39 protein-coding genes (1 of these 39 running past the window's edge) are annotated in these 57,671 nt (G+C 69.8%); 23 read left to right on the plus strand and 16 right to left on the minus strand.

What is annotated here, in order from left to right; genetic code table 11:
* From AC5Y4S_RS26400 to AC5Y4S_RS26465, 14 genes are all read left to right on the plus strand, one after another.
* On the plus strand, nt 1-1,291 hold a 1,291-nt coding region (locus tag AC5Y4S_RS26400; RefSeq protein WP_500035522.1), incomplete at its 5' end, for a hypothetical protein.
* A gap of 150 nt (nt 1,292-1,441) precedes the next feature.
* Complete coding sequence (gene argC / locus AC5Y4S_RS26405) at nt 1,442-2,485, plus strand: N-acetyl-gamma-glutamyl-phosphate reductase (protein WP_500035523.1); 1,044 nt, start codon at nt 1,442-1,444, stop codon at nt 2,483-2,485.
* Nucleotides 2,482-3,696, plus strand: a complete 1,215-nt coding sequence (gene argJ, locus AC5Y4S_RS26410; RefSeq protein ID WP_500035524.1) for a bifunctional glutamate N-acetyltransferase/amino-acid acetyltransferase ArgJ — start codon at nt 2,482-2,484, stop codon at nt 3,694-3,696. The genes argC and argJ overlap by 4 nt, the downstream gene beginning before the upstream one ends.
* Nucleotides 3,693-4,580 (plus strand): acetylglutamate kinase, encoded by an 888-nt coding sequence (gene argB / locus AC5Y4S_RS26415; RefSeq protein WP_500035525.1) that lies wholly within the window; start codon nt 3,693-3,695, stop codon nt 4,578-4,580. Before argJ ends, argB begins: the two co-directional genes overlap by 4 nt.
* Nucleotides 4,581-4,594: 14 nt before the next feature.
* Nucleotides 4,595-5,767 (plus strand): acetylornithine transaminase, encoded by a 1,173-nt coding sequence (locus tag AC5Y4S_RS26420; RefSeq protein WP_500035586.1) that lies wholly within the window; start codon nt 4,595-4,597, stop codon nt 5,765-5,767.
* On the plus strand, nt 5,764-6,690 hold the full coding sequence (gene argF, locus AC5Y4S_RS26425; RefSeq protein ID WP_500035526.1) for an ornithine carbamoyltransferase: 927 nt from the start codon (nt 5,764-5,766) through the stop codon (nt 6,688-6,690). The genes AC5Y4S_RS26420 and argF overlap by 4 nt, the downstream gene beginning before the upstream one ends.
* On the plus strand, nt 6,687-7,181 hold the full coding sequence (locus AC5Y4S_RS26430) for an arginine repressor (protein ID WP_500035587.1): 495 nt from the start codon (nt 6,687-6,689) through the stop codon (nt 7,179-7,181). The genes argF and AC5Y4S_RS26430 overlap by 4 nt, the downstream gene beginning before the upstream one ends.
* A 12-nt stretch (nt 7,182-7,193) precedes the next feature.
* Nucleotides 7,194-8,402 (plus strand): argininosuccinate synthase, encoded by a 1,209-nt coding sequence (locus AC5Y4S_RS26435; RefSeq protein WP_500035527.1) that lies wholly within the window; start codon nt 7,194-7,196, stop codon nt 8,400-8,402.
* Nucleotides 8,403-8,490: 88 nt separating this feature from the next.
* On the plus strand, nt 8,491-9,909 hold the full coding sequence (gene argH, locus AC5Y4S_RS26440) for an argininosuccinate lyase (RefSeq protein WP_500035528.1): 1,419 nt from the start codon (nt 8,491-8,493) through the stop codon (nt 9,907-9,909).
* Nucleotides 9,910-10,392: 483 nt separating this feature from the next.
* Nucleotides 10,393-11,454, plus strand: coding sequence for a type III polyketide synthase (locus tag AC5Y4S_RS26445; protein WP_500035529.1), 1,062 nt, complete (start codon nt 10,393-10,395; stop codon nt 11,452-11,454).
* A gap of 133 nt (nt 11,455-11,587) precedes the next feature.
* Nucleotides 11,588-17,929, plus strand: coding sequence for an SDR family NAD(P)-dependent oxidoreductase (locus tag AC5Y4S_RS26450; protein WP_500035530.1), 6,342 nt, complete (start codon nt 11,588-11,590; stop codon nt 17,927-17,929).
* A gap of 15 nt (nt 17,930-17,944) precedes the next feature.
* Entirely contained in the window at nt 17,945-24,274 is a 6,330-nt protein-coding gene (locus AC5Y4S_RS26455; protein ID WP_500035531.1) for an SDR family NAD(P)-dependent oxidoreductase, read from the plus strand.
* Nucleotides 24,275-24,324: 50 nt separating this feature from the next.
* Nucleotides 24,325-27,402, plus strand: a complete 3,078-nt coding sequence (locus tag AC5Y4S_RS26460; protein WP_500035532.1) for a type I polyketide synthase — start codon at nt 24,325-24,327, stop codon at nt 27,400-27,402.
* Nucleotides 27,403-27,583: 181 nt separating this feature from the next.
* Entirely contained in the window at nt 27,584-28,645 is a 1,062-nt protein-coding gene (locus AC5Y4S_RS26465) for a type III polyketide synthase (protein ID WP_500035533.1), read from the plus strand.
* Here AC5Y4S_RS26465 and AC5Y4S_RS26470 read toward each other — a convergent pair.
* From AC5Y4S_RS26470 to AC5Y4S_RS26515, 10 genes are all read right to left on the minus strand, one after another.
* A complete protein-coding gene (locus AC5Y4S_RS26470; protein WP_500035534.1) occupies nt 28,642-29,997 on the minus strand; it encodes a cytochrome P450 in 1,356 nt (451 codons plus the stop codon). The two genes, AC5Y4S_RS26465 and AC5Y4S_RS26470, sit on opposite strands and share 4 nt — an antisense overlap.
* 7 nt (nt 29,998-30,004) lie before the next feature.
* Entirely contained in the window at nt 30,005-31,777 is a 1,773-nt protein-coding gene (locus AC5Y4S_RS26475; protein WP_500035535.1) for an ABC-F family ATP-binding cassette domain-containing protein, read from the minus strand.
* Nucleotides 31,778-31,784: 7 nt separating this feature from the next.
* The gene (locus tag AC5Y4S_RS26480; RefSeq protein WP_500035536.1) at nt 31,785-32,495 is read right to left on the minus strand and encodes a PAS and ANTAR domain-containing protein; all 711 of its coding nucleotides are present in this window, start codon (nt 32,493-32,495) and stop codon (nt 31,785-31,787) included.
* A 92-nt stretch (nt 32,496-32,587) separates the two neighbouring features.
* Complete coding sequence (locus AC5Y4S_RS26485) at nt 32,588-33,691, minus strand: enolase C-terminal domain-like protein (protein ID WP_500035537.1); 1,104 nt, start codon at nt 33,689-33,691, stop codon at nt 32,588-32,590.
* 9 nt (nt 33,692-33,700) lie between these two features.
* A complete protein-coding gene (locus AC5Y4S_RS26490) occupies nt 33,701-34,153 on the minus strand; it encodes a hypothetical protein (RefSeq protein ID WP_500035538.1) in 453 nt (150 codons plus the stop codon).
* Complete coding sequence (locus AC5Y4S_RS26495) at nt 34,150-35,160, minus strand: SDR family oxidoreductase (RefSeq protein WP_500035539.1); 1,011 nt, start codon at nt 35,158-35,160, stop codon at nt 34,150-34,152. Before AC5Y4S_RS26495 ends, AC5Y4S_RS26490 begins: the two co-directional genes overlap by 4 nt.
* 19 nt (nt 35,161-35,179) lie before the next feature.
* Nucleotides 35,180-36,970 (minus strand): glycoside hydrolase family 15 protein, encoded by a 1,791-nt coding sequence (locus tag AC5Y4S_RS26500; RefSeq protein WP_500035540.1) that lies wholly within the window; start codon nt 36,968-36,970, stop codon nt 35,180-35,182.
* A complete protein-coding gene (locus tag AC5Y4S_RS26505) occupies nt 36,963-38,672 on the minus strand; it encodes a GMC family oxidoreductase (protein WP_500035541.1) in 1,710 nt (569 codons plus the stop codon). The genes AC5Y4S_RS26500 and AC5Y4S_RS26505 overlap by 8 nt, the downstream gene beginning before the upstream one ends.
* Nucleotides 38,672-39,415 carry a gluconate 2-dehydrogenase subunit 3 family protein gene (locus tag AC5Y4S_RS26510; RefSeq protein WP_500035542.1) on the minus strand — a complete coding sequence of 248 codons (744 nt, stop codon included), beginning with the start codon at nt 39,413-39,415 and terminating at the stop codon, nt 38,672-38,674. Before AC5Y4S_RS26510 ends, AC5Y4S_RS26505 begins: the two co-directional genes overlap by 1 nt.
* Nucleotides 39,416-39,440: 25 nt before the next feature.
* Nucleotides 39,441-39,923 carry a hypothetical protein gene (locus AC5Y4S_RS26515; protein ID WP_068185646.1) on the minus strand — a complete coding sequence of 161 codons (483 nt, stop codon included), beginning with the start codon at nt 39,921-39,923 and terminating at the stop codon, nt 39,441-39,443.
* Between the two features lie 496 nt (nt 39,924-40,419).
* Between AC5Y4S_RS26515 and AC5Y4S_RS26520 the strand changes: the two genes are divergently transcribed.
* The 3 genes from AC5Y4S_RS26520 (at nt 40,420) to AC5Y4S_RS26530 (ending at nt 44,090) form a co-directional block, all read left to right on the plus strand.
* Nucleotides 40,420-40,791 carry a hypothetical protein gene (locus tag AC5Y4S_RS26520; protein WP_500035543.1) on the plus strand — a complete coding sequence of 124 codons (372 nt, stop codon included), beginning with the start codon at nt 40,420-40,422 and terminating at the stop codon, nt 40,789-40,791.
* A gap of 114 nt (nt 40,792-40,905) precedes the next feature.
* Entirely contained in the window at nt 40,906-43,875 is a 2,970-nt protein-coding gene (locus AC5Y4S_RS26525; protein ID WP_500035544.1) for an acyl-CoA synthetase, read from the plus strand.
* Nucleotides 43,872-44,090 carry a Trm112 family protein gene (locus tag AC5Y4S_RS26530; protein ID WP_500035545.1) on the plus strand — a complete coding sequence of 73 codons (219 nt, stop codon included), beginning with the start codon at nt 43,872-43,874 and terminating at the stop codon, nt 44,088-44,090. Before AC5Y4S_RS26525 ends, AC5Y4S_RS26530 begins: the two co-directional genes overlap by 4 nt.
* Here the strand turns inward: AC5Y4S_RS26530 and AC5Y4S_RS26535 are convergent.
* The 4 genes from AC5Y4S_RS26535 to AC5Y4S_RS26550 form a co-directional block, all read right to left on the minus strand.
* The gene (locus AC5Y4S_RS26535) at nt 44,056-44,679 is read right to left on the minus strand and encodes a TetR/AcrR family transcriptional regulator (RefSeq protein WP_500035546.1); all 624 of its coding nucleotides are present in this window, start codon (nt 44,677-44,679) and stop codon (nt 44,056-44,058) included. The genes AC5Y4S_RS26530 and AC5Y4S_RS26535 overlap by 35 nt on opposite strands.
* 57 nt (nt 44,680-44,736) lie before the next feature.
* Nucleotides 44,737-45,555: an ABC transporter permease gene (locus AC5Y4S_RS26540; protein ID WP_156766754.1), complete on the minus strand. Its 819-nt coding sequence runs from the start codon at nt 45,553-45,555 to the stop codon at nt 44,737-44,739.
* Nucleotides 45,489-46,253 (minus strand): ABC transporter ATP-binding protein, encoded by a 765-nt coding sequence (locus tag AC5Y4S_RS26545; RefSeq protein WP_500035547.1) that lies wholly within the window; start codon nt 46,251-46,253, stop codon nt 45,489-45,491. The genes AC5Y4S_RS26540 and AC5Y4S_RS26545 overlap by 67 nt, the downstream gene beginning before the upstream one ends.
* Nucleotides 46,254-46,371: 118 nt before the next feature.
* Entirely contained in the window at nt 46,372-48,984 is a 2,613-nt protein-coding gene (locus AC5Y4S_RS26550) for an ATP-binding protein (protein WP_500035548.1), read from the minus strand.
* A 280-nt stretch (nt 48,985-49,264) separates the two neighbouring features.
* Here AC5Y4S_RS26550 and AC5Y4S_RS26555 point away from each other — a divergent pair, with 280 nt between their 5' ends.
* The 3 genes from AC5Y4S_RS26555 to AC5Y4S_RS26565 all read left to right on the plus strand — a co-directional run bounded on the left by AC5Y4S_RS26555 (nt 49,265) and on the right by AC5Y4S_RS26565 (nt 53,262).
* Nucleotides 49,265-51,514 carry an NHL repeat-containing protein gene (locus AC5Y4S_RS26555; protein ID WP_500035549.1) on the plus strand — a complete coding sequence of 750 codons (2,250 nt, stop codon included), beginning with the start codon at nt 49,265-49,267 and terminating at the stop codon, nt 51,512-51,514.
* 68 nt (nt 51,515-51,582) lie between these two features.
* Complete coding sequence (locus AC5Y4S_RS26560) at nt 51,583-52,332, plus strand: dienelactone hydrolase family protein (protein ID WP_500035550.1); 750 nt, start codon at nt 51,583-51,585, stop codon at nt 52,330-52,332.
* 63 nt (nt 52,333-52,395) lie between these two features.
* Nucleotides 52,396-53,262: a cyclopropane mycolic acid synthase family methyltransferase gene (locus tag AC5Y4S_RS26565; protein ID WP_500035551.1), complete on the plus strand. Its 867-nt coding sequence runs from the start codon at nt 52,396-52,398 to the stop codon at nt 53,260-53,262.
* Nucleotides 53,263-53,270: 8 nt separating this feature from the next.
* Here AC5Y4S_RS26565 and AC5Y4S_RS26570 read toward each other — a convergent pair whose 3' ends face one another.
* The gene (locus AC5Y4S_RS26570) at nt 53,271-54,533 is read right to left on the minus strand and encodes an ammonium transporter (protein ID WP_500035552.1); all 1,263 of its coding nucleotides are present in this window, start codon (nt 54,531-54,533) and stop codon (nt 53,271-53,273) included.
* Nucleotides 54,534-54,601: 68 nt separating this feature from the next.
* Between AC5Y4S_RS26570 and AC5Y4S_RS26575 the strand changes: the two genes are divergently transcribed.
* A complete protein-coding gene (locus tag AC5Y4S_RS26575) occupies nt 54,602-55,213 on the plus strand; it encodes a DNA-3-methyladenine glycosylase (protein ID WP_500035553.1) in 612 nt (203 codons plus the stop codon).
* Here the strand turns inward: AC5Y4S_RS26575 and AC5Y4S_RS26580 are convergent.
* Nucleotides 55,210-56,148 (minus strand): bile acid:sodium symporter family protein, encoded by a 939-nt coding sequence (locus tag AC5Y4S_RS26580; protein WP_500035554.1) that lies wholly within the window; start codon nt 56,146-56,148, stop codon nt 55,210-55,212. The genes AC5Y4S_RS26575 and AC5Y4S_RS26580 overlap by 4 nt on opposite strands.
* A gap of 80 nt (nt 56,149-56,228) precedes the next feature.
* On the opposite strand from AC5Y4S_RS26580, the gene tyrS reads away from it, so the two are divergent.
* Both tyrS and AC5Y4S_RS26590 read left to right on the plus strand, forming a co-directional pair.
* The gene (gene tyrS / locus AC5Y4S_RS26585) at nt 56,229-57,503 is read left to right on the plus strand and encodes a tyrosine--tRNA ligase (RefSeq protein WP_500035555.1); all 1,275 of its coding nucleotides are present in this window, start codon (nt 56,229-56,231) and stop codon (nt 57,501-57,503) included.
* Nucleotides 57,504-57,546: 43 nt separating this feature from the next.
* Nucleotides 57,547-57,671: the 5' portion of a DUF732 domain-containing protein gene (locus AC5Y4S_RS26590; RefSeq protein ID WP_500035556.1), read on the plus strand. 235 nt of this gene lie beyond the right edge of the window; the window shows 125 of its 360 coding nt (coding positions 1-125); its start codon is at nt 57,547-57,549; its stop codon lies off the right edge, out of view.

Genomic DNA, 57,671 nt, shown 5'->3' on the forward strand with positions numbered 1-57,671 from the left:
GTTGCCGCCGTTCCCGGGGTTGCCGCCGATCACGCTGCCCAATTTGGGGGCGGACATCAGTGCGGCGTTGAATGCGGCGTTGAATTTGACGCTGCCGGGTCTGCCGCCGATCAACTTGTCGCTGCCGGGTCTGCCGAGCTTCACGTTGCCGCCGTTCCCGGGGTTGCCGGCGATTACGCTGCCCAACCTGGGGGCCGACATCAACGCCGCGTTGAACGCGGTGTTGTCGGGGGCGTTGACGTTGCCGCCGATCAACCTGACGCTGCCTGGCCTGCCCAGCTTCACGCTGCCGCCGTTCCCGGGGTTGCCGCCGATTACGCTGCCCAACCTGGGTGCGGACATCAGCGCGGCGCTCAACGCGGCGTTGAATTTGACGCTGCCGGGTCTGCCGCCGATCAACTTGTCGCTGCCGGGGTTGCCCAGCTTCACGTTGCCGCCGTTCCCGGGGTTGCCGGCGATCACGCTGCCCAACCTGGGTGCGGACATCAACGCCGCACTGAACGCGGTGTTGTCCGGGGCGCTGACGCTACCGCCTTTCACCTTCCCGGCCTTGCCTCCGTTCACGCTGCCTAACCTGGGTGCGCTGGGTGTGGGCTTGAGCGCGGCGCTGAACGGGATCGGTGGTTCGATCAGCGCGTCGCTGAATGGGTTGGGTGCGTCGCTGAACGCGATGTTGTCGGGAAGCCTGAACCTGGGCACCAACCTCAGCGCGTTTATCCAGACCGGTGAGACGCTGGCGGCGAACTTCGCCAGCAACATCGGAGCGGGCCTGAACGCGGCGATCCAGACCGGCGAGAGCCTGGCCGCCAACTTCGCTGCCGCGTTGTCGACGCTGTCCCTTCCCAACCTGGGGCTAACCATCAATGCGGCGCTGTCGGCTAACCTCGGTGCCGCGCTGAACGGCCTGGTGCAGGCGACTGGAGCCCTGACAGGCGGCCTCGCCGGCGGCCTCGGGGGCCTGGTCCACGCGGGTGAAACCCTGGGCGGGAGCCTGGCGACGGGCTTGTCCGGGTTGGCCGGCACGGGTAACGCGTTGGTGAATATCTGGGAGAACACCGCGGCCCAGGTCGGTGGCGCGCTCTTCGGTGGTTTCGCGGCGACCCTAGGCGTGGGCGCTCCCGGCGTGCTCGGGCTCGCCACCGACCTGGCGGCCGGCCTCTCCGGCGCAGCCTCCACGTTGGAACAGACCGGCGGCTCGCTCGTCGTGTCCGTCAATACCGCCCTGACCGACCTCGAGCTCTCGCTGCAGGCGTTCATCGATGCCAGCTTGGGCATCGGGATCGCCGCATAGCCCGGTGGCGCCCAGGAGAGTCGTGTAGGCCTCGCTCTTCCGAAGCGAAGCGACGCCTTGCCCGACGCGACCTCCTGGGCGCACACCGCCTCCGGGTCGACCGGCGGAATGGATTTGCAAACTGCTGCATAACCATGCAGAATCGTCGAGATGTCCGACGGATTGAGGGTGGCGGTTGCCGGCGCTACCGGCTATGCAGGCGGGGAAATTCTACGGCTCCTGCTCGGGCACCCGGGCTACGCCGACGGCCGCCTCACGATCGGCGCTCTGACCGCGGCGGCAAGCGCCGGAAGCACACTGGGTGAGCATCATCCGCATCTGACTCCGTTGGCCCAGCGCGTGGTCGAGCCGACCGATGAAGGCGTCCTGACAGACCACGACGTGGTGTTCCTGGCCCTGCCACACGGCCATTCGGCCGCCTTGGCCGAACGGCTCGGCCCGGAAACCCTGATCATCGACTGCGGCGCCGACTTCCGCCTCACCGATCCCGCCGCCTGGGAACGGTTCTACGGGACAAGCCACGCCGGCAGCTGGCCGTACGGGCTGCCGGAGCTGGCCGGCGGACGCGAGCGGCTGCGCAGCGCCCGCCGCATCGCGGTTCCCGGCTGCTACCCGACGGCGGCGCTGCTCGCGTTGGCGCCCGCAATGGCCGAGGACCTCATCGAGCCGGCGGTCACGGTCGTCGCCGTCAGCGGCACCTCGGGGGCCGGCCGCGCCGCCAAGACCGACTTGCTCGGCTCGGAGATCATCGGTTCGGCGCGCGCCTACAACATCGCCGGGGCGCACCGGCACACCCCCGAAATCGCCCAGGGACTACGGGCCCTCACCGATCGCGACGTCACCGTGTCGTTCACCCCGGTGTTGATCCCGACTTCCCGTGGCATCCTCGCCACCTGCACCGCGCGCACCCGAGCGCCGCTGTCGCAGCTACGGGCCGCCTATGAAAAGGCTTACGACGCAGAGCCGTTCATCTACCTGATGCCCGACGGGCAGCTGCCCCGGACCGGGGCGGTGATCGGCAGCAACGCGACCCACATCGCCGTCGCGGTGGACGAGGCCGCGGAGACGTTCGTGGCGATCGCAGCGATCGACAACCTGGTCAAGGGCACCGGCGGCGCCGCGGTGCAGTCGATGAACCTGGCGCTGGGTTGGCCTGAGACCGAAGGCCTTTCGGTGGTTGGGGTGGCGCCATGACGGAACTTGCCGCCACCGCGCGGTTGCTGCGGGAACAGGGTGTCACCGCCCCGGCCGGGTTCCGGGCGGCCGGCATCGCCGCCGGGATCAAGGCATCCGGGGCTCGCGACCTCGCGCTGGTCTTGAACGAGGGGCCCGACTATGCGGCCGCCGGAGTCGTCACCCGGAACAAGGTCAAGGCCGCGCCGGTGTTGTGGACCCAGCAGGTGCTGACCACCGGACAGTTGCGGGCGGTGATCCTCAACTCCGGTGGCGCGAATGCCTGCACCGGTCCCGGCGGCTTCCAGGACACCCACGCCACGGCGGAGGCGGTCGCGGCGGCGCTGTCGGACTGGGGCACCGAGACCGGCGCGATCGAGGTGGGCGTCTGTTCCACCGGGCTGATTGGCGACCGGCTGCCGATGGACAAGGTGCTCGCGGGGGTGCGCGAGATCGTGCGCGAGATGGCCGGCGGGCTGACCGGCGGCGAGGACGCCGCCCAGGCCATCATGACCACCGACACCGTGCCCAAACAGGTTGCGCTGCACCATCCCAACAATTGGACGGTCGGCGGGATGGCCAAGGGCGCGGGCATGCTGGCCCCGTCGCTGGCCACCATGCTGTGCGTGCTCACCACCGATGCGGCTGTCGCCCCGGAGGAACTCGACCGCGCGCTGCGTCACGCCAGCGCCCGCACCTTCGACCGGCTCGACATCGACGGCTGCTGCTCGACCAACGACACCGTGTTGCTGCTGGCCTCGGGAGCCAGCGAGGTCAGCCCCTCCCAGGCCGACCTCGACGAGGCGGTGCTGCGGGTCTGCGACGACCTGTGCGCGCAACTGCAGGCCGACGCCGAGGGCGTCACCAAACGCGTCACCGTCACCGTGACCGGTGCCGCCTCCGAGGACGACGCGCTGACGGCGGCGCGGGCGATCGCCCGCGACAGCCTGGTCAAGACGGCGGTATTCGGGTCCGACCCGAACTGGGGCCGGGTTCTCGCGGCCGTCGGCATGGCGCCGGTCACCCTCGAACCGGACCGGATCAGGGTGTCCTTCAACGGTTTTGCCGTGTGCGTCGACGGCGTAGGCGCGCCCGGCGCGCGCGAGGTCGACCTTTCCGGTGCCGACATCGACATCACCGTGGACCTCCGGGTCGGGGACGGGCGGGCCGCCGTCCGGACGACGGACCTCTCGCACGCGTACGTCGAAGAGAATTCGGCCTACAGCTCATGAGCCTCCGCGTCGAAGAATTGCCCACTCAGATCAAAGCGCAGGTGCTCGCCGAAGCCCTGCCCTGGCTCAAGCAGTTGCACGGCAAGATCGTCGTCATCAAGTACGGCGGCAACGCCATGACCGACGACGCGCTGCGCCACGCCTTCGCGGCCGACATGGCGTTCCTGCGCAACTGCGGCATCCACCCCGTCGTCGTGCACGGCGGCGGACCCCAAATCAGCGCCATGCTGCGCCGCCTCGGCATCGAAGGCGACTTCAAGGGCGGCTTCCGGGTCACCACCCCCGAAGTGCTCGACGTGGCGCGGATGGTGTTGTTCGGGCAGGTGGGCCGCGAACTGGTGAACCTGATCAACGCGCACGGACCGTACGCCGTCGGCATCACCGGCGAGGACGCGCAACTTTTCACCGCGGTGCGGCGCAGCGTCACGGTCGACGGCGTGGCCACCGACATCGGGCTGGTGGGCGACGTCGAGCTGGTCAACACCGCCGCGGTGCTGGATCTGATTGCGGCACGCCGCATTCCGGTGGTCTCGACGCTGGCGCCCGACGCCGAGGGCGTCGTCCACAACATCAACGCCGACACCGCTGCGGCGGCGCTGGCCGAAGCCCTGGGAGCCGAAAAGCTGTTGATGCTCACCGATGTCGAAGGCCTGTACACCAGCTGGCCGGACCGCGAGTCGTTGGTCAGCGAAATCGACACCGTCGCGCTGGCGCGACTGTTGCCCACGCTGGAGACCGGCATGATCCCCAAGGTCGAGGCGTGCCTGCGGGCCGTCACCGGGGGTGTGCCCAGCGCGCACGTCATCGACGGCCGGGTCGAACACTGCGTGCTGGTCGAGCTCTTCACCGATGCGGGCACCGGCACCAAGGTGGTGGCCTCGTGAGTAACAGCGACGCGATGCGGCAGCGGTGGGACGCCGTGATGATGCACAACTACGGCACCCCGCCGGTCGCGCTCGCCAGCGGAGACGGCGCCCTCGTCACCGACGTGGACGGCAAGACCTACGTGGACCTGCTCGGCGGCATCGCGGTCAACGTCCTCGGTCATCGCCACCCGGCCGTCATCGAGGCCGTCACGCACCAGATGGCCACGCTGGGGCACACCTCCAACCTCTATGCCACCGAGCCGGGCATCGCGCTGGCCGAGGAGCTGGTTGCCCTGCTCGGCGCCGACGCGCCGGCGCGGGTGTTCTTCTGCAACTCCGGCACCGAGGCCAATGAAGTGGCCTTCAAGATGTCGCGGCTCACGGGTCGCACGAAAGTGGTTGCCGCGCAAGAGGCGTTCCACGGCCGCACGATGGGATCCCTGGCGCTGACGGGCCAGCCGAGCAAGCAGGCGCCGTTCGAACCGCTGCCCGGTTACGTCACCCACGTGCCGTACGGCGACACCGACGCACTGGCCGCCGCGGTCGGCGACGACACCGCCGCGGTGTTCCTCGAACCGATCATGGGGGAGAGCGGCGTCGTCGTCCCGCCCGAGGGCTACCTGGCCGCCGCGCGGGACATCACGGCACGCCACGGCGCCCTGCTGATCCTCGACGAGGTACAGACCGGGATGGGCCGCACCGGAGCATTTTTCGCCCACCAGCACGACGGCATCACCCCCGACGTGGTGACCATGGCCAAGGGGCTCGGCGGCGGGCTTCCCATCGGAGCGTGCCTGGCCGTCGGGCCGGCCGCCGAGCTGCTCACCCCCGGCCTGCACGGCAGCACATTCGGCGGCAACCCGATCTGCACCGCGGCCGCGCTGGCGGTGCTGCGGGTGATCGCCACGGAGGATCTGGTCCGGCACGCCGAGGTGCTGGGCAAGTCCGTGCGCGACGGCATCGAACGGCTCGGGCACCCGCTGATCGACCACGTGCGCGGCCGCGGATTGCTCTGGGGCATCGTCCTTTCGGCCGCGGCGGCCAAGGCGACCGAGGCCGCGGCGCGGGACGCCGGATTCCTGGTCAACGCGGCCGCCCCCGACGTCATCCGGCTGGCCCCACCGCTGATCATCGCCGAGGACCAGATCGACGGCTTCATCGCCGCTTTGCCCGCTATCCTCGATACCGCCAAGGCGGCAACGTGATTCGGCACTTCCTGCGCGACGACGACCTGTCACCCGCCGAACAGGCCGAGGTGCTCGACCTGGCGGCCGAACTGAAGAAGGACCCGTTCGCCCGCCGGCCGCTCGACGGGCCGCGCGGGGTCGCGGTCATTTTCGACAAGAACTCGACCCGCACCCGGTTCTCGTTCGAGGTGGGCATCGCGCAGCTCGGCGGGCACGCCGTCGTCGTCGACGCCCGCAGCACCCAAATGGGCCGCGACGAGACGCTGGGTGACACCGCACAGGTGCTGTCCCGCTACGTCGACGCCATCGTCTGGCGGACGTTCGGGCAGGACCGGCTCGAGGCGATGGCCGCGTCCGCGTCGGTGCCCGTGGTGAATGCGCTCTCCGACGACTTCCACCCGTGTCAGGTGCTGGCCGACCTGCAGACCATCGCCGAACGCAAGGGATCGCTAAAGGGCTTGCGGCTGACGTACTTCGGCGACGGCGCCAACAACATGGCGCACTCGCTGATCCTCGGCGGGGTCACCGCCGGCATCCACGTCACCGTCGCCGCCCCCGACGGCTTCGCGCCCGACCCGGCTTTAGTGGCCGCGGCCGGGCGACGCGCCGAGGCCACCGGCGCGTCGGTCACGGTCACCGCCGACCCCGACGCGGCGGCCAAGGGCGCCGACGTCGTCGTCACCGACACCTGGACGTCGATGGGGCAGGAGAACGACGGGCTGGACCGGGTGGGGCCGTTTCGGCCGTTTCAACTCAACGCGCGGCTCGTCGGGTTGGCCGACCCGGAAGCCGTTGTGCTGCACTGCCTTCCGGCCCACCGTGGCGAGGAGATCACCGACGAGGTGATGGACGGCCCGGCCAGCGCGGTGTGGGACGAGGCGGAAAACCGCCTGCACGCCCAGAAGGCGCTGCTGGTGTGGCTGCTGGAGCAATCACGATGACCCGCTCGAAGTCCAGCCCCGAGACCACCCGCGCCGGCCGGCAGGCCCGCATCGTCGCAATCCTGTCGTCGGAGCCGATCAGCAGCCAAAGCGAACTGGCGGCCCGGCTGGCCGGCGAGGGCATCGAGGTCACCCAGGCCACGCTGTCGCGCGATCTCGAGGAGCTGGGCGCGGTCAAGCTGCGCGGCGCCGACGGCGGCGTCGGCGTCTACATCGTTCCCGAGGACGGCAGCCCGGTGCGGGGGGTGGCCGGCGGCACCGACCGGATGTCGCGCCTGCTCGGCGAGCTGCTGGTGTCGACCGACGCGAGCGGTAACCTCGCGGTGCTGCGCACCCCACCGGGCGCGGCGCACTATCTGGCCAGTGCGATCGACCGCGCGGCCTTACCGTACGTAGTCGGCACCGTGGCCGGTGATGACACCATCCTGGTGGTTGCGCGCGAACCGATGACGGGCGCGGAACTCGCCGGGATGTTGGAGAACATCAAGTAAGGAGATTGGTCCATGTCACAAGGCGGGTCAGAACGCGTCATCCTGGCGTATTCCGGCGGGCTGGACACCTCGGTGGCGATCAGCTGGATCGGCAAGGAGACCGGCCGCGAGGTGGTCGCGGTCGCGATCGACCTCGGCCAGGGCGGCGAGGACATGGAAGTGGTCCGCCAGCGGGCCCTGGACTGCGGCGCGGTCGAGGCCGTCGTCGTGGACGCCCGCGACGAGTTCGCCGAGGGCTACTGCCTGCCGACGGTGCTCAACAACGCGCTGTACATGGACCGCTACCCGCTGGTGTCGGCGATCAGCCGGCCGCTGATCGTCAAGCACCTGGTCGCGGCGGCCCGTGAGCACGGCGGCACCATCGTCGCGCACGGCTGCACCGGCAAGGGCAACGACCAGGTCCGGTTCGAGGTCGGATTCGGTTCACTGGCACCGGATTTGGAGGTGTTGGCGCCGGTCCGCGACTACGCCTGGACGCGGGAGAAGGCGATCGCGTTCGCCGAGGAGAACGCGATCCCGATCAACGTCACCAAGCGCTCGCCGTTCTCGATCGACCAGAACGTGTGGGGCCGCGCCGTGGAAACCGGTTTCCTGGAACACCTTTGGAACGCGCCCACCAAGGATGTCTACTCCTACACCGAGGACCCGACGCTGAACTGGAGCACGCCCGACGAGGTGATCGTCGGGTTCGAGCGCGGGGTGCCGGTGTCCATCGATGGCAAACGGGTGTCGATGCTGCAGGCCATCGAGGAACTCAATCGGCGCGCCGGCAGCCAGGGCGTCGGGCGCCTCGACGTCGTCGAGGACCGGCTGGTGGGGATCAAGAGCCGCGAGATCTACGAGGCGCCAGGCGCGATGGTGCTGATCACCGCGCACACCGAACTCGAACACGTCACGCTGGAACGCGAACTGGGCCGGTTCAAGCGCCACACCGACCAGCGCTGGGCCGAGCTGGTGTACGACGGGCTCTGGTACTCGCCGCTGAAGGACGCGCTGGAGAGCTTCGTCGCCAAGACACAGGAGCACGTGACCGGCGAGGTGCGAATGGTGTTGCACGGCGGCCACATTGCGGTCAACGGCCGGCGCAGCTCGGAGTCGCTGTACGACTTCAACCTGGCCACCTACGACGAGGGCGACAGCTTCGACCAGTCGGCCGCTAAGGGCTTCGTCTACGTGCACGGGTTGTCGTCGAAGATCGCGTCCCGCCGGGACATGCAGTGACTTTGCCCGACCGCGACTGTGAATTCTGCGACGCGACACGCCGTCGAAGCGTCGTGAGATTCACACTCGCGGGTGAAGTGGGGAGTCGGTGAGCACTCGCGAAGGGTCGCTTTGGGGCGGCCGGTTCGCCGACGGGCCGTCGGACGCGCTGGCGGCGCTGAGCAAGTCCACGCACTTCGACTGGGTGCTGGCGCCTTACGACATCGTCGCCTCTCGGGCGCACACGGTGATCCTGTTCCGGGCGGGGCTCCTCGATGAGGAGCAGCGCGACGGGTTGCTGGCCGGCCTGGACAGCCTCGCCGAGGACGTGGCCGACGGCAGCTTCACCCCGTTGGTGACCGACGAGGACGTGCACGCCGCCCTGGAGCGCGGGCTGATCGACCGGGTCGGGGCCGACCTCGGCGGCCGGTTGCGCGCCGGGCGGTCGCGAAACGACCAGGTGGCCACGCTCTTTCGGATGTGGCTGCGGGACGCGGCCCAGCGGGTCGCCGATGGGGCGCTCGAGGTCGTCGCCGCACTGGCCGCCCAGGCTGCCGCCCACCCGGACGCGATCATGCCCGGCAAGACCCACCTGCAGTCCGCCCAGCCGATCCTGCTGGCCCACCACCTGCTCGCGCACGCGCAGCCGTTGCTGCGCGACGTGGACCGGATCGTCGACTTCGACCGTCGCGCGGCGATCTCCCCGTACGGCTCGGGCGCGCTGGCCGGGTCGTCGCTGGGCCTGGACCCGGACGCGATCGCCGCGGAGCTGGGCTTCGCCGCCGCCGCCGACAACTCCGTCGACGCGACCGCGGCCCGGGATTTCGCCGCCGAGGCCGCGTTCGTCTTCGCCATGATCGGCGTCGACCTGTCCCGGCTGGCCGAGGACATCATCATCTGGAGCTCGACGGAATTCGGCTACGTCACCCTGCACGATTCGTGGTCCACCGGCAGCTCGATCATGCCGCAGAAGAAGAACCCGGACATCGCCGAGCTGGCCCGCGGCAAGGCCGGGCGGCTGATCGGCAACCTCGCGGGCCTGCTGGCGACGCTGAAGGCGCAGCCGCTGGCCTACAACCGCGACCTGCAGGAAGACAAGGAGCCGGTGTTCGACGCGGTGGCGCAGCTGGAGCTGCTGCTGCCGGCGATGGCCGGACTGGTCGCCAGCCTGACGTTCGACGTCGAACGGATGGCCACCCTGGCCCCGGCCGGCTACACCCTGGCCACCGACATCGCGGAGTGGCTCGTTCGCCAGGGCGTTCCGTTCCGGTCCGCGCACGAGGCGGCCGGGGCGGCCGTCCGCACCGCCGAGGGACGGGGCGTGGGGCTCGACGAGCTGAGCGACGACGAACTGGCCGCCATCAGCCCCGAGCTGACGCCGGAGGTCCGCGACGTGCTGACCATCGAGGGGTCGGTGGCCTCGCGGGATTCCAGGGGTGGCACCGCGCCCGACCGGGTCGCCGAACAGCTCGAAGCCGTGCTGGCCAGGTGCGCCGAACTCAAGGACCGCCTGAGCGCCGAGCGTTAGCCGGGAATCGTCGAACGGACGCGGTCCAATTCCGCAGCCGCTGCCGAGGAATTCGGACCATTGAATACAAATGCCATCGGCTTGTTTGCCCGGCAATGGTCGGCTCGCATTGCCGATAAAGCTCTTTCGCGTCGAATGGCAGCGCTGCGTCGTTTTTCCCTTGTGATTTGGTGGGTTTCGGTTGTTGTTTCCGGGGCTACTCATCGCGGCGTCGCCGGGCCACCGGTATATTGACGCGGCGGCAAATTATTCCGACGGGGAATGCGTTGGGACTTTCCGACGCTCGGCCGGCGTTGCCCCTTTGGCCGTGCCGGCGGCGTGGTCGCCCACTTCATGTCGGCTCGTCGCCGACAGCTCCAGCTAACGTCGCAGGTCCGCGGCCCGTTTCTGCCTTACTTATGAAACCCGGCTAAGCTTTCAGCTCGAAAAGCGATCTGGCTGAACCTATCGGCCTAGTTACACGTCTCCAAAAGGGTGGGACCAATGAGCGTCATCGCAGGTGTCTTCGGCGCCCTGCCGCCGCACCGCTATTCGCAGCGGGAACTGACCGAGTTCTTTATCAGCATTCCCGAGTTCGCCGAATACGAGGACCTCGTTCGCCAGCTGCACGCCAGCTCCAAGGTCAACGGCCGCCACCTGGTTATGCCGCTGGAGAAATACCCGACGCTGACCGACTTCAGCGTGGCCAACCGGGTCTTCATCGAGCACGCGGTGGATCTGGGCTGCGAGGCGCTGTCGGGCGCTCTCGAGGAGGCGGGGCTGCAGCCGCAGGACCTCGACGTGCTGATCACCACGACGGTCACCGGGATCGCGGTGCCGTCGCTGGACGCCCGCATCGCCGGGCGGCTCGGCCTGCGTCCCGATGTGCGCCGGGTTCCGCTGTTCGGACTGGGTTGCGTGGCCGGCGCCGCGGGGGTCGCCCGCATGAACGACTACCTGCGGGGTGCGCCGGACGACGTCGCGGCCCTGGTGTCGGTGGAGCTTTGCTCGATGACCTACCCGGGCTATAAGCCGACGGTGGCCGGCCTGGTTGGCAGCGCGCTGTTCGCCGACGGGGCGGGCTCGGTGGTGGCCGTCGGGGAGCGCCGCGCCGAGCAGATCGGTGCCGTCGGTCCCGACATCGTCGACTCCAGCAGTCACCTCTACCCCGACTCGCTACGCACGATGGGTTACGACGTCGGCGCCACCGGGTTCGAGCTGGTCTTGTCGAAGGATGTGGCCGGCGTCGTCGAGCAGTACCTGTACGACGACGTCACCGGGTTCCTCGGAGCGCACGGCCTGACGACGACGGACGTGGGCGCGTGGGTCAGCCATCCCGGCGGTCCCAAGGTCATCGAGGCGATCGTGAAGACCCTGGACCTGCCGCCGGAGGCGCTGGAGCTGACCTGGCGTTCCCTCGGCGAGATCGGCAACCTCTCGTCCGCCTCGGTGCTGCACGTGCTGCGCGACACCCTGGCCAAGCCGCCGCCCAGCGACAGCCCCGGGCTGATGATCGCGATGGGTCCCGGATTCTGTTCTGAGCTCGTGCTCCTGCGCTGGCATTGAGTCCACGAGTGGCGCAACCCCTGGCGCCCGCAGTTGACGAGATCGGCAGACGGCACGAGCGGCCGTTGAGACAATATGGCGATGATCGTCGCGCGGCTTGTCGCCGATTGAGCAACCCGAAAGGCCGGGGCTCATGAGCAGCACTCACGAAGAGCTCGTGAGGGCCCTGCGCGCGTCCCTGAAACAAAACGAGCAGCTCAAGCGCGAGAACCGCGAATACCTGGCCCAGGCGACCGAGCCGGTGGCGATCGTCGGGATGGGTTGCCGCTATCCGGGCGGGGTGGATTCGCCCGAGGGTCTATGGGCGATGGTCGCCGAGGGTCGCGACGTGGTGTCGGACTTCCCGGACGACCGGGGCTGGGACCTGGCGGACCTGTTCGACGCCGACGCCGACGCGGTCGGCAAGTCGTATTCGAGGCAGGGCGGGTTCCTCGCCGACGTCGCCGGTTTCGACGCCGCCTTCTTCGGGATCGCGCCCAGCGAGGCCCTGGCGATGGATCCGCAGCAGCGGTTGTTGCTGGAAATCTCCTGGGAGGCGCTGGAGCGGGCCGGGATCGACCCCCTGGGCTTGCGGGGTTCGGCGACCGGGGTGTTCGCCGGCGTCTTCCATGGTTCGTACGGCGGCGCGGGCCGGGTGCCGGGCGAGCTGGAGCGCTACGGGATGCGCGGCACGACGCTCAGCGTGGCGTCGGGCCGGGTGGCGTACGCGCTGGGGCTGGAGGGTCCGGCGGTGTCGGTGGATACCGCGTGTTCCTCGTCGTTGGTGGCGATGCACCTGGCGGCGCAGTCGCTGCGCTCGGGGGAGTGCGATCTCGCGCTGGCCGGCGGCGTGACCGTGATGGCCACCCCGGCGATGTTCGTCGACTTCAGCCGGCAGCGGGCGCTGTCGGTCGACGGTCGGTGCAAGGCCTACGCGGGCGCCGCCGACGGGACCGGGTTCTCCGAGGGCGCGGGCGTTCTGGTGCTGGAGCGGCTGAGCGATGCCCGGCGACTGGGGCATCCGGTGCTGGCGGTGCTGCGGGGTTCGGCGGTCAACCAGGACGGCGCCTCCAACGGGCTGGCGACACCGAACGGTCCGTCTCAGCAGCGGGTGATCCGTGCGGCGTTGGCCAGCGCGCGCCTCGAGGCGGCCGACGTCGACGTCGTGGAGGGGCACGGCACCGGCACGATGCTGGGGGACCCGATTGAGGCCCAGGCGATTTTGGCGACCTATGGGCAGAATAGGGCAGAGCCCGGAAAGCCCCTGTGGTTGGGCTCGATCAAATCGAACATGGGCCACACCTCGGCCGGCGCCGGCGTGGCCGGGGTGATCAAGATGGTCCAGGCGATGCGCCACGGGGTGATGCCGCAGACGCTGCACGTGGATGTGCCGTCGCCGCATGTGGATTGGTCGGCGGGGGCGGTGTCGCTGCTGACCGAGCCGCGGCCCTGGCCCGCGGGGGATCGTCCGCGCCGGGCGGGGGTGTCGTCGTTCGGGATCAGTGGGACCAACGCCCACGTCATCGTCGAGGAGCCACCCGCCGAGCCGGAACCCGTTGTGGCCCAACGCGACGAGCCGCCGTCGGTGCCGTGGGTGGTGTCGGCTCGCTCCGAGCATGCGCTGGCCGACCAGGCGGCTCGGCTGGCGGCCTGGGTCGGGGAGCGCGAGGGTTTGAGCGTCGCCGATGTCGGGTGGTCGCTGGCCAGCAGCCGCTCGACGTTCGAGCATCGTGCCGTCGTGGTCGGCCCCGACCGCGAGGCACTGCTCGCCGGCGTGGCCGCGGTGGCGTCCGGTTCGCCCGGCGTGTGCGCGGTGGTGGGCCGGGCCCGTGCGGCGGGCGAGACGGCGTTCGTGTTCCCCGGGCAGGGCTCGCAATGGCCCGGCATGGGAGCCCAATTACTCGACGAGTCAACGGTATTCGCCGACCACATGCACCGGTGCGACAAGGCGCTCGGCGAGCATGTCCAGTGGTCGCTGCTCGACGTCATCCGCGCGGCGCCGGGCGCGCCGGGGCTGGACCGGGTGGACGTGGTGCAACCGGCGCTGTGGGCGGTCATGGTGTCGCTCGCCGAGTTGTGGCGGTCGATGGGCGTCGCCCCCGACGCGGTGATCGGCCACTCGCAGGGCGAGATCGCCGCGGCGTGCGTGGCGGGGGCGCTCTCGCTGGAGGACGGCGCGCGGGTGGTGGCCTTGCGCAGCCTGCTCCTGCTGCAGTTATCGGGCGAGGGGGGCATGGCCTCGCTGGCGTGCGGCCCGCCACAGGCGCGGGAATTGGCGGCGCACTGGGGCGATCGGTTGAATATCGCTGCGGTGAACGGCGTTTCGGCGGTCGTGGTGTCCGGCGATGTGGAGGCCCTGGACGGGCTGATCCGGCGCTGCGAGGCCGACAACATTCGGGCCCGCCGGATCGACGTCGACTACGCGTCGCACTCGACGCAGGTGGACGCGATTCGCGAACCCCTGATTCAGGCGCTGGCGGACATCGAGCCACGGTCATCGTCGACCGCGTTCTACTCGACCGTCACCGGTGAGATCATGGACACGGCGGGCCTGGATGCCGAGTACTGGTTCCGAAACATCCGCGAGACGGTGGAATTCGAGCGAGCGGTGCGGGGCGCCCGCGAGGCCGGGTACCGGATGTTTGTCGAATGCAGCCCGCACCCGGTCTTGATCGCCGGCATCGAAGAGACGGTCGGCGCGGTGAATTCCGTGGAAGACGCGATCGTCGTCCCGTCGCTGGGCCGCGACGACGGCGGCCTCGACCGATTCTGGCTCTCCGTGGGCCAGGCGCACGTGGCCGGGGCCGAGGTCGATTGGCGGGCGGCGTTTGCCGGCGGCGACGCGCGGCGTGTCGAGCTGCCGACGTATGCGTTTCAGCGACAGCGGTTTTGGTTGCCGGCCCTGTTCATGGGTTCGGGCGATATGGGTCGGTTGGGGTTGGCCGCGGCCGAGCACGGCTTGTTGGGTGCGGTGGTGCAGCGACCCGATTCGGGCGGGGTGGTTCTGACGGGTCGGCTGTCCGCCGCCGCGCACCCCTGGCTGGCCGACCACCAGGTGACCGGGGTGACGCTGTTCCCGGGGACCGGGTTTGTGGAACTGGCCTCCCGGGCCGGTGACGAGGTCGGCTGCCCGGTGATCGAGGAGCTGACGCTGTCGGCCCCGTTGGTGCTGCCCGCGGACGGCTCGGCGCAGGTTCAGGTGGTCGTCGGCGGCGCGGACGCGGCGGGTTCGCGGCCGGTGGCGGTCTACTCCGCGGGCGCGCAGCCGGATTCGGAGTGGGCATTGAACGCCGAGGGCCTGCTGGCGGTTCAGCCGGCCGCGCCGGGCGCGGATTTGTCAGCCTGGCCGCCGGTGGGCGGGGAGCCGGTCGACGTCAGCGACGCCTACCGGCGCCTGGCCGCGCGGGGATACGAATACGGCGCGGCCTTTCGGGGATTGCGGGCCATGTGGCGGCGCGGCGACGAGATCTTCGCCGAGGTCGCGGTTTCACCAGAGGCCGGTGTCACGGTTGACGGGTTCGGGATTCATCCCGCCTTGCTGGACACCGCGCTGCACGCGCTGGGGCTGGCCGAAGCGGACGCCCCGACGGTGTTGCCGTTTTCCTGGCAGCGCGTGAGCCTGCACGCGGCGGGGGCCTCGCGGGCGCGGGTGCGGATCGCGCCGGCGGGCGCGGGGGCGGTGTCCATCGAGCTGGCCGATGCGATGGGCCTTCCCGTGTTGTCGGTGGGACACCTCGACCTACGGCCGATAACGGCGGGCCAACTGTCGGCGGCGGTCCCGGGCGTCGGCGGGCTGCTCGAGGTCTCCTGGTCACCAACGCCGTTGGGCGACGGCGGTGTTGGCGATGGCGTGGTGGTGTGGGAGCCGGGCGCGGGCGCGGATGTGGTGCGGGCAACGCACGAGGCCGTTCACGAGGCGTTGGGGGTGTTGCAGTCCTGGCTGGCCGGCGACGGGCGCGGGGTGCTGGTGGTGCAGACCCGCGGCGCCGTCGCGCTGCCCGGCGAGGACGTCACGGATCTGGCCGGCGCTGCGGTGTGGGGGCTGGTCCGCTCCGCCCAGGCCGAGCATCCCGACCGGGTGGTGCTGGTCGATTCGGACGGGTCGCTGGACCCGAGCACGGTAATCGGTTGCGGCGAACCACAATTGGCGATCCGGTCCGGGGTCGCGTATGCCGCCCGGCTGGCGCCGGTGCCGCCCGACGCGGCGTTGGCGCTGCCGCAGGGGAATTGGCGGTTGGACGCCGGCGGCGGTGGAACGCTGGAGGACCTGGTCGTGCGCCCGAGCCCACCGGTGGAACTGGCCGCCGGCCAGGTGCGCGTGGCGGTAGCCGCCGTCGGGGTGAACTTTCGGGATGTGCTGGTGGCGTTGGGGATGTACCCCGGCGGCGGCCAGCTGGGCGCCGAGGGCGTCGGCGTGATCGCCGAAGTCGGCCCCGGTGTGTCCGGGCTGGCGGTCGGTGACCGCGTGATGGGGCTGCTCGGGGTCGTGGGCTCGGAAGCGGTGGTCGATGCGCGGTTGGTGACCGCCGTCCCGGCGCAGTGGTCAACGCGCGAGGCCGCGGGCGTGCCGGTGGTGTTCTTGACGGCGTTGTACGGCCTGTCGGTGCTGGCCGGGCTGCGGGCCGGACAGCGGGTGCTGATCCACGCCGCGACGGGCGGGGTCGGCATGGCCGCGGTCCAGCTGGCGCGGCATTGGGGGGCCGAGGTCTTCGCCACCGCCAGCCGGGGCAAGTGGGAAACGTTGCGCGCGATGGGTTTCGACGACGACCACATCGGCGACTCGCGGACAACCGCGTTCGAGCAACGGTTCCTCGCGGCCACCGGTGGCCGCGGGGTGGACGTCGTGCTGGACTCGCTGGCCGGGGAGTTCGTCGACGCCTCGTTGCGGTTGCTGGTCGACGGAGGGCACTTCGTCGAGATGGGCAAGACCGACCTGCGCGACGCCGACGAGGTCGCCGCACAGCATCCGGGCGTGCGCTATCAGGCCTTCGACCTGACCGAGGTCAGCCCCGATCGCATCGCGGGCATGCTGGCCGAGCTGACGGATCTGTTCAAAGAGGGCGTCCTGAAGCCGCTGCCGACAAGGGCTTTCGACGTGCGCCGCGCCGCCGAGACGTATCGGTTCGTCAGCCAGGCCCGCCACGTCGGCAAGATCGTGCTGACGCTGTCGTCGGGGCTTTCCGGGGGCACCGCGCTGATCACCGGCGGAACCGGGATGGCCGGTTCGGCGCTGGCACGTCACCTCGTCGCCCAGTACGGGGTGGCCCACGTCGTGCTGGCCAGCAGGAGCGGCGGCGACGAACGAACGGCCGAGCTGGAGGCCGGTTTACGGGCCGCCGGGGCCGGGGTGTCCCTGGTGGCGTGCGACGTGGCAGACCGGGACGCGGCCGCGGCGCTGTTGGCGCGGGTGCCCGCCGAGTATCCGTTGCGCGGGGTGTTTCATGCCGCGGGGACGCTGGACGACGGGTTGATCGCGTCGTTGACGCCCGAGCGGGTGGATGCGGTGTTGCGCGCCAAGGTCGATGGGGCGTGGAACCTGCACGAGCTGACCGCGGGGCTGGATCTGTCCGCGTTCGTGCTGTTTTCGTCGATGGCGGGGATCGTCGGCACCCCCGGTCAGGGCAATTACGCTGCGGCCAACAGCTTCCTGGACGCGCTCGCCGCGCATCGTCGCGCACATGGCTTGCCCGGCTTGTCGGTGGCCTGGGGCCTGTGGGAGCAGGCTTCGGCGATGACCGCGCACCTGGGCGAAACGGACAAGGACCGCATGAGCAGGCTGGGCCTTGCGCCGTTGTCGACCACCGAGGCCCTCCAGCGTCTGGACGCCGCCATGGTGGGCGAGCGGCCCGTCGTGGTGGCCACGTCCTTGGACCGGATCGCGCTGTCGCACAACGCCGCCGCGCTGCCGCCCCTGCTGCACGGTTTGGCCACCCGTCCCGCGCGCCGCGTCATCGACGACACCTCCGTGACCGCCTCGACGACGGGGCTGACCGCGCGGCTGCGGGAACTGGCCCCCGACCAGCGCCACCGCGAGCTCGTCGAGTTGGTGCGCAGCAACGCCGCCACGGTGCTGGGACGAACCGACGTGGCGGACATCAACGCCGAACGGGCGTTCCAGGAACTGGGTTTCGACTCGCTGACGGCGGTCGAACTGCGCAACCGGCTGAAAACCGCCACCGGGCTCACCCTTTCGCCCACCATCATTTTCGACCACCCCACGCCCACCGCGCTGGGCGAATATCTGGACACCCGCCTCGCGGTAGGGACCGAAAAGCCCGACCCGGCAGCCCGCGCGAACGACATCGCCGCGGAGCTACAAGCGCTCCTGAACCGAACCGACTGGAACCCGGAAGACAAGGCGCGGCTGGCCATCCGGCTGCAAAACCTGCTGACCACCCTCACCAGCGCCCACCTGGACGACACCGACGACGCAGACATCCACACCGCGACCGAAAGCCAACTCTTCGCCATCCTCGACGAAGAGCTGGGCTCGTAACTTAAGGAGCACGCGGTGCCGGGCACCGAAAAGCATCTCGATTACCTCAAGCGCCTCACCGCCGATCTCAGGCGGACGCGTCGGCGCGTCCTGGAGTTGGAAGGCAAGCAGTCGGAGCCGGTGGCGGTGGTGGGGATGGCCTGCCGCTACGCGGGCGGGGTGGATTCGCCGGAAGCGTTGTGGGACATGGTGGTCGAAGGCCGCGACGCGGTGTCGGATTTTCCGACCGACCGGGGCTGGGACGTCGACGGGTTGTTCGATCCGGATCCCGACGCCAAGGGCAAGATGTACACGCGCCGCGGGTGCTTCCTGCGCGACGCCGGCGACTTCGACGCGGGATTCTTCGGCATCGGCCCCAGCGAGGCCCTGGCGATGGATCCGCAGCAACGCCTGATGCTGGAGCTCTCCTGGGAGGCGTTGGAGCGGGCGGGGATTGACCCGCTCACGCTGCGCGGGTCGGCCACCGGGGTGTTCGCCGGAGTCATCCACGCCGGCTACGGCGGCGAGGTGAAGGGCGAGCTGGAGGGCTACGGGCTCACCGGCTCGACCCTCAGCGTGACCTCCGGCCGGGTGGCATACGTGCTGGGGCTGGAAGGCCCGGCGGTGTCGGTAGATACCGCGTGCTCGTCGTCGTTGGTGGCCATGCACCTGGCGGCGCAGTCGCTGCGCTCGGGGGAGTCGGAGCTGGCGCTGGCCGGCGGCGTGACGGTGATGGCCACCCCCGCCGCCTTCGTGGAGTTCAGCCGGCAACGGGCGCTGGCGCCCGACGGCCGGTGCAAGGTGTATGCCGGCGCCGCCGACGGCACCGCGTGGTCGGAGGGCGCGGGCGTGCTGGTGCTGGAGCGGCTGACTGACGCCCGCCGCCTTGGGCATCCGGTGCTGGCGGTGCTGCGCGGCTCGGCGGTCAACCAGGACGGCGCCTCGAACGGTCTGACCGCACCCAATGGTCCGTCCCAGCAGCGGGTGATCCGCGCGGCGCTCGCCAACGCCGGCCTGAGCGCTTCCGACGTCGACGTGGTCGAGGGCCACGGGACCGGGACGGTGCTCGGGGATCCGATTGAGGCCCAGGCACTTCTGGCGACCTACGGCCAGGACCGCGTCGAACCGCTGTGGCTCGGATCGATCAAATCCAATATCGGCCATACCTCCGCCGGCGCCGGCGTGGCCGGGGTGATCAAGATGATCCAGGCCATGCGCCACGGGGTGATGCCCCAGACGCTGCACGTGGATGTGCCGTCGCCGCATGTGGATTGGTCGGCGGGGGCGGTGTCGTTGTTGACCGAGCCGCGGCCCTGGCCCGCGGGGGATCGTCCGCGCCGGGCGGGGGTGTCGTCGTTCGGGATCAGCGGGACCAATGCCCACGTGATCGTCGAGGATCCACCGGCGCTGGAAGGCGTTGCGGTCGAACGGGATGAGCCCCGCCAGGCGGTCGTGGCGCCCTGGGTGCTGTCGGCTCGTTCGCCCGAAGCGCTGGGCGCGTCCGCGAAGCGGCTGCTGGCGCGGGTGAGCGCCGACGAGGACCTGAGCGTCACCGACGTCGGTTGGTCGTTGGCCACCACGCGCTCCGCCTTCGATCATCGCGCCGTGGTGGTGGGCGACGACCGCGTGGCGATGCAATTGAGTTTGGTGCAGCTGGCCGCCGGCGACCCGGGCCCCGACACGGTCGTCGGACGGGCGCGGGCGGCGGGCAAGACGGTGTGGCTGTTCCCGGGTCAGGGGTCGCAGCGGCTGGGGATGGGCGCGGCGCTCTACCGGCGCTTCGGAGAGTTCGCCCGCGCCTTCGACGAAACCGCGCAGGCCTTGGACGAACACCTGCGTTTGCCGCTGCGCCAGGTGGTGTGGGGAGATGACCCTAACCTGTTGGAAAGCACGGAGTTTGCCCAGCCGGCACTGTTCGCGGTCGAGGTCGCGCTGGCCGCGCTGTGGCGATCCTGGGGTGTGCAGCCCGATGTGGTGATCGGCCATAGCGTCGGTGAGATCGCGGCCGCCCACGTCGCCGGGGTGCTGTCCCTGGCCGACGCGGCCCGCCTGGTCGCCGCGCGGGGCCGCTTGATGGGCGCGCTGCCCGCCGGTGGCGTGATGGTCGCCGTCGCCGCCAGTGAGGCCGAGGTGGCGCCGTTGTTGACCGAGGGCGCCGGCCTGGCGGCAGTCAATGGGCCCAGCGCCGTGGTGATTTCGGGCGAGGCGGCTGCGGTGGACGCGGTGGCCGACCGGTTGGCGAAGCAGGGCCGGCGGATACATCGATTGGCGGTCTCGCATGCGTTCCACTCGCCGCTGATGGAACCCATGATCGATCGGTTCGCGGAGGTGGTCGGCCAGGTGTCGCCGGCCGAGCCGCGGATTGCGTTGATATCCAACGTGACCGGCCAGGTGGCGGGGCCAGGGTACGGCTCGCCGCAGTATTGGGTCGAGCATGTCCGCGCGCCGGTGCGCTTCGCCGACGGCATCCAACTGGCCGAGACGCTGGGGGCCGGGGTGTTCGTCGAAGTGGGGCCCGGTAAGGCGCTGACGGCCGCGGTGGCGCAGTCGTCGACCATCGAAGCGGTGGTGTCCGTCGCCAAAGACCGGGCCGAGGTCGAGTCGCTGCTCACCGCGGCCGCGCACCTGTTCGCCGCCGGGGTGGGCGTCGACTGGGCCGCGACGTTCGCCGGCCTGGACCCCCAACGCGTCGACCTGCCCACGTATCCCTTCCAGCGCCGCAGGTTTTGGCTGTCGGCGGAGATGGTGGGGTCGCGCGATGTCGACGGCCTGGGCCTGACCGGGTCCGACCATCCCCTGCTGGGCGCGGTCGTGGAACGGCCCGATACGGGAGAGGTGGTGTTGGCGGGCCGGCTCTCCCTCGCGGCGCAACCGTGGCTGGCCGATCACGCGGTGGGCGGGGTGGTGCTTTTTCCCGGGGCCGGCTTCGTGGAGCTGGCGCTGCGGGCCGGTGACGAGGTCGGCTGTTCGGCAATCGAGGAGCTCACATTGTCGGCGCCGCTGGTGTTGCCGGCAACCGGCGGGGTCCAGGTGCAGGTGCTGGTGGGTGTCGCCAACGACGCGGGCGCTCGGGCCGTGTCGGTGTATTCCTCAGCCGCGCAGTCGGATTCGGGATGGGTGCTGCACGCCGAGGGTGTGTTGACGGCGCGGGCGGTGGCGCCGATCGCGGATTCCTCGGCATGGCCGCCGGTGGGGGCGGTGGCCGTCGATGTCAGCGGCGCCTACGAGAGCATGGCGGGCCGCGGCTACGGCTACGGCCCGGCGTTCCGGGGGCTACAGCGCGTGTGGCGGCGGGGGACGGAGATTTTCGCGGAAGCCGCCGTCCCGTCGGCCGCGGGGGTCGCGTTGGGCGGGTTCGGGATTCACCCGGTGTTGCTCGACGCGAGCCTGCACGCCCTGGGTTTGGGCGGCGAGCAGGATCAGATCCTGCTGCCCTTCTCCTGGCAGGGTGTGACGTTGCATGCCGCGGGCGCAGCCCACGTGCGGGTCCGGATTGCGCCGGCGGGGTCGGGGGCGATGTCGCTGGAGATCGCCGACGCGGCGGGGCTGCCGGTGTTGTCGGTGCGGGAGCTGGTGGTTCGCCCGGTGTCGCCCGAACAGCTGGCGGCCGCGGGTCGTCCCGGTGGCGGCCTGCTCGAGGTCAGCTGGTCTCCAATTTCGCTGAACGGCGATGCGACCGGCGAGCCCGCGGAGGTGTGGGAGTTCCCTGCCGGCGCCGGGGGCCCAGCGGAGTCGGTGCATGCCGCCACCGCGGCGGCGCTGGAAATGTTGCAGTCGTCGCTGGCCGCCGATCGAAGCGGTCCGTTGGTGGTGTCGACCCGCGGCGCGGTGGGGTTGGCCGGCGAGGACGTCACGGATCTGGCTGGCGCGGCGGTGTGGGGGCTGGTGCGTTCGGCGCAGGCCGAGCATCCGGGCCGGGTGGTTTTGGTCGATTCCGACGGGTCGCTCGACGCCGCGTCGGTAATCGCTTGCGGTGAACCGCAATTGGTGGTGCGTAAGGGCGTGGCCTACAAGGCGCGGCTTACGCCCGTGGAGTCGGGCCCCGCGCTGGAGCTGCCTGCGGGTGAGTGGCGACTGGCCGCCGGTAGCGGGGGGACGCTCGAAGACCTGGTGGCCGAGCCGTGCCCCCGGGCGGAATTGGCCGCCGGCCAGGTGCGGGTGACGGTCGCCGCGGTCGGCGTGAACTTCCGGGATGTGCTGGTGGCGCTCGGGATGTACCCGGGTGCGGCGCAGTTGGGCGCCGAGGGCGCCGGGCTCGTCGTCGAGGTGGGCCCGGAGGTGACGGGCCTGGCCGTCGGTGATGCGGTGATGGGGATCCTGGGCCTGGCGGGTTCCGAGGCCGTCGTCGATCAGCGGTACGTGGTGCCGGTGCCGCAGGGGTGGTCGTTGACCGAAGCCGCGGGTGTGCCGGTGGTGTTCTTGACGGCGCTGTACGGGTTGTCGGTGCTGGCCGGCGTGCGGGCCGGGCAGCGGGTTCTGGTGCACGCCGCGGCCGGCGGGGTCGGCATGGCGGCGGTCCAGCTGGCCCGGCACTGGGGTGCGGAAGTGTTCGTCACGGCGAGTCGCGGCAAGTGGGACACCCTGCGCGCCATGGGGTTTGACGAAAACCATATCGGCGACTCGCGTTCGCTGGAATTCGAGCAGAAGTTCTTGGCCGCCACGGACGGGGCCGGAGTGGACCTGGTGCTCAACTCGCTGGCCGGTGAGTTCACCGACGCGTCGTTGCGGTTACTGGTGTCCGGCGGGCGCTTCATCGAGATGGGCAAGACCGATCTGCGTGACCCGCAGGCGACCGCCGCGGCCCATCCCGGTGTGCAGTATCGGGCGTTCGACCTGATGGAGGCCGGGCCCCAGCACATTCAGGAGATGTTGGTCGAGCTGGTCGGGCTGTTCGAGGCCGGCGCCCTGCGCCGACTGCCGTTGCGGACCTGGGACGTGCGCCGCGCCGTCGAGGCGTACCGGTTCGTCAGCCAGGCCCGGCACATCGGCAAAGTGGTTCTGACGCTGCCGAACCGGCCCGGCGTCGGGCTGGCCGGCGGCACGGTGTTGATCACCGGCGGCACCGGGATGGTCGGTGGCCTGGTGGCCCGGCATGTGGTCAGCCGGCACGGTGTCCGCCACGTCGTCTTGGCCAGCCGCCGCGGCCAAACCGCCGACGGCGCCGACGAACTGGTGGCCGACCTGACCCGGGCGGGTGCCACGGTCCAGGTGGTGGCCTGCGACGTGGGCGACCGCGCGGCGGCGGCGGAGTTGTTGGCGGGGCTGCCCGAACAGCATCCGTTGAGCGCGGTGATTCACGCCGCCGGGGTGCTCGACGACGCGGTGATCGCCTCGCTGACGCCCGAGCGCCTCGACTCGGTGTTGCGGGCCAAAGCCGATGCCGCCTGGAACCTGCACGAGCTGACCCGGAATCTGAATCTCGCCGCATTCGTGGTCTTTTCATCGATGGCCGGCGTCGTCGGCGCACCCGGTCAGGGCAACTACGCGGCGGCCAACAGCTTCCTCGACGCGCTCGCCGTCCACCGGCGCGCGAGTGGACTTCCCGCACTGCCGGTCGCCTGGGGCCTCTGGGAACAGGACTCGGGCATGACGCAGCATCTGGGCGATCGCGACAAGGCCCGGATAAGCCGCGTCGGGCTGGCCCCGCTGTCCGGTGAGCAGGCGCTCGATCTCTTCGATACCGCCCTGCTGAGCGAGCAACCCGTCGTCGTGGCCACCCGTCTCGACCGGGATGCGCTCGCGCGCAACAGCGCGGCGCTGCCCCCGCTGTTGAGCGGCTTGGCCAACCGCCCCGCCCGGCGCGTGGTCGACCACGTCGAGATCGCGATGGCGTCGACCGGCTTGCGCGCGCGGCTGGCCGGCCTGAGCCCCGAGCAGCGGCACCGCGAACTGGTGGATCTGGTGTGCGGCAACGCCGCCACGGTGCTCGGTCACAGCAGCACGGACGTCGAGGCCGAACAGCCCTTCCAAGATCTCGGCTTCGATTCGCTCACCGCCGTCGAACTGCGCAACCGGCTGAAAAACGCCACCGGGCTTACCCTTTCGCCGACGCTGATCTTCGATTACCCGACCCCCGCCGCGCTGGCCGAGCATCTGGACGGCCAGCTCGCCGCGGGCCCGAGCGCCGAAAAGCCCGACCCGATGGCCCGTTTCAGCGACGTCGTCCGCGAACTCCAGGCGCTGATCGACCAGCCCGGCTTGGACCCCGACGACAAGAAGCGCATGACGGCCCGCATCGAGATGCTGCTGACCCTGAGCACCGCTCAATCCGATCCCGCCGCCCACGACGAGATTTTCGACGACGACATCAAGAACGCCACCGAGAGTGAGCTGTTCGCCATCCTCGACGAAGAATCCGGACCCTGACCGCGGCCGCACACGGGATCGTGTTGCACCACACTGATATGGAGGACGGCGTGCGCCCGGCAGACGTAGCGATCATCGGGATCGCCTGCAGGTTCCCGGGCGCCGCCAACCCTGCCGAATTCTGGCGCGTGCTTCGGGACGGAATAGAAGTCACTCGTGTCGCCGAGAGGAAGACCCGCCGAGAAGGGCTGCTGGACAACGTCGCCGAGTTCGACGCGGACTTCTTCAACGTCTCGCCGCGCGAGGCCGGCGCGATGGATCCCCGCCAGCGGCTGGCGCTGGAGCTTGCCTGGGAGCTTCTCGAGGACGCGTTCCTGGTGCCGGAAGGCCTGCGCGGAGAACAGGTCGCCGTCTACGTCGGCGCGATGAGCGACGACTACGCGGTGCTGACGCTCGACAGCGCGGAACACGTCGACCATCACTCCTTCGCCGGAGTCAGCCGGGCGATGATCGCGAACAGGATTTCCTACGCCTTGGGCCTCTACGGCCCGAGCATGACGATCGATGCCGGCCAGTCATCGTCGTTGGTGTCCGTCCACGCCGCGGCGGAAAGCCTGCGCTCGGGCGAATCGAGGCTGGCCATCGCGGGCGGTGTCCACCTCAACCTCGCGAGCGAGACATCCCTGCTGGAAAGGGAATTCGGAGCGCTGTCGGAATCGGGCCACACCTATGCCTTCGACGCCCGCGCCGACGGCTACGTGCGCAGCGAGGGCGGCGGGCTGGTGCTGCTGAAGCCGGTGCGCGCCGCCCTCGAGGACGGAGACCGCATCCGCGCGGTCATCCGCGGCAGCGCGGTCGGCAACGCCGGGCACACCGCCGCCGGGCAGACCGCGCCTTCGGTCGCGGGACAGGCCGACGTCATCCGCCGCGCCTTGGACTACGCCGGCCTCCAACCGGGCGAGTTGGAGTATGTCGAGGCGCACGGCACCGGCACGCCGGTCGGCGACCCGGTGGAGGCGAACGCGCTGGGGGAGGCGATCGGCAGGCTCCGACAGCGCCCGCTGACCGTGGGATCGGTGAAGACCAACATCGGCCACGCGGGCGGCGCCGCGGGCATCGCGGGTTTGCTCAAGGCCGTGCTATCGATCGAGAATGGCGCCATTCCCGCGAGCCTCAACTATGCCGCTCCGACAATCGATCTGGACGGACTCGGGCTGCGCGTCAGCACCGAACTGACCCCCTGGCCGGCGGGGGAGGGCCCGCGACGGGCGGGGGTCTCTTCGTTCGGCATGGGCGGCACCAACGCCCATGTGATCGTCGAGCAGGCGCCCGCGCGCCCGGAAACGCCCGCGACGGAACACGACAACGGGCCGACCGTGTGGGTGCTGTCCGGCCGCTCGCAGCGCGCGTTGGCCAATCAGGCCGCGCGGCTGCACGCGCGTGTGGCCGGCGACCCGGGGCCGGACGCGAACGACGTGGCGTGGTCGTTGGCGACGACGCGTTCGGTGTTCGAGCATCGCGCGGCGCTGGTGGGCACCGATCGCGGGATCCTGACCGAGGCGCTGGCCGGTTTGGCGCGCGGCGAGCCGCGTACCGACGCTGTCGTCGACCGGGCGCACGCGCCGGGCACGACGGTGTTCGTCTTCCCCGGGCAGGGCGCGCAGTCACTGGGGATGGGGGCCGAGCTGTACGGCCGGTTCCCGGTGTTCACGGAGGCTTTCGACGAGGCCGCCGCCGCGCTGGACGACCGCCTGCGCGGCGTGATGTGGGGGAGCGATCCAAACCTGTTGGATAACACCGAGTTTGCGCAGCAGGCGTTGTTCGCCGTCCAGGTGGGGCTGGCGGCGCTGCTGAGGCACTGGGGGGTGGTCCCCGACGTGGTGATGGGGCATTCGGTGGGCGAGATCACCGCCGCCCATGTCGCGGGCGTGTTGTCGCTGTCCGACGCGGCCAAGGTGGTCGCGGCGCGGGGCAGGTTAATGGCGGGGTTGCCTGCCGGCGGCGCGATGGTTGCGGTCGGCGCCGGCGAGGTTGAGGTGGCGCCGCTGCTCACCGATGGGGTGGCCATCGCGGCGATCAACGGCCCGGAAGCGGTGGTGATCTCCGGCGCGGAAGCCGCCGTCGGCGCCATCACCCAAACCCTGGCGGACCGGGGCAGGCGCTTTCATCGGTTGGCGGTCTCGCACGCGTTTCACTCGCCGCTGATGGAGCCCATGATCGAAACCTTCGAAGGCGCGCTGGCCGACATCGCGCCAGGCGAGCCTCGAATACCGTTGGTGTCCAATGTGTCTGGGCAGCTCGCGCAACCCGGCTACGGATCCGCGCGGTACTGGGCCGAGCACGTGCGCCGTCCGGTGCGCTTCGCCGACGGGGTGCGGGCCGCCGAGGCGTCCGGGGCCGGCGTGTTCGTCGAAGTCGGTCCCGGCGGCGGGCTCAGCGCCGCGGCGGAGCAATCCCTGGCGACCGAGCATCCCGTCGTGACGGTCACGCTGGCCAGGGATCGCCCGGAGGTGGAGTCGCTGCTCATGGCGGCCGCTCGGTTGTTCACCACCGGCGTGACGGTCGACTGGAGCGCAATCCTGCCGCCTGGCCGGCGGGTCGAGTTGCCGACGTATGGCTTTGTGCGCGAAAGGTTTTGGCTGGGCAGCGGTACAGATGCGTCGGCACCGGCCGCCCCGCACGAGACGGCCGAGCGCCTACGCCAACTGCCGCCCCGCGAGCGCCGCCGCCGCCTGATCGAGCTGGTGTGCGCCCACGCCGCAGCGGTGTTGGGACATCCGGACGGCCACGCCGTCGACCCGGGCCGCGCCTTCCAGGATCTCGGGTTCGACTCCCTGACGGGGGTGGAACTGCGCAACCGGCTCAAAGCCGATACCGGGCTGGCCCTGTCGCGCACGCTCATCTTCGACTATCCCAACCCCGCGGCGCTGGCCGATCATCTCGGCCAACAACTGCTGAGCGGCGAGTCGGAAGAGTCCGATGAGGAAAAGGTCTGGTCGGTGCTGAGAAAGATTCCGCTTCAGGAACTTCGAAGAACCGGATTGCTCGACAAGTTATTACTGTTGGCCGGCGACCCGGAAACATCGCTCGACGATTCAACGGTGACCGATGACGCCATCGACTCCTTAAGCCCTGACGCGCTAATTGCGCTTGCCCTTGACGCGGCAGAAGGTGAAGACGTTCAATAGTCAAACTGCCACTGGCGGAATTGATTACGCGCCGCGTGCTCGCCTTAATTTGACATACGTTGAATATCAACTGAATTGCGATGCGGCGCGAAAACTCTTAAACTTCCCACGTTACGGAGTGGTTCACAGCCTCGGGTGAAAGTCTTCGCTTTCCTCCGCCCATAACCAAAAAGGTGGGCGCATGAGCGTCATCGCAGGTGTGTTCGGTGCGCTGCCGCCGCATCGGTATAGCCAGGCCGAGATCACCGACCAATTCGTCGAGTTTCCCGGGCTGAAGGAACACGAGGAGATCGTGCGGCGCCTCCACGCCGCAGCGAGGGTCAACAGCCGCCACTTCGTCCTGCCGTTGGAGCGCTACCCCACGCTGACCGACTTCGGGGAGGCCAACGCGATCTTCATCGACGCCGCCGTCGACCTTGGCTGCGAGGCGCTGTTGGGCGCGCTCGACGAGGCCGGCCTGGAGCCGAAAGACATCGACATGATCGCGACCACCACGGTCACCGGGATCGCGGTGCCGTCGCTGGACGCCCGCATCGCCGGGCGGCTCGGCCTGCGTCCCGACGTGCGCCGGGTGCCGCTGTTCGGATTGGGTTGCGTGGCCGGCGCCGCGGGGGTGGCCCGGCTGAACGACTATCTGCGCGGTGCGCCCGACGGCGTCGCGGTCCTGGTTGCGGTCGAGCTGTGTTCGCTCACCTACCCGGCCGTCAAACCGACGGTGTCCGGGCTGGTGGGCAGCGCGCTGTTCGGTGACGGCGCGGCCGCGGTGGTGGCGGTCGGTGACCGTCGCGCCGACCAGGTTCGCGCGAGCGGGCCCGACATCCTCGATTCGCGCAGCCGCCTCTACCCTGACTCGCTGCAGATCATGGGCTGGAACGTCAGCTCCTCGGGGCTTCAACTCGTGCTGTCGCCGGACCTGACGACGTTGATCGATCGCTACCTGGCCGACGATGTCAACGGCTTCCTCGCCACCCACGGGCTCGGCAGGGACGACATCGGCGCATGGGTCAGCCACCCGGGCGGCCCCAAGGTGATCGACGCCATCTCCAGGGCACTGGAACTCGCCCCCGACGCGCTCGAACTGACGTGGCGCTCGCTCGGCGAAATCGCCAACCTCTCGTCGGCCTCGGTGCTGCACATCCTGCGCGACACCATCGCCAAGCCGCCGCCCAGCGGAAGCCCCGGGCTGATGCTCGCCATGGGTCCCGGCTTCTGCTCGGAGCTGGTGCTACTGCGTTGGCACTAGGCCGATGGTGGCGACCCGCTTCGCCCGGCTGCGCCGCGCTCGCGATCGCCACGACCAACCACCTCGACGGTCAGTCCCGGCTTGGGGGACAGCGCCGCGAGGTTATGGGCGCGGATGCGCTGCGGGGGCAGCCGTAGCGTGGTCCGGGCCACGAGGCGGGCGAGCATGACGGTCATCTCGGTGGTGGCCATGACCGCGCCGATGCACCGGTGCAGGCCCCCGCTGAACGGAATGAATTCGTGCGGAGCCGGCTTGCGGTAGCCCGGTGCGCCGGCATCCCAGCGCGACGGCCGGAATTCCGTTGGCTGCGGCCATAGCTCGGACAGGCGGTGGGTGACGTACGGGCTGAAGATCAGCAACCGGCCCGCCGGGATGCGATGCCCGTCGAACGTGAGGTCGCGCATCACCTTGCGCGCCGAGATGACCCCAGGCGGGTACAGCCGCAGCGTCTCATGCACGACGCCGTTGAGGTAGACCAGCGCGTCGAGGTCGGCGGCTGCGGGAGGCCGGTCGCCGAGCACCCGGCGCACCTCGTCAACGGCGGTGTCCCACGCGCCCGGCAGCGACAGCAGCGAGTAGATGGCCCAGGCCAACGCGCCGCTGGTCGTCTCGTAGCCGGCGGTGATCAACGAGATCACCGCATCCCGGATCTCGTCGTCGCTCAACGCGTAGCCCTCGTCGCCGCGCCCGTTGATCAGCATCGTCAGCATGTGGTCATCGGGCCTGGGATCCGCACGGGCGGCGGCGATCTGGGCGTCGACGAGGTCGTCGATGCGTTTCCGCGCCGCCTCCGCCCGCCGCCAGCCCGGCGCCCGGAACCGTCGCTGCAAAGCCACCGCCTGCGGAAGCATGTGCGTCAGGTCCAGCAGGGGCTGCAGTTGTTCGCCGAGGAAGTCGGAGTGCACGGCCATGCGCTGGCCGAACAGGCTTTCGGCGGTGCTGTGCCGCACCGCCGAGCGGCATTGGCGATAGATGTCCAGCCGCTGCCCGGGCCGCCATTCGTCGATGACGGCGTCGACGTTGGCGACCATGGTCTGCACGTAGTCCTGGATCTGCCGGTGCCGCAGACCGGGCGCGACGACGCTGCGCCGGCGCCGGTGGTCATCGCCGTCGCTGACGATCAACGCGGTGGGCCCGTCGACGATGGCGAGGTTCTCAAACGTCTCCCGCCAGCTGAACGCGTCGGCGTTGGCAAACACGAACTTGTTTGCCTCGGGACCAAGCAGGTAGGTGTAGCCGTGGCGACCGACGCCGGAACTGATCACCGGACCCCGCCACCGGTACAGCGCCAGCAACGCCTCGCCGGGCGGGTACCTTACCGGCCGATACGTCTCGCGCCTGACCGCAACCATGACCCGATTATTCGAGTAGCTCCGATAGCTCCAGCCAGCGGCTCTCCGTCGCGGCGACCTCGCCTTCCAGGCCGCGCAACTCGCCCGTCAGCCGCGCCAGGCCGACGTGATCGGACTGGTCGTGCTCGGCGAGCTCGTGATGCTTGGCCGCGATCCGCTCGGCGAGGCGCGCGAGCTGACGGTCCGCCGCGGCCAGCTCCTTCTCGGCGGTGCGGCGCTCCGCGCCCGACATCCCCGAAACAGAAGCCGGCGCAGCCGAGGTCGACGCCGCAGCCGGCCGGCGCGCCGAAAGCCGCAGATACTCGTCGATGCCGCCGGGCAGATGCCGCAGCCGGCCGTCGAGGATCGCGTACTGCTGATCGGTGACCCGCTCGAGCAGGTACCGGTCGTGCGACACGACGATCAGGGTGCCCGGCCAGGAGTCGAGCAGATCCTCGACCGCGGTGAGCATGTCGGTGTCGACGTCGTTGGTGGGCTCGTCGAGCAGCAACACGTTCGGTTCACTCAGCAGCGTCAGCATCAGCTGCAGCCGCCGTCGCTGGCCGCCGGAGAGGTCGCCGACCCGCGCGGACAGCTGCCCCCGGCCGAAGCCGAGCCGCTCCAGCAGCTGGGCCGGGGTGACCTCCCTGCCCTCCACCTCGTAGCCGCCGCGCAGCCCGCCCAGCACGTCGGCGATCCGGTCGCCGGCCAGCGCGTCCAGCTCCTCGCCCCGCTGATCCAGCACCGCGAGCCGCACGGTCTTGCCGCGCTTGACGCGCCCGCTGTCCGGCGACACCGTGCCGGCGATCAATCCCAGCAGCGTCGACTTCCCGGCGCCGTTGGCCCCGACGATGCCGGTGCGTTCGCCGGGCGCGATGCGCCATTCGACGTCACGCAGCACCGGCCGGCCGTCATAAGAGACCGACACGTCGAGCAGGTCGACGACGACCTTGCCCAGCCGCGCGGTCGCCAGCTTGGCCAGCTCGACGGTGTTGCGCAGCGGCGGCACGTCGGCGATCAGCTGGTTGGCGGCCTCGATCCGGAACTTGGGCTTGCTCGTCCGCGCCGGCGGGCCCCGCCGCAGCCACGCCAGCTCCTTGCGCATCAGGTTCTGCCGCTTGGCCTCGGCGGCCGCGGCCAGCCGGTCGCGTTCGACGCGCTGCAGCACGTAGGCGGCGTAGCCGCCCTCGAACGGCTCGACGATCCCGTCGTGCACCTCCCACGTCGCGGTGGCGACTTCGTCGAGGAACCAGCGGTCGTGGGTCACCACCAGCAGCCCGCCGGTGTTGCGCGCCCAGCGCTCTTGCAGATGGGCGGCCAGCCAGGTGATGCCCTCGATGTCCAGGTGGTTGGTGGGCTCGTCGAGGGTGATCACGTCCCACTCGCCGATCAGCAGCCGTGCCAGCTGCACCCGCCGTCGTTGCCCGCCGCTGAGCGTGGAAATCGTTGCGTCCCAGGCGATATCGGACACCAGCCCGCCGACCACGTCGCGCACCCGGGCGTCGCCGGCCCACTGATGCTCCGGTTGCTCGCCGACCAACGTCCAGCCCACCGTGCGGTCCGCGTCCAGGGTGTCGGCCTGGCTCAGCTCGCCGACCCGCAGCCCGCTGCGGCGGGTGACCCGCCCGGCGTCGGGCCGCAGCCGGCCGGTCAGCAGGCCCAGCAGGCTGGACTTGCCGTCGCCGTTTCGCCCGACGATGCCGATGCGCGCGCCGTCGTTGACCCCCAGCGTCACCGACTCGAACACGACCTGAGTCGGATATTCCAGGCGTACGGCCTCGGCTCCCAGTAGGTGCGCCACCGGGCAATTATTCGAGGGTCAGCAGCGCGTGGTCGATGTGGGTCCGGGTGTCGGGTGACGCCTTGCCGGCGACGGCCTCCAGGAAGCGGGCGGCGAGGTCGCGGACCTTGAGGTTGGTTTCTTGGGATCGCCAGGCCAGGATGTCGAAGGCCCGATCCGCGGAGATGCCGTAGGCGCTCATCAGCACGCCCTTGGCCTGCTCGATCCGGGCGCGCGCATCGGCCACCGCCTCCAGGACGTTGGTGATGTCGGAGTGCAACGAATCGGTGACGTCGACGTAGAACCCGGACGTGCCGATCAGCGCGCCGGTGTCGCCGAGCATCCGATCGCCCGCCACGACGACGCAGCGGGTGTGCCCGGCGGTGTCGATGATGCGGTGCCTGCTGCTGAACGGTTTGCCGTTGACCACGCGGTCCAGCACGGCGGCGACGCGCTCGCGGTCCTCGGGGTGCTTGTGCTGCAGCAACAGCTCGGTGGTGGGCTCGACCTGGCCCGGCTCGTAGCCGTGCATGCGCGCAACGGTGTCCGACCATTCCCAACGCTGGCCGTCCAGGAAGAACCGGAACCTGCCCACCCGCTGCGGCTCGCCCAGGCCCAGCACCAGGTCGAGCGCGCCCAGCTCGCGCTCCTGCACGACGTCGGACATCACCGCCTCCGGCGGCGAGCCGCCGGCCCGCCCATTGCGACGTTGACCGGTGTCATCCTCGTTCACAGTCATCGCCCGTCTCTCCCGGAATGCTTGCCGTTTTTGCCTTATCAATGCCCGCTTTCGGGCACGTTCAAGCACGCCGGGGCCGCGCGATCCGTCGATCAGCTCACCCGGTACTGCTCGGCGTCGGCGTGCTTGAATTCCAGCCCGAGCCCGGGCCGGTGCTGATCGGGCCGCAAGGACCCGCCGTCGGGCGGCAGGGCGCCGTCGAACAACATGTGCTCGATGCGGTGGTGGTCGTGGAAGTACTCCAGGTGCCGCAGGTTGGGAATCGCGGCGGCGACGTGGGCGTGCAGGTTGGGTGCGCAGTGTCCCGACACGTCGACGTGGTAGGCGGCGGCGACGGCCGCGGCACGCTGGAAGTCGGTGATGCCCCCGCAGCGGGTGACGTCGATTTGCAGGCAGTCGACCGCGTCGGCCGCCAGCATCCGGCGGAAGTACGTGAGGTCGTAGCCGTATTCGCCGGCGGTGACGTCCGGCGTCACCTGGTCGCGCACCTCCCGAAGCCCGGCGAGGTCGTCGGAGGAGACGGGTTCCTCGAACCAGGTGACATCGTGCTCGGCCATGGCGTGGGCGACCCGGATCGCCTGCTTGCGCCGGTAGCCGCCATTGGCGTCCACATACAGTTCGACGTCGGGCCCGATCACCTTGCGCGCGAACGCGATTCGGTCCAGGTCGCGGCGCTCGTCGGCACCCGACGACTCGCCGATCTTGATCTTCACGCGGGGTATCTTCCAATCGTCGACCCAGCGCTCGAGCTGGGCGCGGGCCGCGGTGTCGTCGTAGGTGGTGAAGCCGCCGCTACCGTAGATCGGCACCTCGGGATGCGCCACGCCGAGCAGCCGGCACACCGGGATGTCGAGCAGCTTGCCCTTGAGGTCCCACAGCGCGGTGTCGACCGCCGAGATCGCGCAGGACGCCAGGCCCGGGCGCCCGCTGTTGCGGACCGCTTTGACCATCGACTCCCAGGCGCCGGGGATGTCGAGGGCGCTGTGTCCCTTGACCGCGCCGGCGAGCGGACCGGTGATCAGCTCGCGGCAGGCGCCGGCGGCGTAGGTGTAGCCCAGCCCGCGGCGGCCGCCCGCGACCACCTCGGCCAGGATGAGCGTCGTCGACGACCATGCGAACGTGCCGTCGGCTTCCGGCGCGTCGGTGGGGATTTCGTACGCCTGCGCGGTGACCTCGTCGATGCAACCATCCAGCATGCGGTCCTCCTAAGTCTTCAGGGCGGCGCGAACGTCGCCCGGCAGGGTGTATCGGGCGACGGCTTCGGCGATCCGGTGGCGCAGCCGGACGAGCGTGGCCAGCACGTCGCCGGTCGGCGCGTCCGCCGCCGCCGGCGTCCGCCGCGCCTGGGCGGCGCCGGCGACGGCGAACAGGCCGGCGGTCGCGGCGCTCAGCAGCGTGAGCCGCCGGGCGCCGCGGTCCACGGCCGCCCAGCCGAGCATGGTGATCGCGTGCACGAGGTCGACCTCGGCACCCAGCGCCACGCTCACCGCGTCGGGCCTGATGTCGGTCACCGCCGCCTGCGTCAGCAGCCGCGCCCCCAGGATGCGGGTCACCGCGCGCTCCCGACTGGTCGCCGGCTTGCCGGACGCCAGCCGCAGCAGCGAACTCGGCGCGGCGAGGAGCACCAAGCCGTAAACGATTCGCGCCCAGGCCGTCATCGCGCCCGCCGCAGCGCCAGCAGCGCACCCAGCCCTAGCCCCAGCGCACCGGTGCTGCCGACGAGCGGATGTTGGGACAACCACACCTGCGGGCTGTGAGCGTGAGCCTTGTCGTCGAACCCGCCGTGGGCGCCGTGGTCGCTCCCGGACTCGCCATCGACGGGCTCCCACAGGTTGTGCGGCCGTCCTCCGCTCACGCGTTCGTCGGTCTGCTGCGAGTCGTATCCGGTGCGACCAAGGTAGCGATCCAGCAGCGGCGCGACGAACTTCTGGGCCAGCAGGGTGACCGCGGTGCTGTCGCCGACCCAATACTGTTTGCGCCCTGGATGATCCGCGGCGTAGGCGACGCCGCGCGCGGCGACCTCCGGTTGGTAGATCGGCGGCACCGGTTGCGGATGCCGTGGCAGGCGGGACAGCACCCAGGAGAACTGCGGGGTGTTGACCGCGGGCATCTGCACGACGGTGATCCGTACGTTCGAGCCCTCGTGCAGCAGCTCGCAGCGCACCGATTCGGTGAAGCCGTTGGTGGCGTGCTTGGCGCCGCAGTAGGCCGACTGCAGGGGGATGGACCGCTCGCTCAGCGCCGAGCCGACCTGCACGATGGTGCCGCGATCGCGCGGCCGCATCTTCGCCAGCGCCGCCATGGTGCCGTGCACATAGCCGAGGTAGGTCACCTCGGTCACACGTTTGAACTCCTCGGGCGTGATCTCGTGGAAAGGCGCGAACACGGACGTGAACGCGACGTTGATCCAGGTGTCGATGGGGCCGAACGTCAATTCGACCTCGTCGGCGGCGGCCGCGACGGCCGAATAGTCGGCCACATCCGTCGGGATTGCCAGCGCCTTGCCGCCGCCCGCCTCGACGTCGCGCGCCGCGCCCTCCAAACCGGCGGCGCCGCGCGCGAGCAGGGCGACGTTGGCGCCGCGGCGCCCGAACAGCTGCGCGGTGGCGCGGCCGATGCCGGCGCTGGCGCCGGTGATCACTACCGTTTTTGAAGTCGGTGTCATCTCCCGAATCTCCTCTCGTTCAGTCCTGGTGCACGGTCTCCTCGGCGAGGGTGGCCGTGCACTCCAGCAGCAAGGCGTGCGCGAACGCTTGCGGCAGGTTGCCGCGCAGCTGGCGCTGCCTGACGTCGTATTCCTCGCACAGCAGCCCCGGCGGGCCGCAGGCGGCGCGGTTGCGTTCGAACCAGCGCATCGCGCAATCCGCATGGCCCAGTTGGTCTTCGGCCAGGGCCATCATGAATCCGCATAGCAGGAACGCGCCCTCGGCGTCGCCGAGGTCACGTTCGTCGTGCCGAAATCGGTAGACGTAGCCGTCGCGCGCGAGTTCCCGGCGAACGGCGTCCAGCGTGGCCCGTGTGCGGGGGTCGTCGGCGGGCACGGCGCCGCGCACCGGCGGCAGCAACAGCGACGCGTCGACCCCGGTGAGCCGCGGGCTGCGCTGCCAGTAGCCGTGCGGGTGCACGCTGGACGACGCGGTGTCGGCCAGGATCGCGTCGGCCAGCGATGCGGAGGCGGCGAGCTCGGGACCCGCGCCGGCCACCTTCGCGATGGCGCGCAACCCGGCCACGCAGGCCAGGCGGGACTGCGTCCACAGCTCGTCGTCGATCTCCCAGACACCGGCATCCGGTTCGCGCCAACGCTTTTCGATCGCGCCGATGGCGGCCTGCGCGGCGCGCCACCCCTCGGCGTCGAGCCGGTCGGCCCCGGCGGCCATGGCCAACAGCTGCAGCGCCTCGCCGAAGACGTCGAGCTGGAATTGTTGGTTGACCCGGTTGCCGACCTTGTCCGTGCCGCCCGGGTAGCCCGGCAGGTCGAGAGCCTCTTCGCTCGGCACCGAACCACCCGTGACGGTATAGGCGGGTTTGAGGTGCTGGCCGTCCTGCAGCAGCCGGGCGCCGACGAACTCGACCGCCTGGTCGAGCAGCTCGGGCGCGCCGACGGCGCCCGCGGCCAGGCCGGCGTATACCTGGTCGCGGATCCAGGCGTAGCGGTAGTCGTAGTTCTGGTTGGTGTGCGCGCGTTCCGGCAGGCTCATGGTGGCGGCAGCGACCATGCCGCCGCCGCTGCTGGTCAGCCCGCGCAGCACCGCATAGGAGTGACGCGCGTCGCGGGGCGCGATGGTGCCGTTCAGCTCGGGCACGCTGCGGCTCCAGGCGGCCGTGGTTGCGTCCCAGGCGATGTCGGGGTCGGGTGGCCGGTCGGGCAGCGCGCGTTCGGACAGCTCCAGCACCAGGTCGTGGTGGCGGCCCTCGTCAAGGGTGATCTCACACATCAACGGATCGCCGCGGCCGTGGGTGGTTTTGACGGGGTGCGCGTCCCGCCCGCCCGACCACCGCCACCGCAACCGCCCGGACCGGCCGCTCCAGATTCCCTCGTCGAGGCTGCCCTGACCGGGTCCGTGACGGCCGAACGCGGCGCTGGGCGCCAGCAGCACCCGCAGCTGCGCCTTCCCGCGGCAGCCCGTCAGCCGCCGCAGCAGCACCACCTGCTCGGGGTCGCCGGGGAAGGCCAGCGCCTCGCGGCACTCGACGATCCCGTCGCGGGTGGTCCACCGGCTGCGCCAGATCAGGGTGCCCGGCTCGTAGTAGCCGCCCCACACGTTCCGCACGTCCGTCGGGGTTACCGCGTAAACCCCGTCACCACCGATCAGGTTGGAGAACACGGCCTCGGAATCCCATCGCGGCGCGCACATCCACGCCACGTCGCCCTGCGGGCCGATCAGCGCGCCGCGCTCGCCGTCGGCGAGCAGCGCATACTCGCGCAGCACCCGCGGCGCGTAGGCCGCGTCGACGTCGATCGTCTGCTCAGCCACGTGCCGCCACCTTCGACCGCCCACCGACCGCGCCGGCCGCGCCGGTGGGAATCTTGCCCGCCGCCATCCGCTCGGCCAGTCGGGAGGCCAACGCCATGATGGTCAGCGCCGGGTTCGCCGAGCCCTGCGTCGGGCAGACCGAACCGTCGGCGAGGAACAGGTTCGGCACGCCCCACACGCGGTGATCGGAGTCGACGACCGAATTCTCCGGGCTGGTCCCCATGCGGGCGCCGCCGATCAGGTGGGCGAACCGTTCGATGGTGAGCTTGTCCTGGGCGCCGGCAGCATCGAGGATGTCACCGATCACCTTGGTGGAGTAGGCGATGTTGGCCTTGTCGTTGTCGCACAGGCTGTAGTCGAACCGGGCCACCGGGATGCCGTAGGGGTCGGTCTCGTCCGCGAGGGTGACCCGGTTGTCCGGCCGCGGCAGCAGTTCGTTGAGCACCCCGATGGTGGCCCAGTGGTTGTAGTCGCGCATGTACTCGCGCAGCGCGCGGCCCCAATGTCCTTCGGCCATCACGTGTTCGGCCCAGCCGATGGGCATGGGCGACACGGTCTGGATGGAAAAGCCACGGGCGAAGCCGCGATCGGGGTCGGTCTCGTAGAACTGTTCGGACGACACCTCCGGGGGAGGTGCCTTGTACATCCGGACCTCCTCGGACCACCGGCCCGCGGACTGCGTGGCGCCCTGCACCATCACGTACCGCCCGACCTGATCGTCGTTGTTGCCCAACCCGTTCGGGAAGCGGTCGCTGACCGAGTTCAGCAGCAGGCGCGGGGTCTCGATCGAGTATCCCGCCACGGCAACGGCTTTGGCGCGCTGCAGGCGCTCGGTGCCGCCCACCTCGTCGTAGTACACCACCCCGCGCGCGGCGCCGTTCTCGTCGAGTTCGACGCGGGCGGCCATGCAGTTGGCACGGATCTCCACGGCGTGGGCCAACGCGTCCGGCAGGTGCGTGACGTACGGGCTGGCCTTGGCGTTGACCTTGCAGCCCTGCAGGCAATAGCCGCGGTAGATGCAGTGCGGGCGATTGCCGAAGGTACCGTTGACGATGCCGACGGGCCCGACGCGCATCTCGATGCCGAGCTTCAGCGCGCCCTCCCACAGCTTGGCGGCCGCCCCCGAAATAGGATGTGGGGCAAAGGAATAGCGATGGGGATAGCCCCAGGGCCAGTCCTGACCGGCCACCGGCAACTCGAGCTCAACGCGCTCGTAGTGTGGGCGGATGTCCTCGTAGCCGATGGGCCAGTCCGCCCCGACCCCGTCGAGGGTGCGGGTGGCGAAGTCGCTGGGGTGGAAGCGCGGACAGTAGCCGGCGTAGTGGACCATCGAGCCGCCCACCCCGCGCCCGGAGTTGTTCTTGCCCAGCTCGATAGGGTCGGCGCCGCCGATGATGCGCTTCTGGGTCCAGTACAGGTCGTGCGAGCCGGCCTCGTCGGAGACCCAGTCCTCGTCGGGATGCCAGAACGGTCCGGCCTCGAGGACCACCACCCGCCACCCCGCACGGGCCAGGCGCTGCGCGAGCACCGAGCCGCCCGCGCCGGCCCCGACCACCACCAGGTCGACCTCGTCGTCGTCGCGGTAGCGGCACATGGTCTTCTCGCCGGGCAGGTCGCGGGAATGGACGTCGAGCAGGAAACGCGAATCGTTGTCCTTGGGACCGACCGCCCCCTTGAACAGGCCTCGCCAGAAGTCACCCATCACAGCTCGCCGCTTTGCACGATCCGCACGGGGTCCTCGTCGGTGGCGCCACGGGTCTCGAAGGGCTCGCGCGCCGCGGCCGGGCCGGTGGCACCGCCGAGACGCATGAACCCGCGCGGGTAGGCGGGCCCGCCGAAGCCGATCTCGTTCCAGGCCCAAGGATGGGAGTAGAAGCCCGACAACGTCATTCGCATGCACACCGACCAGGCGCGCTTGACGTTCAGGCGCTCCCAGGCCCCGCCCTCGAGCTCGCCCTGAGAGAACTGCTCGATGATCGCTTCGCGGGCGGCGGGCTCGGCTTCGGCGAACGCCGTGCCGTAGCGGCGGGCGGCCGTCTCGTCGAGCGCGCGCAGCACCAGTCGCCAGGTGTCGCGGTCGTCGGGCATGTCGGCGTACTGGTAGCCGTCGAGGCGTCCGTCGGCGAGCTTGGCGTCGACCGACTCGGCCACCGGCACCCGCGGCTCGCCGTCCTGCGCCAGCACGGTGTCACAAAACGCGCGCAGGCAGGGTTCCTGCTCGGCGGTGAAAAACCGCAGGGGACCGGGCGGTTCCAGCCGGGCCAGGACCACCTTGCGGGTGGCGTCGTCCCACGTGTCGGCGGTCTGAAGAACGTCGAAATCGGGGTAGCGCCCGATCATTTGGGGCGTGGTGCCGCGGCGTTGCTTGGGAAGCCACGACGGGTGGGGCGGCTGGCGGTCGGGGCGCAGGTTGGGCAGGTGGTCGGGGAGAGAGGTGTCGGCCATTGTGAAAATCTCTCGTAATCCGTCGTTATCGCCGGAACCGTTCGCGGCGCAGGATCGAGGCCAGCAGGCCCATCCCGCCGACCATGCACATCAACCCGGGCGCAGCGATGGGCGGGCCCATCGGCACGTTGTAGGACGCGTTCTTCCACCCGCCCGGTTTGCGGGCGACGCCGCGGGCGTGCAGGTATTCACCCATCAGCCCGTTGGCCGTGTAGACGCCCGCGGTGATCGGCAGCCAGATTTTTGCCCAGCGGCGCGAGAACACCCCGCCGATTCCGGCGACGACCACCGGCGGGGTGACGACGATCGGGCTCCACATCCATTTGTTTCCGAAGCTGGCCTTGTAGTGCTCGAAATAGATTTCCGCGGTGGTGACGAGGGCCGCGATTGCCGTCAGCCCCGACAGGGAGCGTTCGAAGCGACCGTGCGCGACGTCGTACAACGCGCGCTCGGCCACCTGCCCTGCACCGCCGCCCCGGCGCCGTCCGGCGTTGTCCAGCAACATCATTTGAGTTCCTCTTCCTGGGGTCGGCCGGGCCTCAGCGGCCCGGATTGAACGCGTTGTGAGCTGTCTGGTGGCGAACGCGGGTGCAGCGTCCTGAACCGGTGAATCGTGTCGACGTTCCGCGCCAAGGGGGGCTCGTGGTGGAAGCCCGCCGTCTGCCCATCGGGGCACCTCACTCCCGCAGGAAACACGCTCGGACGGCCACCCCTACGACACCGCTCGGGGGATCGAGTCGAAGTGGCTGCCCACAGGACCGGTTAAGCGCCCAGCTGCGTGTTTCAACCGAGGTGGTCGTGACGGCATGCAGGCATGCGTCGCAAACCCTTGCGCTCGGGTTAAGTACCCGGATTCGCGCGCGCTAACCATTGAATTCCGCGCCAGGCCACTGGTGGCGCCAAGCCATGGGGGGCAACGCAAGTCATCCTTCGCCGATTCGTCGGCGCGGACCGGTTTCAGCCGCGACAACCGGGCAATCCTGCGCTCGAGAAAGGACCGGATCATGGTCAATGCACACAACGGACTTCAGGCCGAATCTGGTCCCGGGGCGTGGGGCGCCGAGGACGCGTTGCGCGCAGGCCGGCGGGCCGAGCAGGCGCGGCGGCTGGCCAGGGCGGCGCAGCGATCCGCGGCGAGCAGCCTGGACATTTCCGCGGACAGTCACGAGCGAACCGCGAACGCGTATGACGAGGCGGCCTGGCGCGACGATCGCCGCGCCGATGAGTGGCGGGGACACGCGATTCGGCACCGCGAGTACGCGGCGGAGGATCGCCGGATGGCGCAGCGACTGCGGCGCATGGCCGACAGCGACCCGTGGGGATTCGGCGCCGGTGACGAGGGGTGGAGCCGCCGAAGAATTTACGGGCTCGACTAATTCGATACCCGCATCGAGCCGGGCTGGGGCCGCCCGCGGGCAAACAGCCTGACCAGAACCGCCGGGCCGCCGGTGTGCCATGATGGCGGAGCTGTCAAGAGTCAGGGAGCAGCGGTGGATCTCAATTTTTCGATGGTCACGCGTCCGGTCGAACGGCTGGTCGCCACGGCACAGAACGGGTTAGAGGTCTTGCGGCTGGGGGGCTTGGAAACCGGCACGGTGCCGTCGCCATCCCAGATCGTCGAGAGCGTCCCGATGTACAAGCTGCGCCGGTATTTCCCTCCGGACAGCCGGCCCGGGCAGCCGCCGGTGGGCCCGCCCGTCCTGATGGTCCACCCGATGATGATGTCGGCGGACATGTGGGATGTCACGAGGGACGACGGCGCGGTGGGAATCCTGCACGCCGGGGGGCTGGATCCCTGGGTCATCGACTTCGGTTCGCCGGACAAGGTCGAGGGCGGCATGCGCCGCAATCTGGCCGACCACATCGTCGCGCTCAGCCAGGCCGTCGACACCGTCAAGGACGTCACGGGCAGCGATGTGCATCTGGTGGGCTATTCGCAGGGCGGGATGTGGTGCTATCAGGCCGCGGCGTACCGGCGTTCGAAGAACATCGCCAGCATCGTCGCGTTCGGGTCGCCGGTTGACACGCTGGCGGCCCTGCCCATGGGCATCCCGGCAAACTTCGCCGCGCCGGCCGCGAACTTCATGGCCGACCACGTCTTCAGCCGGATGGCCATCCCAAGTTGGATGGCGCGGGCCGGTTTTCAGATGATGGACCCGCTCAAGACGGCCAAGGCCCGGGTGGACTTCGTGCGCCAGCTGCACGACCGCGAGGCGCTGCTGCCGCGTGAACAACAGCGCCGGTTCCTCGAGCGCGAAGGCTGGATCGCGTGGTCGGGCCCGGCGATCTCCGAGCTGCTCAAGCAGTTCATCGCGCACAACCGCATGATGACCGGTGGCTTCGCGATCAACGGCCAGATGGTCACGCTCACCGACATCACCTGCCCGGTGCTGGCCTTCGTTGGCGAGGTCGACGACATCGGGCAGCCGGCCTCGGTGCGCGGCATCCGGCGGGCGGCGCCGAACGCCGAGGTATACGAACGACTAATCCGCACAGGGCATTTCGGTCTTGTGGTCGGATCCCGGGCGGCGCGCGAGAGCTGGCCCACCGTCGCCGAATGGGTGCGCTGGCTGTCGACGGGCGGGGACAAGCCGAGCGGCATCGACCTGATGGCCGATCAGCCGATCGAGCACACCGACAGCGGTGTCGCGATGAGTTCGAGGATCACGCACGGCATCGGTGAGGTCTCCGAGGCGGCGATCGGGGCGGTGCGCGGAGCGGCCAACACCGTCGTCGCGGCGAACAAGTCGATGCGCACCCTGGCCGTCGAGACCATCCGCACGCTGCCCCGGCTGGTGCGGCTCGGGCAGATCAACGACCACACCCGGATCTCGCTGGGCCGCATAATCGAGGAGCAGGCGCGCAACGCCCCGCAGGGCGAGTTCCTGTTGTTCGACGGGCGCGTGCACACCTACGAGGCCGTCAACCGGCGCGTCAACAACGTCGTCCGCGGCCTGATCGAGGTGGGCGTGCGCCAGGGCGACCGGGTCGGCGTGCTGATGGAGACCCGCCCCAGCGCCCTGGTTGCCATCGCCGCGCTGTCGCGGCTGGGCGCCGTCGCCGTGGTGATGCGGCCCGACGCCGACCTGGCAGCGTCGGTGCGGCTCGGGGGAGTCAGCGAGATCCTCACCGACCCGACCAACCTCGACGCGGCGCGCGACCTGCCGGGTCAGATCCTGGTGCTCGGTGGCGGCGAATCGCGCGATCTGCACCTGCCGCATGACAGCGACGTCATCGACATGGAACAGATCGACCCGGACGCGGTCGCGCTGCCGGCCTGGTACCGGCCCAACCCGGGATTGGCGCGCGACCTGGCGTTCATCGCGTTCACCGCCGCCGGCGGCGAGCTGGTGGCAAAGCAGATCACCAACTACCGCTGGGCGCTGTCGGCGTTCGGGACCGCGTCGACGGCCGCCCTGGACCGCCGCGACACCGTGTACTGCCTCACGCCGCTGCACCACGAGTCGGCCCTGCTGGTCAGCCTGGGCGGCGCGGTGGTCGGCGGCACCCGCATCGCGCTGTCGCGCGGTCTGGACCCGAAGCGGTTTGTCCAGGAGATCCGCCAGTACGGCGTGACGGTGGTGTCCTACACCTGGGCGATGCTGCGCGAAGTCGTCGACGATCCCGCGTTCGTGCTGCACGGCAACCATCCGGTGCGCCTGTTCATCGGCTCGGGCATGCCGACCGGTTTGTGGCAGCGGGTGCTCGACGCGTTCACGCCCGCCAATGTCGTCGAATTCTTCGCGACCACCGACGGACAGGCGGTGCTGGCCAACGTGTCCGGCGCCAAGATCGGCAGCAAGGGCCGCCCGCTGCCCGGCGTTGGGCGCGTCGAGCTCGCGGCCTACGACGCTCAGCACGACCTGATCCTGGAGGACGACCGCGGCTTCGTGCAGCGCGCCGAGCCCCTGCAGGTGGGGGTGCTGCTCGCCCAGTCCCGCGGGCCGATCGATCCCAGCGCGTCGGTCAAGCGGGGGGTGTTCGCCCCGGCCGACACCTGGATCTCCACCGAGTACCTGTTCTACCGCGACGGGGACGGCGACTACTGGCTGGCGGGACGGCGCGGCTCGGTCGTGCACACCGCGCGCGGGTTGGTGTTCGCCGAACCGGTCACCGACGCGCTGAGCTGCATCAACGGCGTCGACCTCGCGGTGACCTACAACGTCCCGGTCGGCGACCGCCAGTTGGCGGTCGCGGCGGTAACGCTGCTGCCCGGGGCCGCCATCACCGCCGCGGACCTGACCGAGGCCGTGGGCGACCTGCCCATCGGGGTGGGCCCGGACATCGTGCAGGTGTGCCCGGAGCTGACGCTCAGCGCCACCTACCGTCCGACCGTCAGCGCGCTGCGCGCGGCCGGGATCCCGAAGGCGGGGCGCCAGGCGTGGTACTTCGACGCGACCAGCGAGCAGTTCCGCAAGCTGACTCCGGCCGCGCGGTCCGAGCTGAGCGGTGCGCAGTGACGCTCGACGATGCCCTGCTCAGCATCCTGGTGTGTCCGGCCGACCGGGGCCCGTTGGTGCTCATCGGGGATGAGTTGCTCTACAACCCTCGGCTGCGCCGCGCCTACCGCATCGAGGACGGCATCCCGGTGCTGCTGATCGACGAGGCGCGCGACGTCGACGACGACGAGCACGAACGGCTCATGGCACGAGCCCGTCCGGCAGATCCCCGGTGAGGTAGCGCTGCAGGTTCGGCGCGATGGCCTGCGCGATCTGCTCGGCGGGCAGCGACGCGAACGGCTCGAATTCCAGGATGTAGCGCGCCATCACGACGCCGACCAGTTGCGAGGCGACGAACTGGATGCGGATGTGACCGGTGCCCGGCGGATTGTCGACGCGGGGACCCATTTCGACCGCGATCACGTCTTCTATGAACGAACGAAACAGGTTGGTCTGCGAGCCGGCGAGGATCGACCGCAGCGCGGCGACGAATGCCGTACCGATCTCGGAGTCCCACAGCGGCAACAACATTGACGGCAAGGTGTGGCCGAGCTCCTCGACGGGCACCTCGCGCAATGCGCCGATGACCTCCATCGGGTCGATCGGGATGTGCACGGCGGTGGCGAACAGCTTTTCCTTGGTGCCGAAGTAGTGATGCACCAACGCCGAATCGACACCGGCCGCGGCGGCCACCGCGCGAATCGACGTGTTACGGATGCCGTTGCGGGCAAACAGCTCTCGGGCACTGGTCAGGATTCGCTCTCGGGTGTCCGAGCTGCCCGCCGGTCGCCCCGGCCGCCGGCGCCCGGTGTTGGTGACCGCCACGCTAGTGCCCTCCGTGGCGACCCGCTCCGCCCGGCTCCGCCGCGCTTGCGATCGCCACTAGGGCGTCCGCCGGCGCAGCGTCGCCGCGGCCAGGCACAGCGCCGCAAGCGCGAACCCCATCACGACGACGATGTCGCGCACCGCGACGTAGGTGAGTTCGCTGTGCGTGCCCACCTGCTGCAGGGCCTCCAGCGCGTAGCTCGCCGGCAGCACGTTGCTGATCCACTGCAGCCAGTGCGCCATCAATGCCCGAGGCACGATGATGCCGGCCAGGAGCAACTGGGGGACCATCACCAGCGGGATGAATTGCACGGCCTGAAACTCGGTGCGCGCGAAGGCGCTACACAGCAGGCCCAGCCCGACGCCCAGCACGGCGTTGACGATGGCGATCACGAACACCCATACCGGGCTGCCCGCGGTGTCGAAGCCCAGCAGCCAGAACGACACGATGCAGGCCAGGATCGCTTGCGCCGCAGCGGCAATCGAGAATGCGGTGCCGTAGGCGATGAGCAGGTCCAGCCGGCGCAGCGGCGTGGTCAGGATGCGCTCCAGCGTCCCGGAGGCCCGTTCGCGCTGCATGGTGATCGACGTGATGATGAACATCACGAAGAGCGGGAACAGGCCCAGCAGGATCAGGCAGGCGTTGTTGAACGGCGTCGGCGTGCCCGGGCGGTGCGGGGCGTTCTCGAACATGAAGTACATCAGCGTGATCACCAGGATCGGCACCAGCAGGATCAGGGCGACGCTGCGGTGGTCGGCGGCGAGCTGACGCAGGATGCGCGTCGTGGTGGCCGCGTACGCCTTGAGCCCTAACCGGCCTGGAGCTTCGTGCTGCGCTTGATGATGGACAGAAACGCGTCCTCCAGTGACGGACATCCGGTGTCCTCTCGTAGTCGGGTCGGGGTGGTGTGGGCGACGAGGTGGCCCTCGCGCATCAGCAACAGGTCGCCGCAGTGGTCGGCCTCGTCCATCACGTGGCTGGAGACCAGCAGGGTGGTGCCGCCGCGGGCGAGCTCGGCGAACTGCTCCCACAGGTCGACCCGCAGCACGGGGTCCAGGCCCACGGTCGGCTCGTCGAGCACGAGCAGCTCGGGCCGGCAGACCAGCGCGCAGGCCAGAGACGCTCTGGTGCGCTGACCTCCGGACAGGTTGCCGCAGAAGGCGGTTCGATGGTCGGTCAACCCGACCCGCTCGATGGCCGCGTCGGCGGCCTGGTTGTCGAAGCCGTACAGGGAGGCGAAGTAGCGGACGTTGTCCACGATCCGCAGGTCGTTGTAGATCGTCGGGTCCTGCGGCATGTATCCGACGCGGCGGCGCAGCGCCGGGCTTCCGGCCGGCCGGCCCAGCACGGTGACGGTGCCCGACTTCACGATCTGCGTCCCGACGATGCACCGCATCAGGGTGGTCTTGCCGCAGCCGGACGGGCCCAGGAAGCCGGTGATCGTGCCCTTGGCTATTTTCACCGAAAAGTCGTGCAGAACAGGGCGTTTGAAGCGCGTAACGCGCAGATGTTCGATGTCGACGGCCGGAGCGCGGCCTTCTTTCAATAATTCATCACTCGATGAACTCATCATATGATGAATACTCCGCCCCCCGTCTGGCGATGTCAAGGCCGACTTCGCCGCCGAACGTGAAATGCACGACGCGACACGCCGCCGCGGCGTCGTGGATTTCACAGTGGACAGAGCCGTGTCAGGCGAGCGATGTCAGGCGTTGGAGTGCGTGGGCGGCGGCCTGGATGCGGTTGTCCACGCCAAGTTTGGTGAGAATCGAGCTGACGTGGTGGCTGGCAGTCTTGCGGCTGATGTGCAGCGCTGCGGCGATCTCGGTGTCGCTACGCCCGCTAGCGAGCACTTCGAGGACTTCGCGTTCCCGGCGGGTCAGGCCATCGGGGTCGGAGAGTGTGTCGGCGCGTCGAATGGGGGTGCGCCCGCGCAATTGGGCGAGGCGCTGCTGGGCGCGCCGGGCCGCGGCGCGGGCACCCACCTTGCGGAAGCTCTCCAGCGAGGCTTGCACGGCCGGGATGTCGCCGGCCAGCTGGGCGATCGCGGCGTCGTAGGGGCAGCCGAGGCGCGTCCACTCGGCCACCGCGGCCTCCCAGTCCCCGCTGATCTCCAGCCGGTAGGGCGTGATGGTGTCGGCGGTCGGCGCGTCAGCGAACGAACCGCCGGCCATCTTCGCCCAGCGGCGCAGATGACCGACCAGCCAGGGGTCGCTGTGTTCCGTCGCCGCCGCCAATCCGGCCAATGCTTCGGCGCGGGCGGTGTCGTCATCGCCGACCAGCCAGGCCGCCTCGGCGCGGGCGGCCCACACTACGCCGAAGCGAAACAGATCATCGGAGTCGGCCGCGGCCAGCGCCTCGTCCAGCAACGGGACTACCGGTTGCTCCCCTCGGCGCGCTCGGATCAACGCCACGCTGACCAGTGGAAAGATGCGGTGCAGTGGTGCCAGGGCCGGCCGGGTCAGCACGTCATTGGCGCACGCCAGTGCGATTGCCGAATTCCCGCGGTGCACCGCCACCAGCGCGGCCGCGCCGGTGGCAAATGCGCGGTAAACGCCCAGCTGGTAGTCGGCGCAAAACGCCAGGGTGTCCGCGATGTAGCGATCGGCGCGATCGAGGTGGTGATGCAGCGCGGCGAACCAGGAGAGCAGCGCCCCGGCAAGGCCGGCCTCCTCGCAGAGCGTCTCCGACATGGCCTCGTGCCAGGCGGACTCGAGATTATCCCAGCCCGTGTCGCCCCGCGTGACGGTGGCCACCGCGGCAAAGCAGCTGGCCCGCACCATCACCGCGCGATTACCGAGCTGGGTGCCCAAGGTGAAGGCGCGCGCGGCGTAATCAGCGCAAGCCGGATCGTGATCCCAGGCGGCCAGCTGAGCCATGTTGAGCAGCGACCACCCCAGCTGTGGGCACGGTTCCATGTCTTCGAGGAGCCGCAGCGAGGCAGCACCGGCTTCGGCGGCCTCCGTCGTGTGTCCCTGCGGCCAAAGCATGCTGGACAGCCAGCGCAGGTTGTCACCTTCGCCGAGCCGATCTCCGCGGTTGTGCCGCAACGTGATCGCCTCGCGAAACGAGGACGCGGCAGCGTCCGGCAGTCCGCTCATATAGCTGCTAAACGCATGTTGCTCGAGCCAGATCATCTTCTGTTCGGTCGGGGCGGAGTCGGCATGATGCAACGTCAACGCGAACAGGTCGGCGGCCTCGGCGTGCGCCCCTAGCGCCGCGGCGCGCTCGGCGGCGGACGGCGCGTAACGAACGACCGCGTCGACGTCTCCGGCCTGGGCTGCGTGAAACGCCAATGCCGCCAGGGTGTTTGGATCGATCGGCGGCTGGGCCAGCAGCGTCAATACCTGCTTGTGCAGCAGACGACGCAGATGGTCGGGAATCTTGTCGGCGGTCGCGCGCCGGGCCAGCTCATGGCGAAAGCCCACTGTGTCCGCTTCGGCGAGCAGGACCCCGGCCCGCAGGCATTCGGCGACCGCGTCCACCGAGCCGGGCAACATCTCCTCCAGCAGTGCCGGGCTCACCCGCGGCCCGCACACCGCCGCCGCCTGCGCGACCTGGCGCGCGGCTGCCGACAGCCGCGCCAGCCGCCCCCAGACGGCCTCAGAAACGCTGCGCGGCAGCGCTTCCCGCGCAAGCACATCAGGTCCGGCGGCCAACACTTCGGTGACATAAAACGGGTTACCGCCGGTCAGTTGGTACAGCGAGTCGGCATTGACGCCGCTGCCGACGGCCAACGTCGCGACCGCTGCGTCGCTGAGCGGATCCAGCCCGATCCGCGTCACCGCCGGGCAGGTGGCCAGATCTCCCAACAGCACCGCCAACGGGTGCTCGTCGCCGATCTCGTCATCGCGATACGACACCACCAACAGCACCGGCAGCGCGTCGATGCGGCGGGCCAGAAACCGCAACAGATCGAGGGTGGCGCCGTCTGCCCAATGCACGTCCTCGATCAACCACACCGACGGTTTTCGGTCGCCCAACATCGCGATCAGTCGGGCATAGATGGCCTCGCTGTCGCGGGCCTCGATGGCCGCACCCAGTCGGGCCCCATGCTCGCCGGGAAGGTCAGCGAGCACGTCGATGAGCGGGCCCAACGGCCGCGGTGTGGCCAGCGCATCACACCAGCCCCGCAACACCCGCCACGATCCGCCCAAACCGGCTGTGAACCGGGCGATCACGGTGGTCTTGCCGATGCCGGCCTCGCCGCGAAGCAACACCATCCGCCCTGAACCGCGTGCGGCCCGCCGCGCCTGCCTGGCTAGTTCTGCTAAGACGGCCTGGCGCTCCAGCAAGTCCTCCATCGAAGCGGTTACCGCCTCGCCAGCGCGACCGCTGCCCGACGGGCCAGGACAACAGCAGAGGCGCATCGGCGTTTCCATCCGGGAAACTGTAACCGTACGGCACCCGGGTCTGCCGAAAACCGGGATCCTAAACCCCATCTGGCGCTGGACTTCGCGGGCCTTCGATGGGACGGGGTCTTGGAGCTGGGATCGGTAGCCGGGGGAGCGCACAAGAATTTCGCAAATGGCGGGCGCTAACGTCCCGCCGCGAAGCCATCAGAAAGCCGTGAAGGGAACCGACATGGACAAGTTGCTGACGGATCACGGCGACCCGGAGAAACGCATCGCCGATCTGGAGCATCAGCTTGCCGAGCGGACGCGCGGCGCCGAACCGCCACCGCCAACCCCGCACGACGCGGGTCCGTCGCGCCGTTTCGTGGCAGCCGCTGCGCCGCCCAGCACCAAGCAGATGATGAAGTACACCTACCTGATCATGTTCGGGGGAATGGCGTCGCTCGGACTGATCTACATGACGCTGTTCCTGGTTGGCGCCCTCGTGGGCGCGGAAAACGTGATGAAGGTCGGCGGCTTCCTGGTTTTCATGGCGTTCTTGGTCCTCGCCATGCCGGCTTTCGGGCTGTTCCAGCGGCGGATGAATCGCAGAAAGACGGTGTTCGTCGACGTCGGGAACGGCAGCCTGACCGTCAGCTCGCGACCGGGCGAGGCCTTCTCCTTCGGTGATGCGCAGCTGGGCAAGTGGACCCTCGCGGGGTACGGCGGCACCACGAAAGGCACGGCGCTGCACCTGCGCAGCGGCCGCCAGCGTTTCGTCATCGGCGGGCAGGATCATCGCCTTGGTGTCGAAACACCGCTCGACGCAACGCCGGTCGACAGCGTGGACGCGACGATGTGGGCGTCGGAGTTCGATGAGCTTCTCGCCGCGATCGGCCGCCGCCGTGGCCCCGGCGTACGCGGGCCCGTCCCGGGGCAACCGACTCGGTGCCTGCTCACTCCGAACCCGGCGCCGATGTTCTCGTCCTCGTTTTTCGGGATGTTCAAGAACACCGCGACGGCGATGAGGCTGAACTCCAACCCGCCGCGACCGAGCCTGGCCATCGACGTTGGCGACGAAGAGATCTCGCTGATCGACCTGAACAACAACGCGCGCCTCGCCGCGGGTTCGCTTGGGCAGGTGACCGCGACTCCCGCCGTAAGCACCCGCTCGGCGCCTTACGTGGGTACCCTGACGACGGCCGTTCTCATTGTGCGCGTGGCCGACTCGCAACCGCTGACCATCGGGTGCCCCGATGTCGCCGGCCCCCCGCAGGCTAGCTGGAGCGGCACCCGCACGAAGTACAGTTACCGGTTTGCGTGGCGCGGCGGTGTGCCTTCGGCGGATGAACCGGAGTTCGTGGTCTCGGACACGGATTGGCTCGCGCTCGTCGAAAAGTTCGGCCTGGCTTCGCAATTGGAGGACAGGGCCCGAGAAGCGGGTGCGGCCACACCCGGCCCGGGCGGGGCGCCACTGGCCCGGCCCAGACGCAAGCTCTGGATCTATGGCGTCATCATCGCCGCGGTCATGTTCGTCGTGGGCCCGGCGATGATGTTCCTGGCCAGCAGCATCTGGAATGACCATCAGAGCAAGGAAGATCAGCTCAAGGCGGACCGGGAACGGCAGTACGCGTTGCCATTCACCGGCCTGCGCAGCCCGCACGGTGTGGCCGTCGACGGCGCCGGCAACGTCTATGTCAGCGACACCCACCTCAATCGCGTGGTGAAGCTGGCGGCCGGGTCGAGCGCCCAGACGGTGCTGCCCTTCACCGGGCTCGATCTTTGTTCCAATACCATCGACGCTTCCCTGGGCGGGGTGGCGGTGGACTCTGCCGGCTCCGTATACGTCAGCGACAGCTGCCATAACCGGGTGTTGAAACAGCCCGCCGGGTCGAGCACCCAAACGGAGCTGCCCCTCCGGCGTCTGCGCGATCCCCACGGTCTGGCGGTAGACGCCGCGGGCGCGGTATACGTCGTCAACATCAGCGACAGTGAGGTGCTGAAGCTGGCGCCCGGGTCGAGCACGCCGACCGTGCTGCCGTCGAGCGGCAGAGGTGGGAGTCCCAATGGCGATGTGGCCGTGGACAAGTCCGGCAACGTCTACATCAGCGTCTCGCACAGCGTGGGACGCCATTCCGTCGAGCGCTACCTGGTGAAGCTGGCACCCGGGTCCGACACCTGGACCCGAATGCCCCCGGCCCCCGACAACTCCTATAAGGGGCTGAGCACGGGCGAGCAGGACGCGACGATCGACAACGCCGGCAACGTCTACATCTTCACTGGGCTCGCCGGAGGCGTGATGAAGTTGGCGCCGGGGTCGAGTACCTGGACCGAGCTGCCCGGGTCGCCGCGTTTCATCGATCCCCTGGGGTTGGCCGTGGACCCCGGCGGCAACTACGTGTACGTCACCGATCACACGGGTTCCCGGGCAACGGGCGGCGGCCTTCCCTGGGAGGACGATGACGCTCAGGGCTTCGTGCTCAAGCTGCCCACGGGCTAGCCGAGTGCCGGCCTTCGCTGGCGGTGAACACCGTTATCTCGCAACGCACCTCGTGCTAGACAGTCGACATGACAAGCGTGACTGACATCGAGTACCAGGCCGACGGCAGAACCATGATCGGTCGGCTTGCCGTGCCAGACGGCGACGGCCCGTGTCCGGCGGTCCTGATCGCGCACGAGGGCCCGGGGCTTGATGACCACCAACGCCGCCGCGCGGATCAACTCGCCGGGCTGGGTTACGTGGCGTTCGCGCTCGACTATCAGGGTGGTGGCGTATCGATGACCGACCGAGCAGCCATGATGGCCCGTCTCGACGATCTCTGGCACGACCCGGAGCGCACCAGGGGGCTGGCCCGCGCGGGCCTGACCGTGCTACTCGACCAGCCCCGCACCGACCCCACCAAGGTCGCCGCAATCGGCTATTGCTTCGGCGGACACCTCGTCCTGGAACTCGCGCGCGCCGGCACCGATCTCGCTGTCGTGGTCGGCTTCCATCCCCGGTTGGCCACCCCGCGCCCGTCGGACGCCGCCAACATCACCGCAAAGGTGCTCGTGTGCATCGGCACCGAGGACCCATTGATCCCCGTCGGCGAGCGGCTCGTGTTCGAAGAGCAGATGCGCGCGGCCGGGGTCGACTGGCGCATGAACCTCTATGGCGGCGCGCAGCACAGTTTCACCCACCCGGAGGTCGACCGCATCGAGGTTCCCGGTCTGCGCTTCGACGAACTGTCAGCGGAGCGATCGTGGCGGGCCATGCTCGACCTGTTCGACGAGACGTTCCACACCGGGCGCAGCCCGCAGGTCGGCCGCAGCCGATAAACTCACCACGCCGAGCCGCACATCGACAGGACCACCGACGAGTCCAGGGAAAGGCAACACGTCATGGCCGAGGAGCTGACACCGCATTTCGAGGATGTGCAGGCGCACTACGACCTATCGGATGACTTCTTCCGGCTGTTCCTCGACCGCACCCAGATGTATACCTGCGCCTACTGGCTCGGCGGCGATGACATGACCCTGGAACAGGCGCAGATCGCCAAGATCGACCTGTCGCTGAGCAAGCTGGGCTTGCAGCCGGGCATGACGATGCTGGACCTGGGCTGCGGCTGGGGCGCCGCCATGATGCGCGCCATCGAGAAATACGACGTCAACGTCGTCGGCATCACGCTGTCCAAGAATCAGGTCGCCCATGTCGAGCAACTGTTCGCCGAGTCGAACAGCCCGCGCTCCAAGCGGGTGCTGCTCGAGGGCTGGGAGCGGTTTCACGATCCGGTGGACCGGATCTTGGCGATCGGACCGTTCGAACACGTCGGCTACGACCGCTACGACGCTTTCTTCAAAAGAACTTACGAGCTGTTGCCGAGCGGCGGCACGATGCTGTTGCACACGATCACCGTCCTCTCGGAGAAGGAGATCATCGAGTCCGGCTTGCCGCTCACCCCGGCGATCGTCGAATTCAGCGACTTCATGAAGACCGAGATCTTCCCGGGCGGCTTCCTGCCGACCATCGACATGGTCAAGGAGTTCTCGGCGAAGGCCGGCTTCAAGCTGAAGCGCCGCCAATCCCTGCAGCGGCATTACGCAAAGACCCTGGACGTCTGGGCCGCGGGCCTTCAGGCGCACAAAGAAGAGGCCATCGCGATCCAGTCCGAAGAGGTCTACGAGATGTACATGAAATACCTCACCGGCTGCGCGAACCTGTTCCGCAAGGGCTACACCGACCTCAACCAATTCACGCTACGCAAGTAGCGATCGGCTCATCTTTCGCCCGGGCGGCGAAGCGGCTGATGTCCGTGCACGCCTTCGGCGTAAGCGGTTTCGGCGTGCTGGGTGAGGTCGACACCGGTGGTCTCGTCGTCGGCGCTGAGCCGGAAGCCCATCACCCGATCGATCACCTTGGCGAGGACGAACGACGCCGTGAACGCGTAGAGCGCGACCACGGCGATCGCCAGCGCCTGCTTGCCCAGTTGGGCGAAGCCGCCCCCGTAGAAGAGGCCCCGCGGGCCCGCCGTCATGACCGCCGTCGCGAGCAGCCCGATCAGCGACACGCCGACGACGCCGCCGACGAAGTGCACGCCGACCACGTCGAGCGAATCGTCATAGTTGAAGCGGAATTTCGCCGCCACCGCGAACGAGCAGACGACGCCGGCCGCGAGGCCGACGACCGCCGCGCCGAGCGTGTTGACGGTTCCGCACGACGGGGTGATGGCGACCAGGCCGGCCACCACACCGGATGCCGCCCCGAAGGTCGTGGGCCTGCCGTCGCGGATGCGTTCGACCGTCAGCCACCCGAGCATGCCGAGGCACCCCGCGACGAGCGTGTTGAGGAAGATCGCCGCGGCAGTTCCGTTGGCGGCCAACGCGGATCCGGCGTTGAACCCGAACCAGCCGAACCACAGCAGCCCGACACCGAGCAGGACGAACGGCAGGTTGTGCGGTCGCATGGCGTCCTTCTTGAAGCCGATGCGGGGCCCTAGCACCAGCGCCAGGGCCAGGGCCGAGGATCCGGACACGATCTCGACGACCAGGCCGCCCGCGTAGTCGAGCACCCCCAGCTTCGCCAGCCAGCCGCCGGGTCCCCACACCCAATGCGCGACAACCGAATACACGACGATCGTCCACACGGTGGCGAACGCCATCCAGGCCGCGAACCTCGCGCGGTCCGCGATCGCGCCGCTGACCAGGGCGGCCGTGATGATCGCGAACGCCAATTGGAACGTGGCATACAACAGTTCGGGCACCGCCCCGTGGACGGTGTCGGGGCCGATGCCGAGCATTCCGAGGTGTCCGAGGTTTCCGACGAGCCCGTACCCACCGTCTTGGGAGAACGCGATGGTGTAGCCGATCAACAGCCACGCCACCGTGACCAGCGGGATGGCGATGAAGCTCATCATGATCATGTTCAGCACCCCGGTGGTGCGGACCATGCCGCCGTAGAAGATCGCCAGGCCGGGTGTCATCAGCAGCACCAAGGCGGTGCTGGCCAGCAGCCACGCCGTGGCGGCGGGGTCGATGTGCATTGTTGGGCTCCTTCGACACAATTTCGGCCGGGATATTGCCATGTCGGCCGTGTCGGTAGGTTCGGTGGGTGGCTGCAGGCGAGCTGGTGGTGGATCCGGTCGCCGCGGCGCACCGGTTGCTCGGTGCCACCCTCAACGGCAGGGGCGTGCGGGCCGTCGTCGTCGAAGTCGAGGCCTACGGCGGGGTTCCGGACGGTCCCTGGCCCGACGCCGCGGCCCACTCGTACCGCGGCCGGTCCGGCCGCAATGCCGTGATGTTCGGGCCGCCCGGGCGGCTCTACACTTACCGCAGCCACGGGATCCACGTCTGCGCCAACGTCTCGTGCGGGCCCGACGGGATCGCGGCGGCCGTCCTGCTGCGCGCCGCCGCGGTCGAGGAGGGCACCGACGTCGCGCGCGCCCGGCGCGGCGAGCTGGTCCGCACCGCCGCGCTGGCGCGTGGCCCGGGCAACCTGTGCTCGGCGTTGGGAATCACCATGGACGACAACGGGATTGACCTGTTCGATCCCGCCGGCCCGGTGACTCTGGAACTGAACGCCCCGCTGACCGCCACCTCGGGCCCCCGCGTCGGCGTCAGCCAGGCGGCCGACCGGCCGTGGCGACTGTGGCTCGGCGGCCGCCCGGAGGTGTCGGCCTACCGGCGCAGCCCGCGGGCGCCCGCCCCCGGGACGAGCGACTAGGTGCGGGCCGGTGTGTCGCTCTGGGAGACGACCCGAAACGCCGGGTCCACCCGGCGCGCGATCAAGACGAACGTGACGGCCAGCAGCGGCGCGATGGCGCTGTAGACCGCGGCGGGCGTGGCCATCACGGCGCTGTTCAGCAGCTGCGGGCTCAGCGCGATGCCCATCGCCACGACGGCGTTGTGCATCCCGACCTCCAGGCTGACCGCGACGGCCTGCCGCGGGGCCAGGCGCATCAGGCGCGGCGCCAGGTAGCCGACCATCAGGCTCACGGCGCAGAAAACCACGACGGCCCCGGTCAGCAGGCCGATGTTGTGCCAGAGCGTCGTTCGTCCGCCGGCGATGGCCGCAACGATCGCCAGCACCAGCAGCGTGAGCGCCGCGATCCGGACCGGCTTCTGCATTCGCCGGGCCAGCTCGGGGAAGCGGTGACGGATGGCAACGCCGATCGCGATGGGGACCAGCACCAGGCCGATCACCGCAAGGAACTTGTCCAGCTGCAGCGGCAGAAACCGCCCTTCGCCGAGAAACCACGTCATCGCCACCGCCAGAATCGTGGGCAGGGCAACGATCGACAGCACCGCGTTGATTGCGGTCAGGGTGAGGTTGAGTGCCAGATCGCCGTTGAACAAATGGCTCAGGATGTTCGACATCGTCCCGCCGGGGGTCGCCGACATCAGCATGAGCCCGACCGCCAGGTGCGGTTCGAGATGGAAGACCTCGGCGATCACCAGGCACAGCGTCGGCAGCAGCAGCGCCTGGCAGATGAGCGCCACCGCGAGGGGTTTGCGCAGGCCCGCGGCCCGCTTGAAGTCGTCGACGGTGAGGGTGAGCCCGAGCGCGAGCATGATGATCGCGACGACCAACGGCCAGTATCGGTTGTCCATGACGCTCCGCGTTGTTGGTGCGCGTACGGGGGAAGACGACGGCGCCACGATGCGCCACGTAGTTAGCTTGCCTTATATCACGGCGCGTGGGCGAATCGAGGTCGTCACAGCGACTAAAGTCGTGCGCGATGTCTTCCGGGATCCTTGACGAGCTGGGGTGGCGCGGGCTGATCGCGCAGTCCACCGATCTCGATGCGCTCGCGGCCGAAACGCAGCGCGGGCCGATGACGGTGTACGCCGGCTTCGACCCGACGGCGCCGAGCCTGCACGCCGGGCACCTGGTGCCGCTGCTGGCGCTGCGCCGGTTCCAGCGCGCCGGGCACCGGCCGATCGTGCTGGCCGGCGGTGCCACCGGCATGATCGGCGACCCCCGCGACGTCGGCGAGCGCACCCTCAACGAGGCGGACACCGTCGCCGCGTGGACCGAGCGCATCCGCGGGCAGCTGGAGCGCTTCGTCGACTTCGACGAATCGCCGACCGGCGCCGTCGTCGTCAACAACCTGGACTGGACGCAAGGCCTGTCGGCCATCGAGTTCCTGCGCGACGTCGGCAAGCACTTCTCGGTCAACGTGATGCTGGACCGCGACACCATCCGACGGCGCCTCGACGGGGAAGGCATCTCCTACACGGAGTTCAGCTACATGCTGTTGCAGGCCAACGACTACGTCGAGCTGCACCGGCGCCACGGCTGCACGCTGCAGATCGGCGGCTCGGACCAGTGGGGCAACATCATCGCCGGCGTGCGCCTGGTCCGCCAGAAGCTCGGCGCGACGGTCCACGCGCTGACGGTCCCGCTGGTGACGGCAGCCGACGGCACCAAGTTCGGCAAGTCCACCGGCGGCGGCAGCCTGTGGCTGGACCCCGAGATGACCAGCCCGTACGCCTGGTACCAGTACTTCATCAACACCGCCGACGCCGACGTGATCCGCTACCTGCGCTGGTTCACCTTCCTGTCCGCCGACGAGCTGGCCGAGCTGGAGGCGGCGACGGCCGAGCGGCCGCAGCAGCGCGCCGCCCAGCGCCGGCTGGCCCGCGAGCTGACCGTCCTGGTGCACGGCGAAGCGGCCACCGAGGCCGTCGAGCACGCCAGCCGGGCGCTGTTCGGGCAGGGCGAACTCGACCGGTTGGACGAGGCGACGCTCGCCGCGGCGCTGCGCGAGACGTCGGTCGCCGAGCTCAAGCCCGGCAGTCCCAACGGGATCGTCGACCTGCTGGTGGCCGCCGGCCTGTCGGCCAGCAAGGGGGCCGCACGCCGCACGATCGGCGAGGGCGGGGTGTCGGTGAACAACGTGCGCGTCGACAGCGAGGAATGGGCGCCCCAGCCGTCGGACTTCCTGCACGGCCGGTGGCTGGTGCTGCGCCGCGGCAAGCGCAACGTCGCCGGCATCGAACGCGTCGCCTAGTCGTTACCGTGTCGTATCGCCGACGTGACCTGGGCTGACCAGGGTGGTCACGGTGACTAGCGCGACTCGGATGCTGCGGGTGATGGTGCTGAGCGCGGGCCTGGCCGGCCTGACGGCCGTACTGGCCGCACCCGTGCACGCCGACTGGATGGGCAACGCGTTCCTGCG

The sequence above is a fragment of the Mycobacterium sp. NGS64 genome (genome assembly GCF_059812245.1).

Excerpts from the sequence above, each read along its gene's own strand:
- argC (WP_500035523.1), top strand. The coding sequence starts at position 1,442 with ATGTCCGACGGATTGAGGGTGGCGGTTGCCGGCGCTACCGGCTATGCA.
- argJ (WP_500035524.1), top strand. The coding sequence starts at position 2,482 with ATGACGGAACTTGCCGCCACCGCGCGGTTGCTGCGGGAACAGGGTGTC.
- argB (WP_500035525.1), top strand. The coding sequence starts at position 3,693 with ATGAGCCTCCGCGTCGAAGAATTGCCCACTCAGATCAAAGCGCAGGTG.
- AC5Y4S_RS26420 (WP_500035586.1), top strand. The coding sequence starts at position 4,595 with ATGCGGCAGCGGTGGGACGCCGTGATGATGCACAACTACGGCACCCCG.
- AC5Y4S_RS26430 (WP_500035587.1), top strand. The coding sequence starts at position 6,687 with ATGACCCGCTCGAAGTCCAGCCCCGAGACCACCCGCGCCGGCCGGCAG.
- AC5Y4S_RS26435 (WP_500035527.1), top strand. The coding sequence starts at position 7,194 with ATGTCACAAGGCGGGTCAGAACGCGTCATCCTGGCGTATTCCGGCGGG.
- AC5Y4S_RS26445 (WP_500035529.1), top strand. The coding sequence starts at position 10,393 with ATGAGCGTCATCGCAGGTGTCTTCGGCGCCCTGCCGCCGCACCGCTAT.
- AC5Y4S_RS26450 (WP_500035530.1), top strand. The coding sequence starts at position 11,588 with ATGAGCAGCACTCACGAAGAGCTCGTGAGGGCCCTGCGCGCGTCCCTG.
- AC5Y4S_RS26465 (WP_500035533.1), top strand. The coding sequence starts at position 27,584 with ATGAGCGTCATCGCAGGTGTGTTCGGTGCGCTGCCGCCGCATCGGTAT.
- AC5Y4S_RS26470 (WP_500035534.1), bottom strand. The coding sequence starts at position 29,997 with ATGGTTGCGGTCAGGCGCGAGACGTATCGGCCGGTAAGGTACCCGCCC.
- AC5Y4S_RS26480 (WP_500035536.1), bottom strand. The coding sequence starts at position 32,495 with ATGACTGTGAACGAGGATGACACCGGTCAACGTCGCAATGGGCGGGCC.
- AC5Y4S_RS26485 (WP_500035537.1), bottom strand. The coding sequence starts at position 33,691 with ATGCTGGATGGTTGCATCGACGAGGTCACCGCGCAGGCGTACGAAATC.
- AC5Y4S_RS26490 (WP_500035538.1), bottom strand. The coding sequence starts at position 34,153 with ATGACGGCCTGGGCGCGAATCGTTTACGGCTTGGTGCTCCTCGCCGCG.
- AC5Y4S_RS26495 (WP_500035539.1), bottom strand. The coding sequence starts at position 35,160 with ATGACACCGACTTCAAAAACGGTAGTGATCACCGGCGCCAGCGCCGGC.
- AC5Y4S_RS26505 (WP_500035541.1), bottom strand. The coding sequence starts at position 38,672 with ATGGGTGACTTCTGGCGAGGCCTGTTCAAGGGGGCGGTCGGTCCCAAG.
- AC5Y4S_RS26510 (WP_500035542.1), bottom strand. The coding sequence starts at position 39,415 with ATGGCCGACACCTCTCTCCCCGACCACCTGCCCAACCTGCGCCCCGAC.
- AC5Y4S_RS26515 (WP_068185646.1), bottom strand. The coding sequence starts at position 39,923 with ATGATGTTGCTGGACAACGCCGGACGGCGCCGGGGCGGCGGTGCAGGG.
- AC5Y4S_RS26520 (WP_500035543.1), top strand. The coding sequence starts at position 40,420 with ATGGTCAATGCACACAACGGACTTCAGGCCGAATCTGGTCCCGGGGCG.
- AC5Y4S_RS26540 (WP_156766754.1), bottom strand. The coding sequence starts at position 45,555 with ATGTCCGTCACTGGAGGACGCGTTTCTGTCCATCATCAAGCGCAGCAC.
- AC5Y4S_RS26545 (WP_500035547.1), bottom strand. The coding sequence starts at position 46,253 with ATGATGAGTTCATCGAGTGATGAATTATTGAAAGAAGGCCGCGCTCCG.
- AC5Y4S_RS26550 (WP_500035548.1), bottom strand. The coding sequence starts at position 48,984 with ATGGAGGACTTGCTGGAGCGCCAGGCCGTCTTAGCAGAACTAGCCAGG.
- AC5Y4S_RS26555 (WP_500035549.1), top strand. The coding sequence starts at position 49,265 with ATGGACAAGTTGCTGACGGATCACGGCGACCCGGAGAAACGCATCGCC.
- AC5Y4S_RS26560 (WP_500035550.1), top strand. The coding sequence starts at position 51,583 with ATGACAAGCGTGACTGACATCGAGTACCAGGCCGACGGCAGAACCATG.
- AC5Y4S_RS26565 (WP_500035551.1), top strand. The coding sequence starts at position 52,396 with ATGGCCGAGGAGCTGACACCGCATTTCGAGGATGTGCAGGCGCACTAC.
- AC5Y4S_RS26570 (WP_500035552.1), bottom strand. The coding sequence starts at position 54,533 with ATGCACATCGACCCCGCCGCCACGGCGTGGCTGCTGGCCAGCACCGCC.
- tyrS (WP_500035555.1), top strand. The coding sequence starts at position 56,229 with ATGTCTTCCGGGATCCTTGACGAGCTGGGGTGGCGCGGGCTGATCGCG.